Origin of the sequence: Paenibacillus hunanensis (assembly GCF_014645615.1) — a bacterium.
GTDB lineage: Bacteria > Bacillota > Bacilli > Paenibacillales > Paenibacillaceae > Saccharibacillus > Saccharibacillus hunanensis.
Window position 1 is genome coordinate 403,700 of sequence record NZ_BMMB01000004.1, and the last position, 57,671, is coordinate 461,370.

General features: G+C 46.7%; 42 protein-coding genes, 1 tRNA gene and 1 pseudogene (1 of these 44 cut by a window edge). 32 read left to right on the plus strand and 12 right to left on the minus strand.

Annotated features, from left to right (window positions below; genetic code table 11):
* The 3 genes from IEX62_RS10595 to IEX62_RS10605 form a co-directional block, all read left to right on the plus strand.
* Window positions 1-714: the 3' portion of a carbon-nitrogen family hydrolase gene (locus IEX62_RS10595; protein ID WP_188775476.1), read on the plus strand. 96 nt of this gene lie to the left of the window's left edge; the window shows 714 of its 810 coding nt (coding positions 97-810); its start codon lies beyond the left edge, outside the window; the stop codon is at window positions 712-714.
* A 544-nt stretch (window positions 715-1,258) separates the two neighbouring features.
* Window positions 1,259-2,197: a ring-cleaving dioxygenase gene (locus IEX62_RS10600; RefSeq protein ID WP_188775620.1), complete on the plus strand. Its 939-nt coding sequence runs from the start codon at window positions 1,259-1,261 to the stop codon at window positions 2,195-2,197.
* A 103-nt stretch (window positions 2,198-2,300) separates the two neighbouring features.
* Complete coding sequence (locus IEX62_RS10605; RefSeq protein ID WP_188775621.1) at window positions 2,301-2,906, plus strand: alpha/beta hydrolase; 606 nt, start codon at window positions 2,301-2,303, stop codon at window positions 2,904-2,906.
* Between the two features lie 263 nt (window positions 2,907-3,169).
* On the opposite strand, the gene IEX62_RS10610 is transcribed toward IEX62_RS10605, so the two are convergent.
* Together IEX62_RS10610 and IEX62_RS10615 are read right to left on the minus strand one after the other, a co-directional pair.
* Window positions 3,170-3,901 carry a DsbA family oxidoreductase gene (locus IEX62_RS10610; RefSeq protein WP_188775477.1) on the minus strand — a complete coding sequence of 244 codons (732 nt, stop codon included), beginning with the start codon at window positions 3,899-3,901 and terminating at the stop codon, window positions 3,170-3,172.
* 535 nt (window positions 3,902-4,436) lie between these two features.
* Window positions 4,437-5,363: a LysR family transcriptional regulator gene (locus IEX62_RS10615; RefSeq protein WP_188775478.1), complete on the minus strand. Its 927-nt coding sequence runs from the start codon at window positions 5,361-5,363 to the stop codon at window positions 4,437-4,439.
* A 347-nt stretch (window positions 5,364-5,710) separates the two neighbouring features.
* Between IEX62_RS10615 and leuC the strand changes: the two genes are divergently transcribed.
* From leuC to IEX62_RS10685, 14 genes and pseudogenes are all read left to right on the plus strand, one after another.
* Window positions 5,711-7,135, plus strand: a complete 1,425-nt coding sequence (leuC, locus tag IEX62_RS10620; protein WP_188775622.1) for a 3-isopropylmalate dehydratase large subunit — start codon at window positions 5,711-5,713, stop codon at window positions 7,133-7,135.
* A gap of 25 nt (window positions 7,136-7,160) precedes the next feature.
* Window positions 7,161-7,763, plus strand: coding sequence for a 3-isopropylmalate dehydratase small subunit (leuD, locus tag IEX62_RS10625; RefSeq protein WP_188775479.1), 603 nt, complete (start codon window positions 7,161-7,163; stop codon window positions 7,761-7,763).
* A 646-nt stretch (window positions 7,764-8,409) separates the two neighbouring features.
* On the plus strand, window positions 8,410-9,837 hold the full coding sequence (locus IEX62_RS10630; RefSeq protein WP_188775480.1) for an N-acetylmuramoyl-L-alanine amidase family protein: 1,428 nt from the start codon (window positions 8,410-8,412) through the stop codon (window positions 9,835-9,837).
* A gap of 1,729 nt (window positions 9,838-11,566) precedes the next feature.
* On the plus strand, window positions 11,567-12,253 hold the full coding sequence (gene nth, locus IEX62_RS10635; RefSeq protein ID WP_188775481.1) for an endonuclease III: 687 nt from the start codon (window positions 11,567-11,569) through the stop codon (window positions 12,251-12,253).
* Window positions 12,254-12,316: 63 nt separating this feature from the next.
* Window positions 12,317-12,595: an NAD/NADP transhydrogenase alpha subunit gene (locus IEX62_RS10640; protein WP_188775482.1), complete on the plus strand. Its 279-nt coding sequence runs from the start codon at window positions 12,317-12,319 to the stop codon at window positions 12,593-12,595.
* 453 nt (window positions 12,596-13,048) lie between these two features.
* Window positions 13,049-16,999: a dynamin family protein gene (locus IEX62_RS10645; protein WP_188775483.1), complete on the plus strand. Its 3,951-nt coding sequence runs from the start codon at window positions 13,049-13,051 to the stop codon at window positions 16,997-16,999.
* A gap of 392 nt (window positions 17,000-17,391) precedes the next feature.
* Window positions 17,392-19,122, plus strand: a pseudogene (locus tag IEX62_RS10650) (ABC transporter ATP-binding protein); the annotation flags it as partial.
* A gap of 190 nt (window positions 19,123-19,312) precedes the next feature.
* Window positions 19,313-21,163: an ABC transporter ATP-binding protein gene (locus tag IEX62_RS10655; protein WP_229685732.1), complete on the plus strand. Its 1,851-nt coding sequence runs from the start codon at window positions 19,313-19,315 to the stop codon at window positions 21,161-21,163.
* A 407-nt stretch (window positions 21,164-21,570) separates the two neighbouring features.
* On the plus strand, window positions 21,571-22,758 hold the full coding sequence (gene purT / locus IEX62_RS10660; protein WP_188775485.1) for a formate-dependent phosphoribosylglycinamide formyltransferase: 1,188 nt from the start codon (window positions 21,571-21,573) through the stop codon (window positions 22,756-22,758).
* Window positions 22,748-23,203 (plus strand): GNAT family N-acetyltransferase, encoded by a 456-nt coding sequence (locus IEX62_RS10665; RefSeq protein ID WP_188775486.1) that lies wholly within the window; start codon window positions 22,748-22,750, stop codon window positions 23,201-23,203. The genes purT and IEX62_RS10665 overlap by 11 nt, the downstream gene beginning before the upstream one ends.
* A 261-nt stretch (window positions 23,204-23,464) precedes the next feature.
* Window positions 23,465-24,028 carry a CAP domain-containing protein gene (locus IEX62_RS10670; protein ID WP_188775487.1) on the plus strand — a complete coding sequence of 188 codons (564 nt, stop codon included), beginning with the start codon at window positions 23,465-23,467 and terminating at the stop codon, window positions 24,026-24,028.
* A gap of 198 nt (window positions 24,029-24,226) precedes the next feature.
* Complete coding sequence (locus IEX62_RS10675; protein WP_188775488.1) at window positions 24,227-24,994, plus strand: barstar family protein; 768 nt, start codon at window positions 24,227-24,229, stop codon at window positions 24,992-24,994.
* A gap of 184 nt (window positions 24,995-25,178) precedes the next feature.
* On the plus strand, window positions 25,179-25,739 hold the full coding sequence (locus IEX62_RS10680; protein WP_188775489.1) for a CAP domain-containing protein: 561 nt from the start codon (window positions 25,179-25,181) through the stop codon (window positions 25,737-25,739).
* A gap of 383 nt (window positions 25,740-26,122) precedes the next feature.
* Window positions 26,123-26,812 carry a DUF1450 domain-containing protein gene (locus tag IEX62_RS10685; protein WP_188775490.1) on the plus strand — a complete coding sequence of 230 codons (690 nt, stop codon included), beginning with the start codon at window positions 26,123-26,125 and terminating at the stop codon, window positions 26,810-26,812.
* Window positions 26,813-26,858: 46 nt separating this feature from the next.
* On the opposite strand, the gene IEX62_RS10690 is transcribed toward IEX62_RS10685, so the two are convergent.
* Window positions 26,859-26,931, minus strand: a tRNA-Lys gene (locus tag IEX62_RS10690).
* A 254-nt stretch (window positions 26,932-27,185) separates the two neighbouring features.
* Between IEX62_RS10690 and IEX62_RS10695 the strand changes: the two genes are divergently transcribed.
* Window positions 27,186-28,925, plus strand: coding sequence for a glycoside hydrolase family 13 protein (locus IEX62_RS10695; protein ID WP_188775491.1), 1,740 nt, complete (start codon window positions 27,186-27,188; stop codon window positions 28,923-28,925).
* A gap of 277 nt (window positions 28,926-29,202) precedes the next feature.
* On the opposite strand, the gene IEX62_RS10700 is transcribed toward IEX62_RS10695, so the two are convergent.
* Entirely contained in the window at window positions 29,203-29,607 is a 405-nt protein-coding gene (locus IEX62_RS10700) for a MerR family transcriptional regulator (protein WP_188775492.1), read from the minus strand.
* Window positions 29,608-29,708: 101 nt separating this feature from the next.
* On the opposite strand from IEX62_RS10700, the gene IEX62_RS10705 reads away from it, so the two are divergent.
* The 6 genes from IEX62_RS10705 to gyrA all read left to right on the plus strand — a co-directional run bounded on the left by IEX62_RS10705 (window position 29,709) and on the right by gyrA (window position 39,157).
* Window positions 29,709-30,593 carry an SDR family oxidoreductase gene (locus tag IEX62_RS10705; RefSeq protein ID WP_188775493.1) on the plus strand — a complete coding sequence of 295 codons (885 nt, stop codon included), beginning with the start codon at window positions 29,709-29,711 and terminating at the stop codon, window positions 30,591-30,593.
* Between the two features lie 511 nt (window positions 30,594-31,104).
* Window positions 31,105-31,944, plus strand: coding sequence for a GDSL-type esterase/lipase family protein (locus tag IEX62_RS10710; protein WP_188775494.1), 840 nt, complete (start codon window positions 31,105-31,107; stop codon window positions 31,942-31,944).
* 64 nt (window positions 31,945-32,008) lie between these two features.
* Window positions 32,009-33,043 (plus strand): ABC transporter ATP-binding protein, encoded by a 1,035-nt coding sequence (locus IEX62_RS10715; RefSeq protein WP_188775495.1) that lies wholly within the window; start codon window positions 32,009-32,011, stop codon window positions 33,041-33,043.
* Window positions 33,036-34,025: an ABC transporter permease gene (locus IEX62_RS10720; protein ID WP_188775496.1), complete on the plus strand. Its 990-nt coding sequence runs from the start codon at window positions 33,036-33,038 to the stop codon at window positions 34,023-34,025. Before IEX62_RS10715 ends, IEX62_RS10720 begins: the two co-directional genes overlap by 8 nt.
* 518 nt (window positions 34,026-34,543) lie before the next feature.
* Window positions 34,544-36,526: a DNA topoisomerase IV subunit B gene (parE, locus tag IEX62_RS10725; protein WP_188775497.1), complete on the plus strand. Its 1,983-nt coding sequence runs from the start codon at window positions 34,544-34,546 to the stop codon at window positions 36,524-36,526.
* Window positions 36,527-36,694: 168 nt separating this feature from the next.
* On the plus strand, window positions 36,695-39,157 hold the full coding sequence (gene gyrA / locus IEX62_RS10730; RefSeq protein WP_188775498.1) for a DNA gyrase subunit A: 2,463 nt from the start codon (window positions 36,695-36,697) through the stop codon (window positions 39,155-39,157).
* A gap of 447 nt (window positions 39,158-39,604) precedes the next feature.
* Here the strand turns inward: gyrA and IEX62_RS10735 are convergent, their stop codons facing one another.
* Window positions 39,605-40,246, minus strand: a complete 642-nt coding sequence (locus IEX62_RS10735) for a DUF4865 family protein (protein WP_188775499.1) — start codon at window positions 40,244-40,246, stop codon at window positions 39,605-39,607.
* A 315-nt stretch (window positions 40,247-40,561) separates the two neighbouring features.
* On the opposite strand from IEX62_RS10735, the gene IEX62_RS10740 reads away from it, so the two are divergent.
* Window positions 40,562-41,698 (plus strand): LysR family transcriptional regulator, encoded by a 1,137-nt coding sequence (locus IEX62_RS10740; protein ID WP_188775500.1) that lies wholly within the window; start codon window positions 40,562-40,564, stop codon window positions 41,696-41,698.
* Window positions 41,699-42,036: 338 nt separating this feature from the next.
* On the opposite strand, the gene IEX62_RS10745 is transcribed toward IEX62_RS10740, so the two are convergent.
* Together IEX62_RS10745 and IEX62_RS10750 are read right to left on the minus strand one after the other, a co-directional pair.
* Window positions 42,037-42,801, minus strand: a complete 765-nt coding sequence (locus IEX62_RS10745) for an RluA family pseudouridine synthase (protein ID WP_188775624.1) — start codon at window positions 42,799-42,801, stop codon at window positions 42,037-42,039.
* A 423-nt stretch (window positions 42,802-43,224) separates the two neighbouring features.
* Window positions 43,225-44,088 (minus strand): class I SAM-dependent methyltransferase, encoded by an 864-nt coding sequence (locus IEX62_RS10750; RefSeq protein WP_188775501.1) that lies wholly within the window; start codon window positions 44,086-44,088, stop codon window positions 43,225-43,227.
* Window positions 44,089-44,454: 366 nt separating this feature from the next.
* Between IEX62_RS10750 and IEX62_RS10755 the strand changes: the two genes are divergently transcribed.
* The 3 genes from IEX62_RS10755 to IEX62_RS10765 all read left to right on the plus strand — a co-directional run bounded on the left by IEX62_RS10755 (window position 44,455) and on the right by IEX62_RS10765 (window position 46,452).
* Complete coding sequence (locus IEX62_RS10755; RefSeq protein WP_188775502.1) at window positions 44,455-44,865, plus strand: hypothetical protein; 411 nt, start codon at window positions 44,455-44,457, stop codon at window positions 44,863-44,865.
* 309 nt (window positions 44,866-45,174) lie between these two features.
* Window positions 45,175-45,627, plus strand: a complete 453-nt coding sequence (locus tag IEX62_RS10760; RefSeq protein WP_188775503.1) for a flavodoxin — start codon at window positions 45,175-45,177, stop codon at window positions 45,625-45,627.
* A gap of 54 nt (window positions 45,628-45,681) precedes the next feature.
* A complete protein-coding gene (locus tag IEX62_RS10765) occupies window positions 45,682-46,452 on the plus strand; it encodes a hypothetical protein (protein ID WP_188775504.1) in 771 nt (256 codons plus the stop codon).
* Between the two features lie 338 nt (window positions 46,453-46,790).
* Here the strand turns inward: IEX62_RS10765 and IEX62_RS10770 are convergent, their stop codons facing one another.
* The 3 genes from IEX62_RS10770 to modA all read right to left on the minus strand — a co-directional run bounded on the left by IEX62_RS10770 (window position 46,791) and on the right by modA (window position 49,465).
* Window positions 46,791-47,642, minus strand: a complete 852-nt coding sequence (locus tag IEX62_RS10770) for a GNAT family N-acetyltransferase (protein WP_188775505.1) — start codon at window positions 47,640-47,642, stop codon at window positions 46,791-46,793.
* A 267-nt stretch (window positions 47,643-47,909) separates the two neighbouring features.
* The gene (gene modB / locus IEX62_RS10775; protein WP_188775506.1) at window positions 47,910-48,587 is read right to left on the minus strand and encodes a molybdate ABC transporter permease subunit; all 678 of its coding nucleotides are present in this window, start codon (window positions 48,585-48,587) and stop codon (window positions 47,910-47,912) included.
* Window positions 48,584-49,465, minus strand: coding sequence for a molybdate ABC transporter substrate-binding protein (gene modA / locus IEX62_RS10780; protein WP_373289117.1), 882 nt, complete (start codon window positions 49,463-49,465; stop codon window positions 48,584-48,586). Before modA ends, modB begins: the two co-directional genes overlap by 4 nt.
* Before the next feature lie 305 nt (window positions 49,466-49,770).
* On the opposite strand from modA, the gene IEX62_RS10785 reads away from it, so the two are divergent.
* Window positions 49,771-50,901: a helix-turn-helix transcriptional regulator gene (locus IEX62_RS10785; protein ID WP_188775507.1), complete on the plus strand. Its 1,131-nt coding sequence runs from the start codon at window positions 49,771-49,773 to the stop codon at window positions 50,899-50,901.
* Between the two features lie 200 nt (window positions 50,902-51,101).
* On the opposite strand, the gene IEX62_RS10790 is transcribed toward IEX62_RS10785, so the two are convergent.
* On the minus strand, window positions 51,102-51,473 hold the full coding sequence (locus IEX62_RS10790; protein WP_188775508.1) for a hypothetical protein: 372 nt from the start codon (window positions 51,471-51,473) through the stop codon (window positions 51,102-51,104).
* 464 nt (window positions 51,474-51,937) lie between these two features.
* Here IEX62_RS10790 and IEX62_RS10795 point away from each other — a divergent pair, with 464 nt between their 5' ends.
* The 3 genes from IEX62_RS10795 to IEX62_RS10805 all read left to right on the plus strand — a co-directional run bounded on the left by IEX62_RS10795 (window position 51,938) and on the right by IEX62_RS10805 (window position 55,905).
* Window positions 51,938-52,876, plus strand: a complete 939-nt coding sequence (locus IEX62_RS10795) for an NUDIX hydrolase (protein ID WP_188775509.1) — start codon at window positions 51,938-51,940, stop codon at window positions 52,874-52,876.
* A gap of 792 nt (window positions 52,877-53,668) precedes the next feature.
* Window positions 53,669-54,751: a TIGR02452 family protein gene (locus IEX62_RS10800; protein WP_188775510.1), complete on the plus strand. Its 1,083-nt coding sequence runs from the start codon at window positions 53,669-53,671 to the stop codon at window positions 54,749-54,751.
* Window positions 54,752-55,077: 326 nt separating this feature from the next.
* Window positions 55,078-55,905 (plus strand): AraC family transcriptional regulator, encoded by an 828-nt coding sequence (locus IEX62_RS10805; protein ID WP_188775511.1) that lies wholly within the window; start codon window positions 55,078-55,080, stop codon window positions 55,903-55,905.
* A gap of 155 nt (window positions 55,906-56,060) precedes the next feature.
* Here the strand turns inward: IEX62_RS10805 and IEX62_RS10810 are convergent, their stop codons facing one another.
* Complete coding sequence (locus IEX62_RS10810) at window positions 56,061-57,551, minus strand: APC family permease (RefSeq protein ID WP_188775512.1); 1,491 nt, start codon at window positions 57,549-57,551, stop codon at window positions 56,061-56,063.
* Window positions 57,552-57,671 lie beyond the last annotated feature (120 nt).

The following is a 57,671-nucleotide window of genomic DNA, read 5'->3' on the forward strand; positions in this document are numbered from 1 at the left end:
GAGGCGATGAAAGCAGAGCCGAAGCCAGATGTGATCGTATTGCCGGAAATGTGGAATACGGGCTATGCGCTTGATCGGCTGGACGGTATTGCCGAACCGGAAAACGGTCCTATTTGCGACTGGTTAAGTGAGACGGCAGCTCATTATGGAATTACGATTGTAGGTGGCTCGATCTCCGAGCAGCGTAGTAGCGGATTTTATAATACATTGTATGCGTATGCCCCAGATGGCAGTCAGCTAACCCGTTATGACAAAATTCATCTGTTCAAGCTGATGGACGAGGAGAAATTCATGCAGCCCGGCGAGCAGACCACATTGTTTCCACTTGGCGATGTGACCGCAGCGGCTTCCATTTGCTATGATATTCGTTTCCCCGAGCTGGCACGCACGCTTGCATTGGCAGGAGCCAAAGTATGGTTCGTACCAGCAGAATGGCCAAACCCACGTCTGCATCACTGGCGCACATTGCTCACCGCACGCGCGATTGAAAATCAGATGTACGTGATTGCCTGCAACCGTGTCGGACGGGATGAGAAAAGCGAATTTTTCGGACATTCGATGATTATCGATCCTTGGGGTGAAGTGATCGCTGAAGGTGGAGAAGAGGAAGGTATCATAAGCGCGACGATTGATCTAGAGCTATCCGAGGATGTGCGTGGACGGATTCCAGTCTTCGCCGATCGTCGTCCAGAGCTGTATAAGCATCAGGATTGAGCTGGAGGCTTGAACGTTCAGAACCAGAACCAGAACCAGAACCAGAACCAGAACCAGTAATGCTTGCGACGAGGAAGCCAGTAGAATCAGTGAAGCTGATGACTGGCTTTTTTAGCATGCTGTTAAAGTGTAAAGTAGATGAAAGATAACAATATCATTCCAATTTACTTACTAAAAGTTAGTTAGTTGTGTTCTCACGAGAGATTTGCTGTAAAGACTTTCTTTTACAATTAAATTCGATATAATAAGAACTAACAAATATCTATAATTAAAGATATTTAAAATCAGGTGTTCTAAGTGTTAGCGACCTTCTAACACGAGGTGAAATAAAAGTGATTTTTGCAAAGCAAAATATCTTACTGCTTCCAGTGTTAGCGACCTTCTAACACGGTGTTAAATAAAAAGTGATTTTTGCAAAGCAAAATATCTTACTGCTTCCAGTGTTAGCGATCTTCTAACACGAGGTCAAATAAAAAGTGATTTTTGCAAAGCAAAATATCTTACAATACTATCACCCATTACTTCCGAAAAGGAGCTGGAAATGATGCAACTTCGTACAGCAGGTATTCACCATATCACTTCTTTTGTTACTGATCCGCAGCGCAATGTAGACTTTTATGCGGGTATTCTAGGATTACGAATGGTGAAGAAAACGATTAATTTTGACGCACCGGATGTGTATCATCTTTATTTTGGGAATGAGCAGGGTGCACCGGGAACGATTGTTACCTTTTTTCCACAGCCAGGAGCACGTCGCGGTGCTGTAGGTAGCGGACAGCTTGGTATTACGGTATTTGCTGTGCCCACAGGCTCGCTTCCATTTTGGGAAGAACGATTGAATCGATTAGGTGTTCATGTGGAAAAGGTTAGTCGTTTTGGCGAACAACTACTTCGCTTTGCAGATTATGATGGACTTCGGATTGAGCTGGCAGAGCGTGCAGAAGGTGCAGCAAGTAGCTGGCAATGGGAGGATATTACGGAAGCTCAGGCGATCAAGGGCTTCGGTGGTGGTGTACTGTTCAGTGCAAGACCGGAGCGTACACTGCATACTGTGGAGCATGTACTCGGTCTGGAGCGCATCGCGGAAGAGGATGGCTATGTACGCTTCCGTGCCACAGGAGATATTGGGAATATTATCGATGTGAACTCGCGTGAATTGCCACGAGGCATCGGCGGCGCAGGTACTGTTCACCATATCGCATGGCGTGCGACAGACTTTGAGCAGCATGAGCAGTGGCGCACGCAGGTGGCAGATGCAGGCTTCCAGCCAACACCGGTCATTGATCGACAATATTTTAACGCTGTCTATTTCCGTGAAGATGGTGGCATTCTGTTTGAGATTGCAACCGATCCACCGGGGTTTGCCAATGATGAAGCGGCTGATGCACTGGGTAGTAAGCTTATGCTGCCAGCATGGTATGAGCCACAGCGTGAATTGATTGAAAATAATCTACTGCCGATTGAGGTTCGCTCGCTATCCTGATCGGCAATAATGATCATATCCACCGAGTACAGGCTACATGATTGGATTCACATCCCGCAATGATGTGATCAATATGAAGGAGGCAATCACAATGACAACTACAATGAAGCATATATTCAAGCAAGGAACCGACCCGAATCAACCAGTATTGCTGCTACTGCATGGCACAGGAGGGAATGAGCGCGATCTGTTACCGCTCGCTGAGCTGATTGCACCCTCTGCTTCAGTGCTTGGGGTACGCGGTAATGTATCGGAAAATGGAATGCCCCGCTTTTTCCGTCGTCTGGCTGAAGGTGTATTTGATGAGCCGGATCTGATTGCACGTACACATGAGCTGAACGAATTCCTGGATGCTGCGGCAACCGAATATCAATTTGACCGTCGCAATATTGTAGCAGTGGGATACTCGAATGGTGCAAATATCGCAGCCAGCTTATTGTTCCACGATAAACAATCTCTGCGCGGAGCAATTTTGCATCATGCGATGGTGCCACTGCGTAGCATCGATTTGCCTGATCTGACGGGTGTACCTGTGTTTATGGCATCCGGTACCAACGATCCGATCGTCCCACGTGCTGAAAGTGAAGAGCTGGGTGGCCTACTGTCCGGTGCAGGTGCAACCGTCGAGCTACACTGGGAAAATAATGGGCATCAGCTGACCGCATCGGAAGTACACGCAGCGGCAGCATGGTTTAAAAACAATTTTTGATCGTATTGTTGAAATAGATGTAAAGCCATAGAACGATAGAAATACCGAAACCAAGCCATGCCAATTCCAAATTACAGAAATCATGAAAAAACCAGCTCTCAACATTACGTTAGAGCTGGTTTTTTGTATTCATTCAGGTTCGTATTGTGATGTATCATGCTGAATGGATGACGATGTAAAGTCTGGCTTTATCGTCACGTCCATTTCAACAGATAAGCTGGCGAATCTACCAGGCAAGTGTACATCATACTCGCGTACTCGAATTATTTTTGATCGGTATCGTTCTCCACAGCTGGTACAGCACAGGAGCCGTCTGCACATTGCTCACCTTGCGAAGGATCGCCGATCATCTGCAAGGGTTGCTCTTCTGCCCAGATATCCTTCAACGCACTGGCGAACATCTCGGTTGGCTGTGCGCCGGATACTGCGTATTTATCATTAATAACAAAGAAGGGTACACCTGTAACCCCAAGCTGGCTACCCAGCTTTTCGTGACGGCGCACATCTTCACCATAACGATCACTTTGCAGCACGCTCAGTGCTTCGGCACGATCTAAGCCAACCTCGCTAGCGATATCGGCAAGCGTATCATGATCACCGATATGACGGGAATCAGTGAAAAATGCACGGAACAGGGCTTCATCCATTGTCGCACCTTTCCCTTTGGCAACGGCAAATTGCATCAGCCGGTGTGCATCGAAGCTGTTCGTCAGAATCATCGAATCAAATTCAAAATGAAGACCTTCCTGTGCCGCTTGTGCACCGATATTGTTATTCATTTGACGAACCTGCTCGATCGTGGTGTTGTATTTGCTAGCAAGCATTTCATTGTTGGTCATAGGTACATCGCGCTCAGCGGATGGATCAAGCTCGAAGCTTTTATAGTTGATCTCGACTTGCTCGCCATGCGGGAATTGCTCCAGTGCTTTTTGCAGTCTAGCTTTGCCAATATAGCAGAATGGACACTGGTAATCAGACCAGATATCAATTTTCATAATCGTTACCTCCGGGAAAATGATCTTGATTTGGTTGTTATGTGTTGCTGTGGGACTAACATCGGGTATGCATCTGTGACAGTACAAATAGATGATTATATCGTACTATTATTACTTTTAATAATCAACTGAATAAAATAAATTTTGATTATGGGACTTGAAAGGCGATTGTGTTGAGATAGATACCACTCTGGAAAGGAATAAGGGACGGACTCAGGTGGAGTTGCAGGATTTTTTTGAATTTGGAAAGAATGAAGATTCTCGCCACTCGGACAAGGTACGATATTGTGCTTCGCCAAAAACACTTTTTATTAAATCCATTCATTGAACCCATTCATTGAACTCCTTCATAAGAACCCCGTATTAGGAAAGCACTAACACGGTAAATCGTCCTTGTCCTTTATTTTCTTCCCTTCGATCTGAGCTGATCGATACATAGCAAAATACAAATGCATACAAAAGTGAATGCAGAACTTCAGTTCTTGAAAGGATGACATTAGCAATCCTATTTTAGCAATCTTATTATAATTACAACCTACAACTGCTCCTTCGACACCACATGCTCCATCGTATCCTTAAACGATTCAATGAATGCTTCGGCGGCTTTGGAGAGGTAGCGTCCTTTGCGGCGGGCGAGGACGAGGGTGCGGCTTGGGATCGGTTCAGCCAGCGGCAGGTAAACGGGAAGAAATTCGCCGCGGCGTGCTCTAGCGATATAGTGTGGAACAAACGTAACGCCCATGCCGGTAGCAACGAGCGATTGGATCGTTTCGATGTTGTTGCTTTCGAACACGACTTTAGGCTCGAACCCGGCTTCCTTGCATACGTCAAATACGATTTTACGGAAGCCCTGTCCTTTTTTGAGCACGATAAATGATTCGTCTCGTAGTTCGGCTATCGTAACAGGTCGGTGATCGCCCGACATGAAGCGCTGCGCGAGTGGGTGGTTTGGTGGAACAGCCAGATCGATTAATTCCTCGGCAACCGGCTCGTAGGTGAGTGAAGGCTCGGTGAGTGGGAGCGCGAGCAGGCTCAGATCGGTTTGACCGCTGGCGGTTAGTTTTTCCAGATTGACGGACGTATCTTCTAGTAGAACAACTTCAATCTGGGGATACTGGGTGCGGAAGTCCGGCAGTACGTGTGGGAGCAGGTGGGAGCCGGTAATTTGCATGCTTCCAATAATGACGCGTCCACTTTGTAGCTGAGAAATGTCTGCCATTTCGCGGCGAAGCTGCTCAACAGAGTCGATAATCTTTTGCGCGTGCTCGACAAAGCTTGCTCCTGCCTGTGTAAGCTCGACTGTGCTCGTATTACGCTGAAAAAGCAACACGCCCAGTTCTTTCTCGAGCTTGGAAAGCTGCTGGCTAAGGGAGGGCTGTGCAATATGTAGCTTTTCGGCAGCACGGGAGAAGTTACGCTCGGCAGCAATCTGTAATGCATATTGTAATTGTCGAAGTTCCATATGAATAAGGCTCCTTTATGATAGGGTGGTCAAAAAGCTTATGCTGTGGGGCTGGCTGAATAGTGAGACAGTTCTTTCTATAAAGATGAAAAATGACCATTTAGCTTATAAGTTAAACCTATAGCATCTATAGTTATAATATCTTAGACCTATCGGACACACAATGATATATTGTATGTAATATAAAGGTTAGCAGTGATTCACAGGATGAATCGGCGGCGAGGAATCGTTCAGCAAGGCAAGATGAGGCCGCTTTGTTTCCCGGTCCAAAGGCAAGACAGAGGACGATTTTCCTCTGGCGGAAACATTGATCGTGTCTGATCTCAATTTAAGATGGGGTGAATATGATGAGTAAAAAAACATTGTATGAAAAGATCTGGGACAATCACGAAATCTATAGCGAAGAAGGCAAGCCAAGCGTATTGTACATTGACCTGCACCTCGTTCACGAAGTTACATCTCCACAGGCATTTGAGGGCTTGCGTCTGAGCAATCGTCAGGTTCGTCGTCCGGAACTGACTTTTGCAACGATGGATCACAACGTACCTACATTTGACCGTTTTAATATTACGGATCCAATCTCCAAGCAGCAGATTGATACGCTGACACAGAACTGTAAGGATTTTGGCGTAAAGCTGTTTGACCTGAACACGATCGATCAGGGTGTTGTACACGTTATGGGACCAGAGCTTGGCTTGACTCATCCGGGTAAAACGATCGTTTGTGGTGATAGCCATACATCGACACACGGTGCATTTGGCGCACTTGCATTCGGTATTGGTACAAGTGAGGTTGAGCACGTACTGGCTACACAGTGCTTGCAACAATCCAAGTCGAAAACGATGGAAATTCGTTTCAACGGCAAACGCAAAGCTGGCGTAACGGCGAAAGATATGATTCTGGGTGTTATCGCGAAATACGGCACGGACTTCGCTACAGGCTATGTTATCGAGTACACAGGCGAAGCGATTCGTGATCTGTCGATGGAAGAGCGTATGACGGTCTGCAACATGTCGATCGAGGGCGGCGCACGTGCTGGTCTGATCGCACCGGACGAAACTACATTCTCCTACCTGCGTGGACGTGAATACGTACCACAGGGTGCGGCATTTGACGAAGCGGTTGCTCGCTGGAAAGAGCTGACTACTGACGAAGGCGCTTATTATGATCATGTGATCGAATTCGACGTCGAAGCACTGATTCCACAGGTAACCTGGGGAACTAGCCCGGGTATGGGTACAGACATCACTTCCGCTGTACCTAATCCAGCAGACTTCACAACAGAGAATGAGCGTAAAGCGGCTGAAAAGGCGCTTGAATATATGGATCTGGCACCGGGCACTCCAATGTCTGAAATTCCGGTAGATTATGTATTTATCGGTTCCTGCACAAACGGTCGCATCGAGGATCTGCGCGCAGCGGCAAACGTAGCGAAAGGCTACAAAGTATCCGATCGCCTGACTGCTATCGTCGTACCAGGTTCTGGTCGTGTGAAGATTCAAGCAGAAAAAGAAGGACTGGACGTTATTTTCAAGGAAGCCGGCTTTGAATGGCGTGAAGCAGGTTGCAGTATGTGTCTGGCTATGAACCCGGACGTATTGAAACCAGGACAACGCTGTGCTTCTACCTCCAACCGTAACTTTGAAGGTCGCCAGGGACGTGGCGGACGTACGCATCTCGTGTCTCCAGCAATGGCAGCAGCAGCTGCAATCAAAGGACATTTTACCGATGTGCGTGATTGGGAATTCAAATCCGAGCCTGTACTGAGCTAACCGAATCGAGAGGAGTTTTTTAACTATGGAAGAATTTAAAACGTTGAACGGTATTGTAGCCCCGGTAGACCGGGTGAACGTAGATACAGACGCAATCATCCCTAAGCAATTTTTGAAACGCATTGAGCGTACTGGCTTTGGTCAGTTCCTGTTTTACGAATGGCGCTGGGATGAAGAAGGTAATGTAAACGAGAATTTTGATATGAACAAGCCGCGCTATGAGGGTGCATCGGTGCTTGTATCCCGTGCGAACTTTGGCTGTGGTTCGTCCCGTGAGCATGCACCGTGGGCGATTATGGACTATGGCTTCCGCTGCGTCATCGCACCTTCGTTTGCGGATATCTTCTATAATAACTGCTTCAAAAACGGCATTCTGCCGATCAAGCTGTCTGAGGAGCAGGTACAGGATCTGTTCGAGCGCACCTATGCGAACGAAGGCTACCGCCTGAATGTTGATCTGGAGAACAAAACGGTTACGGACGATCAAGGTCTGGAAATTCATTTTGACCTCGATGAGCACCGCCGTCAATTCCTGCTGCAAGGTCTGGACGATATCGGTCTGACGCTGCAACATGAAGCTGATATTAGTGAGTACGAGCGCACGCGTGGTGCTCATCTGTTTGCTTAATTAACATGTAGGACAACGAAGCAGTAGATTGATTTTCAATATAAGAGTCTACAATAATATGGAAATCAATCGGAGCTTCATAACTACCGTATAGATGGAGCATTTGCAAAGCCTGGAGTATGGCATGAGCCAGCAGGCTTTGGCAAATGCTTTTTATTTTGGTTCCTGTATCGCTGATCTAGTCAGTCATCTACAAATAAAGGACTGCTCATGTCACCGAAATGTCGATCCCATCAAAATTCATATGTGAAAAAATCAAATAGCAATAACAATTCATCCGGTAATGGTCGATATAAACATACAGATGAGTATGACCTTGCATTTGCGTATATATGCAAGCCTGATTATACAGCCTATGACATTGGTTGCATGATAAGCTAAGCAAAAAGATATCGAATCGCAAATTCGTTCGCAACTTTTAATAGGCATAAGCGTCTAATTACGATGTATGCGCAAATTGCGAATCAGACGCGGCGTAGAGTAGCGATTCACCTTTCTTTGGAACCATCCAGAGACGAGCGGGGGCTTGATTCATCTCGAATAAGTGAAGATGCTGGCTTCTACAGTATAGTGGTCTGGTAATGTTTGGGCGGTACAGCCGTGCTGGGTAGTTCGGTAATCAAAATGGGAATGGTAGGGGTGAAGAATGAAGAAATTTGGTTTTCTCGTGTTTTTGTTTGTGTTTTTGTGGTCCTTTCCCCATCTCGGTGAGGCTGCCACTAGCACAAAAGTTGTACTGAACGGCCAGGAGCTGAGCATTCCAGAGGATGTGCAGAATATGCAGGGCTCGGTCATGGTGCCGATCCGCGTAATCTCTGAAAATCTGGGATACAAGGTACAGTGGAATCAGGCTGATGGACGTGTCATGATTGACGGTGAAGGCAAATCGATTCAACTGCTTATCGGCAAAAAAGCCGCTTCGGTCGGCAACAAAACGTATGATCTGAACACCGCACCGGTTGTTCAAAACGGTACGACGCTTGTCCCAATCCGTCTCGTAAGTGAGCAGATGGGCATCGATGTGCATTGGAATAACAGCGACAAAATCGTCACGCTAACGACTCTGGACGCGAGCACCGGCGGAGGAACGAATTCGGGTTCTGGAAATGGAACTGCCGAAAATGGTCTTGCACTGGTGAATGGTATCAGCTTTAGCGAAAGTCGCTTGCTGGTCACGCTTGATAAGGGCGTAACGCCGAAAGTGTCCAAAATGGATTCACCGGATCGTATCGTGGTTGATCTGCCTAAAACGGACTTTAGCCCAGCATTTGCTGCGCAGGGGCCGGATGCAAGTGTAGGTCAAATTGCATCGCTGGATGTGCCGAACAATGATAATGTATCTCAAGTTCGATACTCTCAATTCAGCACAGAGCCATCCTCGGTTCGTATCGTCATCGATCTGAAAAACAAACAGGATTATGAAGTGTTCACAGAAGGCAGTCTGCTGATCGTCGATCTGGTTGCCGACAATGGCACATCGACTGAGCCTGACTCCACAACAGGCCCTACACAGCCAGGAACAGGTGTAGGCGACTCGGGTAAAAAGGTCGTTGTGATCGATGCCGGTCATGGCGATCAAGATCCAGGTGCGATCGGTTCCCAGACGAGCGAGAAAAAGCTGAATCTTGGCCTCGCCCTCAAAGTAGAAGCACTGCTGAAAAACGATCCGAATATCGATGTCGTTCTGACACGCTCGGATGATACGTTCCTGCAACTCAAAGAACGTGTCAAAATTGCTGAAAAGCTCGGCGCAGACGTATTCGTTTCGATCCATGCCAACAGCAGCGGCTCATCCGCAGCTTCGGGTACTGAAACGTACTACCAACGCGCTAGTAGCAAAAAGCTCGCCCAAACGATTCACAAGTATTTTGTAGCAGCAACGGGCTTCAAGGATCGTGGCGTTCAATACGGTAACTTCCATGTTATCCGCGAAACGACCATGCCAGCCGTACTGCTAGAAGTTGGCTTCATCAGCAACCGCACCGAAGAATCCAAAATGATGGATTCCGCCAAGCAAGATGAAATCGCCGCTTCAATCGTAAAAGGCATCAAAGAATATCTAGGTGCATCTTAATTAACTCTATAGCGTCTGCTTTCTACGTGTTAACGTATGAGGCAGGCGCTGTTTTATTTTGAGCTGGGGTATGGTGATTGAAGTAGAAAGGTAGAGATTTAGGGAATTAGGTTGAGTGTTGGTGCATCAAGCGCTCCGAAAAAGGATAAGGGAACGAACTCAGTGGAGATACGAGAATCTACGGATTAGGCGGGAATGTAGATTCTCGTATCTCCAAAATCGTTCTTTTCCCTTATTCCTTTTTCTCCGCTACGTTTTCTTAGCTTCATATTATTTCACTCCATCCCAATTATTAGTGCCTTTATAACTTCAATATTTGTATTGCACATTTGCATTCTGAGTTTTCAATACACTGCTTTAAGTACACTACTTGGATTTCATATATAAATGATTCATATTAAGGTTACACATGCATTTATATCGAAAAGCTATATCCAGAAGCCATCGCAGGGGGATCAGCATTTTAGATGAAATTAACTGTATTTGGAAGCAATCAGATCAATCCAGAACTCTGCAAATCAAGTCGGAAAGTATACTCTTACATCTTCATAGTAACGATGAGACATAGCAGTCCACATGGTATTAATTTCTTGCATTACTACAGTAAACTTATAAGTTCTGAATTACATATTATTCAATCAAAAAATGATCGAATTTGCTTATGCGAACTGTTATGAGGATGGATAGCATCTATTAGCCTGTAATTTGAAGTAATAAATAGTTAGATGCATCAAATGTAGTTTAGCGTTAAACGTAGAAATAACTAATAGATACATCTACATTAAAGGGCCTCGGAAGATAACTTGCTGATTAGGAATATGATGTTCACTAGAATAATGCATATATAAAAATATGGCAGATCGCGTAATTATTTAAGGTTCTATTTCGATGTTAATTTGAATTGAGCTTTTAGTGCTTTTACATTTGCGTTGTATTATGTAGCTTTTTGTACTACATTATATGTAATTCTGAATGAAGTATATTATTATTTTAATTTTTGTTTGTTCATAAGATATGATGCAAGCACCACACAGCGGAGGGAAGGGAATAAGGGAAAAGGACGACTTACAGTGTTAGTGGTTTTCTAACACGAGGTTCAATGAAAAGTGATTTTTGCGAAGCAAAATATCTTACCTCTTTGGAGGGGCGGGAATCTTCATATATTCCTAATCCGAAAGATTCCCGCGGCTCCACCTGAGTCCGTTCCCTTATCCCTTCACGGAGCGTTTGATGCACAACGACAAAGTACTATACCAAGTCCAGAATTTTATAGTTTTCTTTCCCCTATTTCATAGGAAGAGCATAAAAGGGTAGAATTCCATTATTCAAATATGAAAAACAAGAACTCAACGTTAAGTCGAACCATCTGGTAAGCCGTATTTATTTTCATGCTCAAACAAACATCACTAGAGCCGCTCTAAGCTATTTTCCAACCATTTAAACCTCACAACACCATGAAAGCTTTACACCTCACCTACACGCGCTGAAGCGCCAGAGACATATCCAATAAATGTTTGTTTTAAGTAACAATAAAATTACTGAAATTTCATGTAAAGTTTGCGTGCAATTACAGCCGGAACATGATAAGATACCAATTGTATTGTCATTGAAGATGGAGCATCAGAGTCTGAAACATAACGGGCAATCCCATCATCAGGTCCCGTGAGACGATACCGTCTGAGGCACGATTTGTATCGTGTACAGGCGGTTTTTTGCAGGAGGAATGAAAATGAATGCCGCTACAGTAAGACATATTCTGGATACGCTCGCCGGCATGTTTCCTGATGCGCACTGCGAACTTAATCATAGTAATGCCTTTGAATTGACGATTGCGGTGCTGCTGTCCGCCCAGTGTACCGATGCAACCGTCAATAAGGTGACAGTTGATTTGTTTCAGAAGTACCGGACGCCACAAGATTACGTGAGCGTACCGCTGGAGGAGCTGGAACAGGATATACGGCGGATCGGCTTATTTCGAAGCAAAGCGAAGCATATTCAAAACCTGTGCCATATTTTAATTGAGAAATACGGTGGAGATGTGCCTAGTGAGCACGATCTGCTCGTTCAGCTACCCGGAGTGGGACGCAAAACGGCTAATGTCGTGGTGTCCAACGCTTTTGGCGTGCCTGCATTTGCAGTCGATACCCATGTAGAACGGGTATCCAAACGACTGGGTCTCGCAAATTGGAAAGACAATGTAATGGAAGTCGAGCGCAAGCTGATGAAGCGTGTACCGCGTGACGAATGGACGCTGTCGCATCATCGCTTTATCTTCTTCGGCAGATATCACTGTAAGGCGCAAAATCCAGCCTGCCAGGTCTGTCCGCTGCTCGATCTTTGCCGTGAAGGCAAAAAACGAATGAAAACATCCCTGGTCGTCAAGAGCAAAAAGGCAACCAGGCCTAAAAGCTCCTGACATAAGGCAACCTGCCCACCAGGGAAGAGAACCAATACTACACATAAAAAGAGGTCGAACGTTATGAAATGCATTTCCGTCTACACAGACAACTTTGAACAATTCTCGGATATTTTCGAGCAAATCGTATCGGAGGAACTCGCTGAAAACGAAGAAAAAGTAGTTGAAGGCATTGCGGTAAACTATTCCGGTGATGTACCGGAGCATTATATTGAGCGTATGGCACAAAAGCGTGATGTCGTTGTCATGAAGGACAAAGGCAGAGGCATCACGATTTTGCAACACGGTAAAATGTTCGAAATTCTTGTACCTGTGGCTGAAGCTGAAGTTAGCTTGATCTAAGCCCTCGTTATCTGCTAGACGGTCTGCGCGCTGAGCGTACAGACCGTCTTTTTTATTGTATTCATTATTTTACTTATTATTTAATTATTATTTTACTCATACGATGAAGTCTATATGGACTTGCTATTCATTTTTCATGAATGGAAAAGGTTAGCGGAAAGGGGCGGATCTTCATCTATGCTCATACCTCACTATCTCTACACTGGCTCATCAATGGCAGTGCTTTTTAAATACGACGATTATGAAAAAATGAATGGTTTCCGATACAAGTTATACAGTGATACAATAGATAAAGATTGAAATATAAATGGATAAATGAATAGGGAGTAAGCGAGATGCTGGAGCCGTTGAGCTACCGATAGCATGGAGCGTATTCTAGCGATAACAGAGCGGTAGCAGAAGCATATGATGCTGCCCATAGAGAAGATCAAGAAAGTGCGGAGGGACATACGGATGCAAGCGATTACAACGGGAAATGAGCAATCTTTTGAACGTGTGCTAGAGCAGCTGGAAGCGGAGCTACAGCAGCAAGGAAATACGGGAGCCGCTCGCAAAGTAGGTGAGCTTCGTAACAAGTACCGCTCGCAGGAGCTGGTACTGGCTTTTTGTGGTCATTTTTCTGCCGGCAAATCAAGTCTGATGAACTGGCTCTGTGGTCATCAGGTGCTGCCAACCAGCCCGGTGCCAACGACAGCTAATATCGCATCGATTCGCTCCGGTCAGCCGCGTGCCATCGTGCATACTCATGATGGTGGCACACTACAGATCGGCTTGCAGGAGCTGGATGAGTATTGTAAAAATGGTGGCGATTATGAATCGGTTGAGCTATGGGACGATATTCCTTTACTCGGCGAGCATGGCGTACTCCTGGATACACCGGGTGTCGATTCTACCGATGCAGCGCATGAAGCGGCCACCTATTCGGCATTGCATCGCGCCGATGTGGTCTTTTATGTGATGGATTACAATCATGTACAGTCCGAGACGAATCTGTCCTTTGCCCGCACATTGTATGAGCGTGGCAAGCCGCTGTATCTGATCGTGAATCAGATTGATAAGCATGAGGATGAGGAGCTGCCATTTGCAGAATATAGCCGTGGAGTCGAGCAGGCATTTGCCAGACGCGGCATCGAGCCTGCGGGCGTGCTGTATGTATCGCGTATGGTTCCTGATCATCGTTATGGACGACTGGAGCAGCTACGCGAGCTGATCGCTGAGCTGCTTCAGGATCATCAGCCGCTCGTTCATTATAGCCTGTCACAGGCAGTGTGGGAGCTGGCTGAGGAGCATCGTAAATGGCTACGTGAGCAGGCGACTGATATCGATAATGTCGATGCAGAGGCTTGGGAAGAACCAGCAGATGCGATACGAGCAGAAGGTGGCGTTCAGCATCAGGAGGATGCTTCTAGCGATGATATGGACGACGAAGAGGAGCAGGAGCTTTCTGTATCCGAGCAGCAGCAAAAGCTAGAGCAGCTTTATGAGCAACAGCAAGCGCTCGATAAGCAGCTCGTAGCACTCAAGGATCACTGGGCATGGGAGATTGGACGTCTGGTAGAACAGGCGAATCTGACACCTGCGGAGCTACGTGATCTGGCACAACAATATTTGGAAGGCGAGCGTCCGGGTTTTAAAAAGGGTCTATTTGCATCTCGTGATAAAACGATGCAGGAGCGTACACGTCGCAAGGAACAATTCCTTCAGGCGTTTCGCGAGCAGGTAGCAGCCAATGTGGATGTACACGTGCGTGGCTTGTTGCGTAGCTGGAGTATGGAGCATGAGCTGTGGAATGAACAGCAGGAAGCTGAGCTGACTGCCTCACTGCCTCAGATTAGTGAAGCGGATATTGCCGCTGGAGCAGGCTCAGATGTAGCGATCTCCGGTGAGTATGTGCTCAACTATACGCGTGCGCTACGTGAGCAGACAGCCGCTCGCTATCGCCGTGCGGCGCTGGATGCGGCAGACCGTCTTATTGAGCAATTGCAGCCAGCTGTCCAAGCACAGCAGGTACATCTGCGGAAACAAATTGCGTATGCAGAAGGATTACAGCAGCGCTTGAAGGCGAAGCTGGAGCAGGAGCAGCAGCAAGATCGTCAGGATCAAGCGGTGCGGCAGCTGCTACCAGCACGTGAAACAGGCGTACCCGAATGGTTGCCTAAGATTGAACGTGTAGGTATCGATACAGCTGGAACGATGCATGAGGCGAGCGCAAAATTACAGGATGGTACGGCTATAACCCACCCATCTGTTACTACTGCTACTGCCTTATCCGCAGCGGATACTGTTACTACAGATTCAACGCATACAGACGGTAGTGTAAGCGATGCTAACTCGTCTGCACAATCGGAGACGGTAGCACCGCAAAATGCTGCGGACACTGCGACACATACCCTTCGCACAGACGAAGACCGTTTAGCATCGGATACAGCAATAGAGTCCAGTGAATCGACGAGCGATGAAGTCGCGACAGCAGAGGCCGATTCTAGCGATGTAGCAGCAGCTGTCGCTCCATCGACAGATCGCCGCTCACGCTTGCTGGCGACAGCTGAGCAATTACGTCAGGCAGCAGGCTGGATCGATGGGATTCCCGGCCTAGTTTCACAGGGAGATGAGCTACGTCGTCGCGCTTCGGTTATGGAAAATGGCAAGTTCACGCTTGCTCTGTTTGGTGCATTTAGCGCTGGAAAATCCTCCTTTGCTAATGCGCTGCTAGGCGCATCGGTGTTACCGGTATCCCCGCACCCGATGACTGCGGCGATCACACAAATTATGTCGTCAGAGCCTGAACGCCCGCATGGTACAGCGGTTATTTATATGAAATCGCTGGAAGAGCTGCAAGAGGATATTAGCGGCGCGCTCCGCTTGCTCGGTTTGCCAGATCGTTCGCTCCAGCAGGATTGGAGCCGTGCGGTGCGCAATCTGTCACCAGCACGTATTCATCCCTCGGCGCGGGCGCATTATAACTTTGTTATTGCAGCAGCAGCTGGCTGGGAAGCGGCACATGATAAGCTAGGACAGGATCTGATCGTTGATATGCAGCAGTTCCGTGGCTATGTATCCGAAGAACAGCAGTCCTGCTTTGTACGCAGCATCGATCTGTATTATGATTGCCCGCTCACTGAGCAGGGGATGGTGCTTGTCGATACACCGGGAGCGGATTCGGTTAATGCGCGTCATACGGGTGTAACCTTTGAATATATGAAAACGGCGGATGCACTCGTATTTGTTACGTATTATAATCATGCCTTTACCGCTGGAGATCGTCAGTTACTGGAGCAATTGGGTCGGGTAAAAGGGAGTCTGGCGCTCGATAATATGTTCTTTATCGTCAATGCCTCTGATCTCGCCTCCTCGGAGGAGGAAAAGCAGCAGGTGGTTGGACGAATCGAGCAGGAGCTGAACGGCTCAGGGATTCGTGAGCCGCACATTTATGCGCTGTCCAGTCGTCGTGCGTTACAGGGACAGGATGAAGGCTTTGGCGCCTTCCGACGTCACTTTATGAGCTTTGCTGATGATACGCTGGCAGGCTTGGCGATTCATGCGGCTCATGAAGAGCTGGATCGCATTCGCGATATCGTGTATTCGTGGCAGGAAGCGGCAGAGCGTGGAGAGCAATATCGTGCAGAGCGCCTTGTTCAACTGCAACAGGAGAAGCAGACAGCAAGCCGCACGATTGATGCGCTCGCTGAAGCCGATCCGGATCGCCGTGTACAGGAGGAAAGCACAGAGCTATTATTCCATGTGAGACAGCGACTGCGGCTCAAGACGCTGGACTGGATTCCAGAAATCTTCAATCCAGCACAGCTGAATCAGGAGTCAAATGATCTCAAGGCTGACTTTGCTGCCTGTGGTCGTGAGCTACAGCGAAGACTGGGGATCGAGCTGGAGCAGGAAGTGCTCGCAACCACACTGCGTATGGAAAAAGCGGCGCGCCGACTGATTGCGGATCGAATGCAGACATATGGACGTGAAGCAGAGAAGCAGGCGCCGGGTCTGCGCTTCTCTACCTTCGAGCCAGAGGATTGGAAAACGCCAGATATTTCAGGTCTATTTTCCACACAGCCGCTCGATTGGAAGTCCTTCTGGCCGTTATTCCGTAATCCGCGCCAATTCTTTGAGCAGGGAGGACGCGATAAGCTACGCAATCAACTGACAGCAGAGCTGGATCGTATGATCGGTCAATTGCTGGATGAACAGAGGGATGGATTGGCTAGCTATTATATCGATGGTCTCAAGATTCGCCTCCAGCAGACGGCTGATGAGATGAAGCGTCAGATTGATGAATGGTCACAAGGAACTGAAGCATCGCTACAGATGGCCGATGGCCCGGAACGCTGGGCACAGCTTGGTGAGCGCTTGTATAGTCTGCAACCTGTCATCACGTTGGAAACAGCAGAGCGTTAAACCGTACCTCTCAACTGGTAGAAATACGGATACAAACCATAAAATGATAGAAGGAAGCTTCCTACACAGGATGCTTCCTTCTTTTTATATACTCAGGTATTCCGTATTGTTATATCATGATAACGTAAAAACGTGTTTAAAATTTAAAATTATAGCGCTTTTACTCTTCGTTTATAGGAGCTAGTTTACAAAATAAATGAATCACTCATAATCGGCTGGTATCGGGAGAATTTGGCATGATTTCATTATAATCTGTTTATTACTTGTCGATTATGAAGCTACGCTGTGAGCAGGGGCTATATATGGGGATTTATCCTCTTTGCGGCTCCAAGGCGGCGGTGGTAAGCTTCATTATGCTAATTAACCTGACAGGAGATTGAAGGAGGAGCACCATGGACGTTCTCAGGCAATTGCAGGACTTTTATCGCGAAAGAAAGAGCTATCTGTATCTTTCCATTCTATGTCTTGCAACCGCTACCGCCCTCGGGCTGGTCTATCCGAATCTGCTCAGATACCTGATTGACGATATTATCAGGCTGAGGCAATTCGATCAAGTGCCGATGCTGGTTGTCGCCCTGTTTGGCGTGACCATCCTGAAGGCGCTAATGCAGTTTTTACACGGTTTTTTTGGAGGACGGCTGGGCAATTATCTCGCTTACCGTCTGCGTAATGCCTGTTATGAAAAGCTTCAGTTTTTATCCTTCCGTTACTACGACACCGCCAAGACGGGAGACTTGATGTCGCGACTGACCGGTGACCTGGAAGCGATCCGTAACTTTATCGGCTTTGGCTTTGCCCAGCTTCTGAATGTGTTTTTGATGGTCATTTTTGGTGCGGCAGTGATGTTCTCGCTCAACTGGCAGCTTACCCTCGTCACTCTGATTTCCATTCCGTTTCTCGTGTATGTTGCATTACGATTTGAATCACGCATTCATCCGGCATTTCAGGAGATGCGCCTTGCGTTAAGTTCACTCACAACCGCTGTACAGGAAAATATTACTGGAGTTCGCACCGTGAAGGCATTTGCGCGTGAGCCTCATGAGGTGGATAAATTCTCTATTCGTAATGAACGCTATCGTACGAATCAGATTTTTACCTCTACCCTCTGGAGTCGTTATTTTCCAGTGATGGAGCTGCTCGCCTCAGTCTGTATCGTGATTTTGCTTGGCTTTGGAGGAACGCTTGTTATTCGCGGCTCGATGACACTCGGTGAGCTGGTCGCCTTTTTTACATTGATCTGGTACATTATCGGCCCGATGTGGGGACTTGGCTTTCATATTAATAACTATACACAGTCCAAGGCTTCCACCGAGCGTGTATTGGAGATTTTGAATCAGCCGATCGATGTGACCGATCATGAGAATGCGCGTCCGCTCCATCCAGGCGATATGAAGGGACATGTGCAGTTTGACCATGTGACCTTCGCTTACGGTAACAAAATGGCAGCGGTCGTAGATATTAATATTGATGCACCTCCCGGCTCGGTTATCGGCTTGCTTGGTGGAACAGGCTCTGGTAAATCAACGATTATTCAGCTGATGATGCGTGCGTACAATGTGAACGAGGGCAGTATTCGCATTGATGGAACGGATATTCGTGATATTCGCATCGGCGATCTGCGTGCCAGTATTGCGTCTGTATTTCAGGAGACGTTCCTGTTCTCGTCCACGATCAAAAACAATATTGCTTACGGCATCAATGAGGTGAGCATGGAGGAGATTGTCCGTGTGGCCAAGCTTGCCAAAGCACATGAATTTATTATGGAAATGCCGAACGGCTACGATACGATCGTCGGTGAACGGGGTCTTGGTTTATCCGGTGGACAGAAGCAGCGTCTTGCCATTGCACGCGCACTGCTCAAGGACCCGAAAATTCTAATTCTCGACGATGCGACAAGTGCGGTCGATATGGAAACCGAGCATGAGATTCAGTCTGGATTCCAGGAGGTTATGCGCGGGCGAACGACCTTTATCATCGCGCACCGAATTTCTTCCCTACGTCATGCCGATGAAATTCTGGTCTTGCAGGAAGGGCGAGTCATCCAGCGCGGTAAGCATGAGGATCTGATCAAGGTCGAAGGGCCATATCAGGATACGTATCGTGTGCAGTACGCCGACCATATTCAGCGTGTGGAGGAACAGCAGCGTCTAGCAGATGCAGGGCAATCCACTGTGGATACGGCATCGCAGACGAGCAACGAAGCAGATGAGCCTATGGAAGCTTTACGCGATGGCGAAAAGGATGATGTATGGGACAATCCATCCGATACAGCAGGAAGTAGAGAGCAGGTGAGACCGCATGAGTAATCCATCCATGAATAACACATCGATCGATAGTCGGCAAAAGGTAGCTGATACCTCATCGGTACGGGTGGAGGATCGCTTCGTTTATCAGGATGACGAGCTGATCGATAAGGCGTTTAACTGGAAGCAGTTTAGCCGACTATTCACGTATATTAAGCCTTATGCAAGGCAACTGCTTCCGTTTATTTTGCTCATGATGGTGCTGGGAACGATTACGAAGCTCGCTGTTCCGTTCATTACAGGGGCAGCGATTGATAATGCGATTCAACCAGCGAATGGACAGCCCAGTCTGAAGCTATTATACGGTCTGACTGCGCTGGCGCTTGGATTGTATCTGATCCAGTGGGTAGCCAATGCGTACCGGATTAAGTACACGAATATTATCGGGCAGCGTGTGATTTATGATCTACGTGGCGATCTGTTCACACATATCCAGCGACTATCGTTTTCCTTTTTTGATAAACGACCTGCGGGCTCGGTACTGGTACGTGTAACGAATGATGTGAACTCGCTTCAGGATTTGTTCACAAATGGTGCTGTAAACGTGATGATCGACTGTGTACAGCTAGTTGGTATTATCGTCATTCTACTGCTGATTAACTGGAAGCTCGGTCTGGCGGTTATTTTAACTGTACCGATTATGTTCTTCGTATCCACCAAGCTGCGTAAGGTCATTCGCCGTTCCTGGCAGGAAGTACGGATGAAGAACTCACGTATTAATTCTCACCTGAACGAATCGATTCAAGGTATTCGTGTGACGCAGGCGTACACGCAGGAACAGCAAAACATGAAATATTTCGACAATATGAATCTGTCCAGCAAGCAGTCCTGGGACAAAGCGTCGGCATTGAACCAGACCTTTGGGCCATTGATCGAGATTACCGGTGGTCTGGGCTCGATGATTCTATTTGGCTTTGGTACGATGCTGATTGCAAGTGGAGAGATTGAGATTGGGATTCTGGTTGCGTTTGCCAATTACGTGAGCAATTTCTGGGACCCGATCAATCGTCTTGGTAATATGTATAATCAGCTGCTTGTTGCGATGGCGTCCTCCGAGCGTATTTTTGAATTTATGGATGAACAGCCATCGGTGGCTGATAAGCCGGATGCGAAGCCATTACCGCGTATCCGCGGAGATATTGCCTTCCATCATGTCGTGTTTGAATACGAGGCAGGTCGTCCTGCACTCAAGGGCATCAATCTGAACGTGAAGGCAGGACAGTCCATTGCACTGGTTGGGCATACAGGATCCGGTAAATCGACGATTATTAACCTGATCAGCCGCTTCTATGATATTAAAAGTGGGAGTATCACGATTGATGGCTACGATATTCGCGATGTCACACTGGAAAGCTTACGTAGTCAGATTAGTATCGTGCTCCAGGATACATTCATTTTCTCGGGTACGATTCGCGATAATATTCGTTTTGGTCGTCTGAATGCGACGGATGAAGAGGTTGAAGCGGCTGCACAAGCCGTGCATGCGCATACCTTTATCGAGAAGCTACCTAAGGGCTACGATACCGAGGTAGAGGAACGTGGTAGTGTGCTATCGATGGGACAGCGACAATTGCTATCCTTCGCTCGTGCGCTACTGGCTGATCCGCGCATTCTTATTCTGGATGAAGCAACCGCTAGTATTGATACCGAGACGGAGCTACGCATTCAAGAAGCGCTCAAGGTACTACTACAAGGACGTACCTCCTTCATCGTGGCACACCGACTGTCAACGATTCGTCATGCGGACCATATTGTAGTACTGGATCACGGGGAGATTCGTGAGGAAGGTAGCCATGATGAGCTGATTCAGCATGGTGGCGTGTACAATGGACTGATTGAGGCACAATTTAGATTTTTGTAAACGGAAGATGAAGCACTACCCATTTATTCATAAAATCGCCATTTTCTTGCTTCCCGCAATCGACAGTGTTCGTCGAACGGAGCAGGAAGGTGGCGATTTTATTTACCCAAATAAGGCAGAAATCAGAAAGGTGAAATGTGAAAACGACAATTTTCGTCAATGTTAACGCTTACAGATAAAGATATACGATTTTTGTCAAAAAATTTAAGCGATTTGGGTTGCAATCTGACTTGGAAGGTAAGAAAATAAGAGTGTCATCATATTGTAAAGTTTATAAGCAATATCGTCGGAAATTTTACAATGTGTTTATGACAATGGTTCTGGATGAACAACAAAGAGAGACACCATCTGCCATCTGCAAAGAATCATGCAGTGTAAAAAAAGTGGATAAGGGAGTGCTGTTTATCATGTGGGGGGCCCCAAATTCTCGCCAGGCAAAGAAAATGATGATGCTTGGGAGCGGAGAACTTGGCAAGGAAGTCGTTATCGAAGCTCAGCGTCTCGGCGTGGAATGTATCGCCGTTGACCGCTATCCGGATGCGCCAGCCATGCAGGTTGCACATCGTTCACATGTGATCGATATGCTGGATGGAGCGCAGCTGCGCCGTGTGATTGAGAGCGAGCAGCCGGATTTGATCGTACCCGAAATTGAAGCGATTGCTACAGATGAGCTTGTTCGTCTGGAACAGGAGGGCTACCATGTAGTGCCTACTGCAACAGCAGCACGTTTGACGATGGATCGTGAAGGCATTCGCCGCCTTGCAGCCGAGACACTGGGCTTGCCTACGGCAGCATATCGATTCGCAGACGATCTGGAGCAGCTCAAAGCAGCAGTAGCTGAACTTGGCACACCCTGCGTCGTTAAGCCGCTGATGAGTTCCTCGGGTAAAGGCCAGAGCGTATGCCGCACACCGGAAGATGCGGATGCGTGCTGGAGTGCAGCCCTAGAGGGAGCCCGAGGCAAGTCGGTTCGGGTGATCGTCGAAGCATTTGTCCATTTTGAAAGTGAAATTACACTGCTCACGGTGCGTTCGGCATCCGGTACGTTGTTCTGCCCGCCAATCGGACATATCCAGCGTGATGGGGATTACGTGGAGTCCTGGCAGCCGCATCACATGACTGCGGAGCAGCTTGAACAGGCACAGCAGATTGCCGGTACGATTACCGAGCATCTGGGCGGATATGGCCTGTTCGGTGTTGAGCTGTTTTTAACGGCAGACGGCGTCGTATTTAGTGAAGTTTCACCAAGACCGCACGATACTGGCATGGTAACGATGATTACGCAGGATCTATCCGAGTTTGCGCTGCATGTGCGTGCGATTCTCGGGTTCGAGATCCCGGGCGTTCATCTGCTCACACCGGGCGCATCAGCAACACTCAAAGCAGCACAGGCTTCAACCGATTTTGTTGTAGGCGGACTGGATGAAGCATTGAAGCTGCCGCGTACACAGGTTCGTGTATTCGGCAAACCGGAAACGAAGCCGGGACGTCGTATGGCGGTAGCGCTCAGTGCTGACGAAAGTGTGGAAATTGCGCGGAAGCGAGCCGTGCAGGCGGCCGCTCTGCTAAAAGAGGAGTATGTACATGTCGACTAATGTTTTATTGCCAGTTGCAAGTGTCCGTAAGTTTGAAAGTAAGGATGTTAGAGCACTCACTTCGTTGATGCGCGAGCTTCGTTACCCGATGACAGAAAGTGTACTGCGTGACCGGATGGAAGCGTTGGAAGGCAAATCTCAATTTTTGACGCTGGTTGCAGAGCGTGACGATCAGGTTGTAGGCATGATCGCTCTGTATCGCAAAACCTCGTATGATACAGGTCAGCAAACGTCCCAGATTACCGGTCTGGTAATCGCAGAAGCTTTTCGTGGTAAAGGCATTGGTCGTGAGTTGATCCATGCAGCTGAAGAGCAGGCGCGTGCTGCGGGCGACCGCTCTGTATTCGTAACGGGTATGAATCGGGATGAGCGTCTGTCTTCATGCTCGTTCTACCAGCATATGGGCTATGAGAAGATCGGCTGTAATTTTATTAAGCAAATGTAAGGCAAGTACCATCCTCAGTGTAGGAACGTATACGTACTACTCAACACTCAAGCGGTTGTCCGTCTCAGACGGGCAGCCGTTTTTGTTTGGTTGAACATAGTTGGTGAAAGAGATGAATGTTGTGTACTCGTTGTTAGAATGATCGAATGGGCAGGCTTTATAGCGTATCGGGTTGATGCTGCTTGTCAACGAATGGTAAAATAGAGGGCGTAGATCACACAATCATACATTCAGATTGAACAACAGGGGAGTGTCATTCATATGATATGGAAATCCAAGATAAAACGCATAGCGATCGCGACAACAGCCGCCGCGCTGGTAGCGGGTACATTCACGTGGAGTCCGCTGGCTCAAGCAGCTAATGCAGCATCAACGACCAAGGCAATTGCTACTTCCAGTCATTCGAGTAACAATACGTATACAACAACCCGTCTCGGAACATCAGCTGCGACAAGCGCGGCAGCCGCAGCGAAGGTTGCCAAGCTGGTCAATGAGCAACGTGCCAAAGCAGGCTTGAAGCCTCTCACCGTAGACACGAAGCTACAAAAGATGGCACAGACCAAGGCAAACGATATGGCAAGCAAGGGCTATTTTAGCCACACCTCGCCTACGTATGGTACACCATTTAAAATGATGGATAAGTTCGGCATTACCTATACGTATGCTGGTGAAAATATCGCTAAAGGCCAGTCTTCAGCGGCACAGGTCATGAAGGATTGGATGAATAGTCCGGGGCATAAGGCGAATATTTTGAAGAAGCAATATACGCATATCGGTGTCGGGTTTAAAAATGGTGTATGGGTGCAGGAATTTATTCGTAAATAAACAAATAGGCTTTATCATTATGCTCTATCCAGCAGTCGCATAAAAATGATCGTAAAAAGGCATCAGGCTTAGCTTGTTGCCTTTTTTACATCGATCCGCTTGCTTCGGTGGATACACATGAGATAGCTTCAAGTATGAAATAACCTGAGTAATATTATATTAAGTAAGATTACATAAAAGAGAGCAGAGGAATAGAAGATGAGCGATAAATATAGGCTTTATGACTGGGATGAGCAACCTATAGGTTATTTTCAAGAGCTACGGCTGGAAAATGATGAGAGCTACCGACAGCATTTAACGATCTATGGATTTCGTAAACATCTAGATTATATTCCTGACCAATCGCTGGATCGTATTTACGTTGGTATTCTCGATACTGGTGGAGCAATGATTGGTCAGTATGATTTCCCATTAAAAAGGGTGCTACAACCTGCGGAATCGATTCTTTTTTCATACGATGGAGATTGGGAACTGCTCGTTCATACGTATGAACAGGTAGCGCGAACCCGGCGTATGTTTGAGATGTGGGATTTGCTTCGTGATCCGGCTCAATTGCAGTGCGGTCTGTGGGTCGATTTTAACCTGGAAGAACGCAAAATCTGGCAGACTGTTGCTCGAACGTATGCGCTTCAGACTAACAAGTGGAGAAATCAGGGACAGACGGGCATAACCATTCATCTGGATGGACGGCTCATTACAGATGAATATGCTTTTTTCTTCATGCTGGGTGAACAGCTAAATGGCCCCGCTGGCTATTACGGCAGCAGCCTAGATGCGCTGAGTGACTGCTTATGTGGGGATTTTGGGCCGATTCCGCCATTTACGGTGGTCTGGTCGCATTATCACTATATGGAGAATAATGAGCTACTACAGAGAAAAAATGAGAATGGCTACACCATGCTAAAAGTAATTCAAACTGCGATTTCTATTTTGGAAGAGAGCCAGGTTACGATTATCAAAGAATAAAGAATAAAGAATAAAGAATGAAGTAACCAGACATCGGCACGATACGGATGTCTTTTTTGATGTAGAACGATTTTCTATATCGAACTGCACATATTTTGTGCAAAGTTGCCGATATATAGAAATAAATGGTAAAATTTTAGGCGGATTTGAAACTATTCATGTTAACAGGAGGATTTTACTTATTATGAACCTGACACAATGGAAACGTATTGCCGCATCGACTACAGCTGCTGGACTGATCGCAGCTAGCCTGATCGTACCAGCAAGTGCAGAGGCAGCATCCAACAGCTTTCACTCCATGCACAAGACTTATAGCCAATTGTCTTCGGATTCTACAATGACCGGACAAAGCACGGTAGCAGCTACAGCAGATACAAGCGCATTTGTTGCTCAGGTCGTTGAGCTGGTTAATCAGGAGCGCAGCAAAGCTGGCTTACAGGCACTAACGGTAGATACCGCTCTACAGACAATGGCAGGCGATAAAGCAATCGACATGTATACCAATAATTATTTCAGCCACACTTCACCTACGTACGGCTCACCTTTTGATATGATGAAGACGTATAAAATCAGCTTCCGTGCAGCAGGTGAGAATATTGCCAAAGGTCAAACATCACCTGCACAGGTTATGAATTCGTGGATGAATAGTGCAGGGCACAAAGCCAATATACTCAGCAAAAATTATACGCATATTGGCGTAGGCTACACAAACGGTGTTTGGGTGCAGGAGTTTATCGGCAAATAAGTATACAGGTTTGGACATGGCAACCTTGAATAAGGTCGTTACGAGCTACCGTTTCAATATAATATACGGATAATCATATCGTTTCATAGGAACAGAGAGAGGAAAGTCTTTTTTCGCAGATGGCTCTGCTAGTCTGGCCTGCTGAGAAGAGGCTTTCTCTTTTTTAATGAAAAAAGAGTCTACATAGCAATAATAAGCCTGGATACGAAATAGAAGTAGACACATAATATAGAGGTAGAGGTAGAGGTAGAGGTAGAGGTAGCAATAACAATAACAATAGCCCTACTTCCCGTCACATGCTATTGACAATCTACAGAGCACTCCCTACTATAAAGTTACATTTCAGCCGATGGATACTATCGCAGCATGGAGGAATTACAGTCATGAAGACGATTAAATATTGCAGTAAAAATGACAAGCTAGGCACCAAAGGTGTATATCAGGATATTGAAAAAAACTTCCCTGCTATCCAGCAGCAACGTAAGGGGTGCCTGAGCGAATGTAAAACCTGTCGTCGCCAGCCCTTTGTGAAAGTCGGTAAAAAAACTATCGTTGGCGACACACCGGAGCATCTGTACGAGCAGCTGGTAAGCCTGATTCGCAAGCAAGAGGGGAGCACATCCTCCACTCCGGATCATTCAGGCAAAAGCCGCCACTGGTTTACAGGCAAAAATGAACTTTACATTACGATGGACAAGACGAGCGCCCCGATCTGGATCAAAAAGCTACACAAGCTTCAGCAATCCGATAAGCCGAAAAAGCTAAAAACGATCCGTGTCAACGATACCTCTATCGATATGATTCCGATCGTACTCAAGCCAGCTGGTGAGGATGAAGATCGAATCAAGATGAAAAAGAACGAGCTGATCCTGAGCCTATCACCAGACGCTATCGAATACGCGATATTCAAGCTGGAGACTTTCCTAAAGGAAGGACACCTGTCACCAGCCGAGTACTATACATTTGAACGTGTCGCCTCCAAGGCAAAGGGCAAGCAACCAAAAGCTAGAACGCAGGGCGTTCAAATCTATTTTGTAACGGAAGACATTCAGCCCTATGCTAAAGCTAAGTAAATAAAAAAAGCCAACCAGATCGCGCCTGGTTGGCTTTTTGTTAGGATGGGGCATGTAGGGGTCGAACCTACGACCTGCCGATTAAGAGTCGGATGCTCTACCAGCTGAGCTAATGCCCCAAAGTATTCATGTGTATACTTATTATCACCATAAACGAATTATCGCAATCAATATGATGTATAACAATTAATCACAATACAAAGTATACAACTCCAATTTACAAAAATCAAATCTTTCCCTGTGAATATATTGTGAACGCCTGTATGAACGTGTCAATTCTCGTCGACTGGGGAAATAATATGGAGAGTAACATGATTCATATCTGAATGGCTCTGCTTCTGTAATACTCAGGTAAACGGAAAGGATGATGACCTTGAAGAAAACATGGTGGAAAGAAAGCGTCGTGTACCAGATATACCCACGTAGTTTTATGGACAGCAATGGAGATGGCATTGGTGATCTGCCCGGAATCATTAGTAAGCTTGATTATTTAAAGCAACTTGGTGTACATGTCGTCTGGCTTTGTCCAGTCTATCAGTCGCCCAATGACGATAACGGCTATGATATTAGCGATTATCAGCAGATTATGGACGAATTTGGAACGATGGAGGATTGGGAACAGCTGCTGGAAGGTCTGCATCAGCGTGGGATGAAGCTGATTATGGATCTGGTCGTTAATCATAGCTCGGACGAGCATCACTGGTTTGCGGAGTCGCGTAAGTCTACAGATAATCAGTATCGCGATTACTACATATGGCGACCTGGCAAGGATGGACGTGAACCGAATGATTGGGCATCCTTTTTCAGCGGCTCTGCATGGCAAAAGGACGAGGCAACCGACGAATATTATCTGCATTTATTTTCCTCCAAGCAGCCTGATCTGAACTGGGAAAATGAAACGGTGCGCGAAGAGATTTATCGTATGATGACATGGTGGCTGGATAAGGGGATCGATGGCTTCCGCATGGATGTGATCAATCTCATTTCCAAAAATCCAGAGTTGCCTGATGCGCATACACCTGACCCGGGCATAGGCACGATGCCACCGGATGAAGGTCAGACGTATCATTTTGGTGGACAGCATTTTGTAAATGGACCGCGTGTGCATGAATATTTGCAGGAAATGAATCGAAAGGTATTGTCACGCTATGACATTATGACCGTTGGCGAGACGGTTAATGTGACACCGGAGGATGGAGCATTATATGTAGGCGAGGATCGGAACGAGCTGAATATGGTATTTCATTTTGAATTGATGCAGGTCGATTCGGGTCCGGGTGGCAAATGGGATATTCGTCCATGGCGTCTTAGCGAGATCAAGCAGGTCATTAGCAAATGGCAAACGCTACTACACAATAAAGGCTGGAACAGTAATTATTTGAACAACCATGATCAGCCGCGTATGGTATCGCGGTTTGGTAATGATTCGGTCTACCGCAAGCCGTCTGCCAAAATGCTGGCTACGCTGCTACACACCTTGCAGGGAACACCGTACATTTATCAGGGTGAGGAAATTGGGATGACCAATATTCGCCTGTCCTCGATTGATGATTATCGCGATATCGAGACGCTAAATATGTATCAGGAATACAAAGAAGCCGGAAGAGATACCGATGCGATTATGGAATCGATCTATATCAAAAGCCGGGATAATGCACGCACACCAATGCAGTGGGATGGTACAGAGCAGGCTGGCTTCACAAAGGGACAGCCGTGGATCAGCGTGAATCCGAATTATACGGACATCAATGTACAGGAAGCACTCGCTGACCCGGATTCTATTTTCTATTATTATCAGCGCTTGATTGAGCTACGCCGACAGGAGCCGATTATCGTGTATGGCGATTATACAGTGCTACAGCCGGAGGATGAGCAGCTATTTGCTTATATTCGTTCATATGAAGGGCAGAAGCTGCTGGTTGTGTTGAATTTTACCGATCAAGCCCAGCCGTTCAAGCTTGATGCGCATGTGTCTTATCATGAGCCGCAGCTGTTGATCAGCAATTATGGCGGCGATCATGGACGCGAGCTTGCCGAGGAAGCCAGATCGCATAATCTGCGTTCCTTATCGCTGGAGCCGTATGAAGCGAGAGTGTATCTGTGGCAGGAATAGTGTACTGTTAGACAGTATGCTGCTCCTAAAGAATGTACGAATCAACCCGAATTAAACTCCATTCATAATACAAATAGCAATACAAACAGCGCAAAGTTAACCAGCAGGAATGAGATCGAGCTGCCCTTAGCCTTGCGCTGTTTGCGTTGTGTTTTAGTCATTCTGCATGATGCCGATGCAAAATAATGGTTATGCAATCTATTCCATCGCTATTCCATGTAGGCTCGCTCCTACCTACACCATGTACATATAGTGTACGCTCAACCTGCCTCTTGCACTAAGAACGCACCACGGATGAAGCTGCTGAAGCCTGCTCCTTCTTTTCTAAATTTTTGAAGAAGTCGATTTTGCGATCGACCTTTTGTAGGGTGCTCTGTAGCTCCTCTAATTGTTCGACGACCTTAACGCGATATTCCTCCATAAATTCGCGGCGTGCGGTAGCAGAGCCGGGACTGTTTTTGGGCATGGACTGGAATGCCTGCATTTCCTTAATCGGCAATCCCATATCGCGAAAATGACCGATGACCTGAAACCATTTGATATCCGATTCTGTGTACAGGCGATAGCCATTAACATCTCGCTGAATACCTTGAATCAGACCCAGCTGTTCATAATAACGGAGTGTATGTACACTCATACCGGTTTCGGCAGCGACTTCTTTACTTGAGAAGGTAGTTTTCATAGGATCATTATAAACCTAGAAAATGGTTATTGCTATAGAGTGAACTCTATACTTTATGCTAGGCTTGTACGTAATCAGAGCATGATAGGGAGGCTATTCAAATGAAAGTATTTGTTACCGGAGCAACCGGATTTGTCGGTACAGTTGTTGTACAAGAATTGATCAGAGCAGGGCATCAGGTAACCGGGTTGGCACGATCGGATGCAGCAGAGCAGAAATTGCGTGCGGCAGGAGTGGACGTACATCGTGGATCATTAGAGGACACGGATAGCTTACGCGAAGCGGCGCGTGCAGCAGACGGAATTATTCATCTTGGTTTTATTCATGACTTTACGAATTATGCAGTTTCAGCTGAGGTGGATCGTCAGGCGATTCTGGCGATGGGTAGTGAATTGGAAGGAACAGATAAGCCGATTATACTCACATCAGGCACTTTACTGCTCACACCTGGTAAATTAGGCACAGAGCAAGATCGCCCGTCTGCTCATGCAACCCGTCATTCGGAGAAGGCAGCGGATGAATTAGTCCAGCGTGGCATTCGTGCAGCAGTTGTACGTCTGGCACCAACTGTACACGGCGAGGGCGATCAAGGCTTTATTCATACACTGATCGAGCTGGCACGGGAGAAAGGCTTTTCCGCGTATGTAGGTGACGGCAGCAATCGCTGGTCGGCTGTGCATCGCCTGGATGCAGCCGTATTATTCCGCAAAGCGCTGGAGCAGACAGAGGCGGACTCCAGACTACATGGAGTAGACGAAGGTAGCATTGAATTTAAAACGATTGCCGAGGTGATTGGTCGTCATCTGAATGTTCCCGTCACAAGTATTCCGCCAGAGCAAGCCGCCGAGCATTTTGGCTGGATTCAATTTGCGGCAGCAGCAGATACGCCGATTTCTAGCGATCTGACTCGCCAATGGCTGGATTGGGAGCCATCGCATATTGGACTACTGAAGGATTTGGAAGCAGGGCATTATTTTACGCATTAAATGGCAATGGATGCTGGGATTACATTTTGAAGGGTGGCTAGCTGATCGATACTTTTAGATACACGCATCATCCATTATCCAGCTTCTTGATGTTACCGGATTACAACTTTTGTATACTCCTTTAACTATATTTTCATGACAGCAAGGATAAATGTTGCTAACATTTGCTCTAACCTAACGATGCAGGCTTTAGCCATTCATTTACTATGATCAAATTAAAATGTATACATCAAACCAATCCTCTAACCAGCGTACTGGTAACCCTATGCCTTCTTCGGGTAAAAGATAACGGCACACCTCCGTTTCTTTTACTCGAAGAAGGCATTTTTTATTGTTTAAATTCACTTTTACATTCATTCTGATCAAGGTATGAAAAAGATAGCTTCTGCACATTTGGAAGTTGCAGTGATCCTTGTATATAATGAAAGGGACACACTCGGTTGCACATGCAACCAATTCGCTGTCACAAGCTTACTATCATAATATTAAATGACTAGCTGGAGGTTCATTTATGAAGCCACATGCATCTTCTTCTTTAATCTGGAGGATCACAAGTATTGCCTCCATTGTTGCTACTGTGTTGCTGATTGGCGGCTTTGTGTACGCCATCAAGGACGTAGTGAACCCGGTTGGTAGCACGTATAGTGCCAGTGAATCGGACGGCACCACACAGACGACAGGCAATTCGGCAGCAAGCACTGTTCCACCTCTGTCAGATGGTGTACGTGTCGTTGCTCTTGGCGATTCGCTGGCAAAAGGAACGGGCGATGACGATGGGAGCGGATTTGTCCGTCGTACGGTTGATCTGTTGCAGCAGAAGGGCGTTAGCGCTAAGCTCGTATCCAATCTAGGCATCAATGGACAGAAAACAGAGCAGGTGCTATCTTCACTCGATCAAGCTGGCGTTAAGCATGCGCTACAGCAAGCGAATCTGATCCTGCTGTCTGTCGGTGCGAATGACCTGTTCAACGGCGGCGAAGCGCTGGGTAATTTGCAGCAGCAAACACCGGATGCCAGTCAGATGCTCAAAAATGCACCGGAAACGGCTGCACGCTTAAAGCAAATTTTGACTCGTTTACGTGAAATCAATCCAGATGCACAGATTATTTACCTCGGATTGTACAATCCATTTGGCGATCTACAGGAGCTTCGCGTGCCAGGCAATCAAGCTGTTACCTCATGGAATACATCGGTGATGGACATTATTAACAAGCAGCCACACATGATGCTTATCCCTACCTTTGACCTGTTCCAGAACAATTTGAATCAATACCTGTCCTCTGATCATTTTCATCCTAACGGTACAGGCTACGAACAGATTGCTGAGCGTGTCGTACAAAGTCTTCAATAGATAGGAGCAGTAGCTCTCATATTGATCCCATAATATCCGTTGATGAAGGTGGAAGGAGCCCTATATGATGAAAAAAACAACATCCGAGCAGTCCGCAACGCTCGCTCCGTCAACGGAAGCGAACGGTAGTGGAGCCGTACAGGAGCACGAGATCGTTCTGTCTGCCGAACATGTAAAAAAGAAAATCGGCAAGCGCTGGATTATTAAAGACGTAACCTTTACTGTGCGTGCAGGTGAAATCTTTGGCTTTCTCGGGCCAAACGGGGCAGGGAAGACGACAACGATTCGGATGCTCGTCGATCTGATTCGACCGACAGAAGGCAAAATTATGATTTGCGGCTATGATGTAAATCGTGAGCCAGAAAAGGCGCTCGCCTATGTTGGCTCGATCGTTGAGAATCCCGAAATGTATCCCTATCTGACGGGCTGGGAGAATCTACAGCATTTTGCCCGCATGCAGCCCGGTGTAGATGAGCGCCGCATTCAGGAAGTGACTGAGATTGTTCGGCTGGATGAACGGATTCACGATAAAGTGAGCAAGTATTCACTGGGGATGCGCCAGCGGCTAGGCATTGCGCAGGCATTGCTTGGTCGACCACGCCTGCTTATTTTGGATGAGCCGACGAATGGTCTTGACCCGAAAGGCATTCGGGATATGCGTCTGTTCATTCGTGAGCTGGCAGCGCAGGGAATGGCTGTATTCGTATCCAGTCATTTGTTAAGTGAGATTCAGTTATTGTGTGACCGCGTTGCCATCGTTGGTAGTGGACGAGTGATGGCGGTAGGCAGTGTGGAGGAACTGGTCGAGGATAAGGAGCATCTGGTCATCTGGGAGCTGGCGGAGTCGGAGCGTGGTGCAGCATTACTCGGCTCGTTATCCGGTATTAGCGTGCTGGATCATAATGAAGCACATCTGGATAATGACACCGCTGCTTCGCTAACTGCGAATAGTATTATCACCCGTACACCGGAGGAGCAAATTCCTGTCGCGATCCGCGAGCTGGTGCAGGCTGGAATTGCTGTGCATAATGTGCGCAAACTAAATCCTACCCTGGAGCAACTGTTCCTCGGCATAACGGAGGGTGAGACGATTGAATAGCATCTGGCCGCTCGTCCAAAATGAAACGATCAAAATTATTAAAAAGAAACGCTTCTATGTTGTACTGCTCGTGCTACTTGTGCTCGTACCGATGTTCACCTATGCGTCGATGCGTGAAGCACAGGAGAATCGCTCCAAATTCGGAGACGACTGGCGAGTGGAGCTACAGCAGGCGATTACCGATAATCAGAACTCGCTCGGCAGTGATCGGGTACCAGAGGAATGGAAAAAGTACCGCCGTATCTTTATCCAGCAGATGCAGTATTATTTGCAAAATGATGTGAACCCGAATGAGCCAGGTGGCGTTACCTTTACGAGAGAGTTTCTGGATAACTCCAGCAGCCTGTTCATTCCACTTCTTATTATGACCATCGCATCGGATCTCGTTTCCGGTGAGCGTACAGGCGGTACGATCAAAATGCTGCTGACGCGGCCTGTAAGGCGATGGAAAATTTTGCTGAGCAAGCTGATCACCTTAACGATGTTCACATCCCTGATTGTCATATCCACGTTTATTATTTGTTATGGTATATCCGGGCTTGTCTTCGGTTATTCTGGTTTTACGATGCCCGTATTCACAGGCTTTCAGCCAAGTGATGCGGGGGTGAATATGGACACCGTGCATGCGGTGGATCAGTGGCAATTTATTTTGATGCAAATGGGACTGATCTGGTTTGTTGGTCTATGTGTCGGCTTGCTTGCCTTTATGGTGTCGGTGCTGGTACGCAGTACGGCTGCCAGTATCGTTATTATGATGGCGGCGCTGATCGCCGGTACAATTTTGACGAATATGGCGTCCTCCTGGGCAAGCGCGAAGTATCTGTTCATGGTGAATCTGGGTCTGACCAACTATCTGTCTGGCAGCCCGGCTCCGATCGATGGCATGACATTGCCATTCTCGCTCACTGTGCTCGCAATCTGGGCTGCCGTGTCGCTGGTCGTTTCGTTTGCTGTATTTACGAAGCGAGATGTGCTGAATTAACAGTTGTTCGGTAGATGAGAGTGCATAGGAGAGCTGTGCTCGTAAGCGGAATGTATTAAAAGTAAAAGATACAATAGCAGGCATATGCACATCGTAGCTAAAAGTGGCATTCCGCTACTGTGGATCATATGTGGTAATGGAAAATCACCGTTCACGAAGATTCATTTCTTTGCGAACGGTGATTTTGTATATAGCCCCTATATTCAATAACATTTGCTTTACGAATAGCAGCATTTGAATTAGAATAGATAGAGTAAATGGAAACATGTGTTTGCATTTTTGGTATCGTGCTAGTGAATATGCTAGATTTGTACCTATAAAACACATGCGAAGCCTGCCTGTTTGTGGTATGCTGAACAACGTTTAAGCGAACGACACGGGCATCAGATCGTGCAACATCGCGTGGATCGGCTTATTGTGCTGCTAGTCTAGCGTAATTGCGGAGTAACCATTATACTTACTAAAGCGTAGTACCAACAGCACGTAGCCATATTGCAATGAAAGAAGGGGGACCTTGAATGGTCGAACAGATTGATTCTTTAACCAATTCATCCCGTGGCGTGAATCCACAGCCATCCGGGTATGATGCTGACGACATTCAGGTGCTTGAAGGGCTTGTCGCCGTACGTAAACGTCCGGGGATGTATATCGGTAGTACAAGCTCGTCCGGACTGCATCATCTTGTCTGGGAGATTGTGGACAATGCAGTCGACGAGCATCTGGCAAAATACTGCAATAAGATTGAAATCAGCCTCAATAAAGACGGTTCTGTAACCGTACACGATAACGGCCGGGGTATTCCTACAGGTATGCACAAAAGTGGCATTCCGACGCCTCAGGTCGTGTTTACCATTTTGCACGCCGGCGGTAAATTTGGCGGCGGTGGATACAAGAAATCCGGCGGTCTGCACGGCGTTGGTGCATCGGTAACGAATGCATTGTCCGAGTGGCTGGAGGTCGAGATTTTCCGTGATGGTCTAATCCATCGTCAACGTTTTGAATACTGGGCGGATAAGAAGGGCAAGGAGCATGTTGGTGAGCCGGTAACCGGATTGGAAGAGGTCGGGAAGACCAAGCAAACTGGTACACGCGTCACCTTCAAACCGGATATTCGTGTATTCCAGAATGGTATTGCTCTGAACTATGATACGCTGGCAGAGCGCTTGCAGGAGATTGCGTTCCTGAACTCCGGGCTTGAGATTCTGCTAAGCGATCAGCGTAATGACAAGGCGGATCGCTTCTACTATGAAGGCGGGGCCAGTCAGTTCGTAGAATTTTTAAATGAAGGCAAAGACGTGCTGCATGATGTGATTCATTTCAGTGCAGAGCGTGAAGATATTGAGGTAGAGGTCGCGTTGCAATACAATGCGGGATACACGGAGACGATCGCTTCCTTTGTTAACTCCATTCCAACACGCGGTGGCGGTACGCATGAGACAGGCTTCAAAACAGCCTATACGCGTATTTTGAACGACTATGCTCGTAAAAATGCTATGATCAAGGAAAAGGACAAAAACCTTGAAGGCGGCGATCTACGTGAAGGCATGATGGCAGTCATCAGCGTGAAGATGGCTGAGGTCGAGTTCGTCGGTCAAACGAAAGACCAGCTCGGTAGCTCATCTGCACGCGGGATTGTAGATGCCGTCGTAGCTGAAAATATGCAGCGTTTTCTGGAAGAGAATCCACAGGTAAGCCAGAAGCTGATCAAAAAGGCGATTCAGGCTTCCCGTGCTCGTGAAGCGGCACGTAAAGCGCGCGATGATATGCGTAGCGGACGTAAGCGTAGCGAAAGCTCGAACCTGAACGGTAAGCTCAGCCCAGCTCAATCGAAGGATTTCTCCAAAAACGAACTGTTTATCGTCGAAGGGGATTCCGCTGGTGGCTCAGCCAAGCAGGGACGTGACTCCAAAATTCAGGCGATTCTTCCTCTCAAAGGGAAGCCGATGAACCCGGAAAAAGCGAAGCTTGCAGACGTGATGAAAAATGAGGAATATCGTGCTATCACCTCCGCAATTGGTGCAGGAATCGGTACTGAATTTGCAGTGGAGGATAGCAACTATTCCAAAATTATTATTATGACGGATGCCGATACCGATGGCGCGCACATTCAGGTGCTGCTGTTAACGTTCTTTTATCGGTATATGAAGCCGCTGATCGATACCGGACGTGTGTATATCGCCCAGCCGCCACTGTACAAGATTACACAGCGTTCGGGTAAAAAGACCAATGAACGTTACGTATGGACAGATGAGCAGCTGGAGCAATCACTCAAGGAATTTGGCAAAAATGTGGAATTGCAGCGTTACAAAGGATTGGGTGAGATGAATCCAGAGCAGCTGTGGGAAACGACGATGAATCCAGAATCGCGCACCTTACTTCAAGTGCAGATTGAGGATGCTGCGAAGGCAGAGCGCCGTGTCTCCACCTTGATGGGTGATAAAGTAGACCCGCGTAAACGCTGGATTGTCGAAAATGTAGATTTTACTGAATATGTAGAATAAGCAGTCAGCATGAACAATAGATCGCAAAGCTAGCAATACACATCGAGCTGCTGTAGTTGCAAATGGGAATGGGACGACCTCTTAGGATGGATGTGTTCATTCCTTTTTGCACGCCAGCAGCTTTTGATCACAATCCGGCATGACCGGAGGGTAAGGTAAGGTGAACGGATGGCTACTAATGAACAATATATGCCGGCGTTTCTAGAAGAAGTCGTCGGTGACCGATTCGGTCGGTATTCCAAATACATTATTCAAGATCGGGCGATCCCCGATGTACGCGATGGTCTGAAGCCTGTACAGCGTCGTATTCTGTATGCGATGTACGAATCGGGTAACACGCCGGACAAAGGCTATCGCAAATCAGCGAAAACAGTCGGTGACGTGATGGGTAACTATCACCCGCATGGTGATTCGTCGATCTACGATGGTATGGTACGTATGGCACAGCCATGGAAAATGGGACATACACTCGTTGATGGACATGGAAACTGGGGTTCACCAGATGATGATCCAGCAGCAGCAATGCGTTATACCGAAGCGCGTTTATCTTCGATTGCGATGGAGATTTTGCGTGATATTGATCGTAACACTGTGCAATTCAAGGATAACTTCGATAATACCGCACAGGAACCGATGGTATTACCTGCACGCTATCCGAACCTGCTCGTTAACGGCGTAAGTGGTATTTCCTCTGGTTTTGCAACAGAGATTCCACCGCATAATTTGCAGGAGGTTATCGATGCGTGTATCGCCCTGATGGAAAATCCAGCGATGGAGCTGGATGAGCTGATGAACTATGTTAAAGGCCCGGACTTTCCAACAGGCGGCATCATTATGGGTGGCTCAGGCATTCGCGAAGCGTACGAATCCGGTAAAGGTCGGATCTATGTACGTGCGAAGACAGAGATTGAGACACTTCGTGGTGGTAAGCAGCAGATCGTCATTACGGAGATTCCGTACCAGGTCGTTAAGGTTCGCCTTGTAACGGCGATGGAAAACCTGCGTCTGGAGAAAAAGGTGGAAGGTATTGCCGAAGTGCGTGATGAGAGCGGACGCGATGGCTTGCGTATCGTCGTCGAGCTAAAAAAGGATGCCGATGCAGAAGGCATACTGGCATTTTTGCTGAAAAAGACCGATCTACAGGTGAATTACAACTTTAATATGGTAGCGATCGTGAATAAGGCGCCACAGCAGCTGGGCTTGAAGGGCATTTTGCAAGCCTATATTGCCCATCAGCGTGAAGTCGTTACACGTCGTACGCAATATGATCTGGACAAGCTGGAAGCGCGTGCTCATGTGCTGGAAGGTCTGGCAAAAGCACTGAATGTACTGGATGAAGTGATTGCTGCGATCAAAGCCTCGAATAATCGTCAGGATGCACATCAGAATTTGCAATGGATGTTTGGCTTAACCGAGCGTCAATCCGATGCTATTCTAAGCCTGCAACTGTATCGTTTGACCAATCTGGAAATTAATCAGGTCGAGAAAGAACTGGCTGATATTCAGAAAAAGATCAAGACGCTGCAAGCGATTTTGGATAGCGATAAAAAGCTGATCGGTGTGATCAAAAAAGAACTGATGGAGAGCCATGAGCGCTTCGGCATCAATCGCCGTTCGGAAATTCGCGATGAAGTCGAGGAGCTGAAGGTGAACCTGGAGGTTATGGTGAACTCCGAGGATGTGCTGGTAACCTTGTCGAATGATGGCTACATCAAGCGTACAAGTATGCTATCCTTCACACGTTCCGGTGCAGAGCGTAGCGGTTCTGGCGCGAAGGAAGACGACTTTATCCGCGAGGTGCTCGACGTGAACACGCTGGACAACCTGCTCGTCTTCACACAGCGCGGTCAATATTTTGTATTGCCTGTACACCAGATTCCAGATTTCAAATGGAAGGATAACGGGACAGCGATCGTTAACGTGATCTCGATGACACGCGAAGATCGAATCGTTGGTATTCTTCCGGTACGTAATCTGGAGCAGGAAACAGGCAGTCTGGTGTTTGTGACCAAGCGTGGTCAGGTCAAACGTACCGAGGTCAAGGATTATGCAACCAAGCGCTCTGGCGCTGTGGCTGCCTGCAAGCTCGGTGAAGGCGATGAGGTATTGTCAGTAACAAGAGGTGAGCAAGCACGAGATCTGATGTTGATTACGAAAAATGGAATGAGCATTCGCTTCCGAGCCGAAGAAGTGAGCACGATGGGTCGTGTATCGACAGGGGTACGTGGTATCCAGCTCGTAGACGATGATGAGGTCGTCACCTCACTATGGGTTGATGGTGAAGAGGATGGACAGCTGATGGTTATGACCGATCTAGGTTATGCTAAGCGTACATCGATGCTACAATATCAAACGCAAAGCCGTGGCGGTAAAGGTGTATCGACCTTTGAGCTGAAGGAAGGTAAACGTGTTAAACCCAATGGCAATCGTATCATTGCCGCTTATGTATGCCGTGATCACCGTTCCTTTATCGCGATCACACCACCGAATCGCACGATTCCATTTAGCAGTAAACAAGCTTTGCAAACCGATGAACGTCGACATGTGGGCAAGTCGATTATCACACTCGATCGTAATGATACTATTATTGCGGTGCTGGAGGATTTGTCGACGAATAGCACTGAGTCTTAATAGATAGAAGGAATTTTTATTCCTCCTGTGCTATAAATTTTCAAAATGGATATTACGATATTGCTCCTATTCGTATCAAGCCGTTGAGATGATATAGGGCAATCTATTGAGACTAAACGAATGATATTCAAAGAAACCTATAAAGAAACCTATTAAATAAATGACGTTAAATAATTGATGTTAAATGAAGAAGCTAGTTCTTCCGATACGGAATGAACGGGCTTCTTCATTTTGTAGTTTCTCTTCATCTTGTAGCTTCTTTACCATGTATATAGTTGAATTTTCATAAAACTACCTCTAGCGAAACGGATAGGATACCAACTGTAAAATGCTAACTATAAAATACAAACTATAAAATACGAACGAATTACCTTCATTGGATCATTACTTCAACCCGTATATTATCGGATCACCCGAGCTATTACTAAAAGCCTAATCCAGAAATATTTAAGCTTCTGCGCCAAATGACCAGTGCAAAATCGTATATACATTACAGCAATCGGGTACATTTTCGGGCACCGTCTCTACAAAATAAAATTGATGGTATGCCCATTTATCCGGGTTATAGATTAGCAGTTGACCCTGATGGTGTGAAGCGAACGGTTCAAGTCCCTGTGTTTGAAGATGTCTAGCAATTGCATCGGGCACTTCTTGTAAAGAGCGTGCTGGCTGAATCGAGCCAATATATTCGATAACATAGCGCGCCTGCTGTAAACGCTCTGCTGTTAATGTCAAGTGGCGTCCCTTATTATCACGCTGTGACTCGGATTGTGCTGGAATAGATGCTTGAGATAAAGGTAGCTCCATCGGAATACCAATCTGTACATGCTGCCAGCCAAATGATTGTAAAATCGAATCATACGGCCCATCAAATAAAAAGGAATGGATACCATCCTGATAATTCCATACATAAAGTGGACAATAGCTATTCGATAATTGACCGTAGGAACCTTTTACACTGACCAAATAAGCTTTGAATAACAGCCCCGCATAGCCATCTGTCTTGTGACCATTTTGCTGGACACGATCATAAATAATATTCATATCATAATCAGCAGGTAGTTGAATAGTATATTGCATTCCAATCATACATAAGCTCCTTTAGTGATCCATAATATGTTACTCTACAAGCTGGTCAGCGCTGTCTGACTTGTAGCCTTATTGTACAGCCACAGACAAAGAGCTGTATAATGATTAGAAATGAGTAGGGGTATCATTAAAAGTGATGCCCTGATCCAATGAATGCCTCGACGGATAGAATAGCGTGATCTTCTTTCAATCATCATTTATTTAATAAGGATGAGGGCACATTGGCTGTTAGATCACACGCTGCGTATCGAAGCTATTGACGCCTAACGATTACGATCGAGGAAGCAATGATATAGACAGGAAGGAGCAGGCAGATTGGAATTGAATGATCTAGTCATCTTTCGCCATGTCGCTCGGCTTGGTTCGATGTCTGCTGCTGCTCATGCACTGGGCTACGTGCAGTCTAATATTACGACACGAGTGCGCAGGCTGGAGCAGGAGCTACATACGGAACTATTTATACGTACACCACGTGGTGTGCAGCTATTGCCGGCGGGTGAGCGGTTATTGGTGTATGCTGATCGCATGGTAGACCTGATGGAGCAGGCACAGGCAGAATTTCGATCCGTTACTGCGGCAAAAACGATTGCGCCGCTTCGAATTGGAGCCACCTTTACGATTACATCGGGCTATTTAACTGAAGCGATTATTAATGGAGAATTGGCGCTAGAGGTATACACACGTTCCTCGCGGGAGTTAATTGTTATGTTGCTCGCTGGTGAATTAGATGGAATTTTATTAAATCGTGCGTGGCAGGATCAACCGGAGCAAGCGATTTGCCAGTTTATGATACAGGAAAATATAGGCTGGACGATGCCGATAGCTTCTTTTGCCAAGCGTTCAGTGACGGCAGCAGAGAAGAAAAGTTTACCCGAACAGCTACTTGATTATCCTGTACTGGTTATGCGGGATACGGATTGTCCGTATCATCAGGCTACACTCGACTATATTGATCGTTATCCTGAATATGTATGGAATATTCGTCATGTCGATTCTCTGGATACGCTGCTGACATTGATCCGTCATGGTCAGGGTGTCGCTATTTTGCCCCAACGTATCGCACAGCAAGCCGATCAGACGACTTATATGAGCTGGCAGCCGCTTTTACTGGCTGGTAAGCAGCCTGTTCATGTACAGATTGCTTATTATGAGTGTAAACGTAATGATAATGACATAGAGGCTACAGCAGAGGTAGGTACTAATGCAGTCACAGCGAATAACCGGAACGATTGCGATCACACATCGACGAAATCAAAATCAAATACGTCTGAGAACCAGGTAGCCAGTGCAATTGCAGATCAACTGCTACAGAGCAACATCACAACTACAAAGTGTACACCAGATGCTATGAAAATCGAACCGATTCAAGCAGTCACCAATGAGAGCGGTATCCATGTGTTGAAAAAGCTACTGCTTCATGTGAGCAGCGATATTGAAAAGCAGCATAAGTAGAAAGGTTGTTAGACATAGAAAAAATAGGAATGCTAGAAGTATATAGAACACAAAAATAGAAGACTCCTAAAAATCACTACAGTTCCATGAGCACTAAACTCTCTAAATGCTCTAAATGCTCTAAATGCTCTAAATGCTCTATTACCCTTCTACTTATTTCTGCACAAATAACGCTAATCCAACCTAAAACCCCTTCAAATCAAAAAGCCTTCACCAGAGAGCATGGAATGCGACATATCATGATGTCAGTCTTATTCCATAGCATCCTCTGTGAAGGCTATTTTCATTTCATTCTATTAAATATTAAATACTAAAATCAGCATTATATTCCGATCAGCTTAATCCAGCTCATATTCCAATCGCTTTGCAAGCTGATCATAAAGCGCTTCTGACCACTGTGTCCACGGCTTGGTGCGTGGTGGAAGTGAGATAATACTCACCAGCTCATCTTTAACCGGATGCGGAGCGGAGGCTAGCACGGACCATAGGGCAAGCTGCTCGCCAGGGCGATTCAGACCACTACCATAACGCTGGTCACCAAATAGTGGATGTCCAGCATGTGCCATCTGCACACGAATCTGGTGTGAGCGTCCAGTATGCAGCTTGATGAGTACGAGTGACAGATTGGCTTGTTGATCTGTAGCCAGCACCTCGTAATCCAGCACTGCATCTTTGCCGCCTGCTGTTCCGGGAGCTACCACCGTAGAGGTGTTTGTACGCGAATTTTTTAGCAGGGTATCCTTGAGTGTTGCCTGTGAACGAGCAGGGATACCTCGCAATACAGCCACGTATCGTTTGCCAAGCTTACCGCTACGCACGGAGTCCGATAGGCGTGAAGCCCCTTTGGACGTTTTGGCAAACAGCATCGCACCACCTACCGGACGATCCAGACGATGCACCAGACCGAGGAATACATTACCTTCCTTCTGGTGGCGCTGCTTCAAGTCCTGCTTGATCAGAGTCAGCATATCCGCATCTCCAGTGTCATCTGCCTGCGAAGGGACGTTCACTGGCTTTACCACACCAATCACATGATTGTCCTCATATAGCACGGGAACGATTATATTGGCTACTGTATGAGTCGATGACGAATAAGAATCCATGATATCAAGATCAGTAGGCTCTGTTTCATGCTGCGGCTGTGTTGCTGCGCTAGAAGCTCTGAGCTTTTTATCTCCACCTGCTCGCTTCGTCATCTGCTGACGATTGGAACGACCGTGTGCTGCTGTAGCATTAGAATCGGTTGATCGAGCAGCAGGCTGATTTCCTTTGCGTGTCTTCGGCCGCGAAGAACGCTGTTCCTGACCATTGCCAGAGCGAGTTCCAGACTGTTGATCACTATGCCTTACAGGCTTGGTGGATCGACCGCCTTGCATACGATCGTCTGTCGACTGCTTGCTACGAGAGCGAGCAGTCGAGCTGGTTGAATTACTGTTTCGCGAGCTACTGCCATGATTGCTCCGGCGCTTGCCTTTGCTGCCGGCAGCTTCCCGTCCGGAGCGGGAAGAACGGGAATTCATTCTTCCTTAGCTCTCCCAGCGTCCAAGAATACCGCATGGCAGCACCATACCGGAATTAGTGATTGGCAGACCAATCTCGCCGGAAGAGATCGTACCACCGAAGCGTTGCTTGAGCGTCATATTCAAAATATTGGACAGCACGGTTGGTGCAAGCCCGGTTGTGTAGGAATTAATCAGCATGAATAGCGGTTGATCGGACATGATCGACATGCACGATTCAAGGAACGGATACAGACTTTGCTCCAGCTTCCACATTTCGCCGCCTGGGCCACGTCCATAAGATGGAGGGTCCATAATGATCGCATCGTATTTGTTACCACGACGCTGTTCACGCTGTACAAATTTGAATACATCGTCCGTAATAAAACGAACTGGACGATCGCCAATACCGGACAGTTGATGATTTTCTTTTGCCCACTGCACCATACCTTTAGCAGCGTCGACATGAACGACTTCAGCGCCAGCCGACGAAGCTGCTACCGTAGCGCCACCAGTGTAAGCAAACAGATTCAGTACCGAGATTGGACGGTTTGCCTGCGCGATTTTGTTCATCATCCATGCCCAGTTCGCCGCCTGCTCAGGGAATAGGCCGGTATGCTTGAAGTTGGTTGGCTTGATGTGGAATTTCAGCTTCTGGAAGCCCAGCTCCCAGCGCTCAGGGATTTTACGTTTCCATTCCCATTCGCCACCACCCGAAGAGCTGCGATGATAGTGTCCGTGCACCTGACTCCAACGTGGGTCATTGCCTGTTTTAGGCCAGATAATCTGTGGGTCTGGACGACGCAGCAAAATGTCGCCCCAGCGCTCCAGACGCTCGCCGTCGCCTGTATCGATTAATTCATAGTCTTTCCATTGATCTGCAATATACATTGTCTAACCATCCTTATATTTAATTTTCACCGATTTACCGTTTGGATCACTCATCTACATATACGTAATATACGTAAAATCAGGGATATGTGCAGCCCGAGGCTATCTATGCTCCGTTATGGTTCACCGCATTCCATTGTACAACAACCGCATGTTCGGCGCCATACGAACCGCTCAAATCATGATGGAAACCTGCATATTTGTCCATCTATAACTGGAAAATAACCTGGTAGAGGGGTATACTTGAATTACGCATTTATGCAATGGTTATGGAAATTGTATGCAAAGGATCACCTCACCTATCGGTCACATGTACAGATCAGCATGAACATAAGTAGACTTTACTGAGATTCAGGAGGGAAGCATATGCCTGGAGAAAGGTCGACATTAACATCATTGTTGCTTGTCGTTGGCGTGATTGTAGCTTTAGTAGTGATTTATCAATTCGTACCGGATACACTCAAAATTTTATCGGGACTTAGCTGGTTTTTCGCGCCAGCAGGTATCGGTTATGTATTATGGCATGGAGAGAAGCAAAAGCAGAAGCGTTGGCTGGAGCGCCAGCTTGTTCGTGTAGCAGCAGGTAATCAGAATCGACTTACACCAAAGGAAGTATCGATGATGACCACCATGACAATGTTTCAAGCAGGACGATTACTGGAGGATATGCAGCGCCGTGGATTAGTGCGTCTCGTGATGACGGAATACGGAGAATATGTATATGAGTTCTGGCAATTGCCACCCTATGGCTCGGGTATGGCTTCGCGCTCCTTCTAATTGAGAATGGGATCATCCTCTATAGAAGCTATGGATAACGAATCGGACAATAATGGATAGAAATGGACTGCAATAGGCAGACGTTTCTATCCTTTTTTTATATGCAGATTGACTATGTTGAAATGCTCCAATCCCTTGTACTGCCTGGGCTAATCGTATTGGGGGAGCCAGTGCAACATCGCTGTCTAGTACGCATCCCTGATCGAATAAATAAAAAATTCAAATAAAATGTTGACAATGATAATCATTATCAATTATGATGTTCACAGAGAAACCGACGAGAGAAAGAAAGCACACAGGAGGATCGCTATGCCGAAATTTTTAGTAGTGTTCGCCAGCCTGACCGGGAATACCGAAGAGATGGCCGACCTGATCGTAGAGGGCATTCAATCTGCTGGCGCAGAGGTGGATGTGAAGCAATCGATGGATGTGGATGCCGATGTTTTGCTAGCGTATGACGCATTCATTCTGGGAGCTTATACGTGGGGTGACGGCGAGCTGCCAGACGAATTCCTTGATTTTTATGAGGATATGGACGAGCTTGATCTAGCAGGCAAAAAGGCAGCTGTATTTGGAAGCGGCGATACTGCTTATGATCAGTTCGCAGCAGCGGTTGACCTGCTGGCGGATAAGCTCAAGGAGCGCGGTGCCGAGCTGGTACAGGAAAGCCTCAAAATTGAGCTTAATCCTTCGACAGAAGATAAGGATGTCTGCCGTAACTTCGGTAAACATTTCGCTGGCGCTGTCATTAGCGTCGTATAACGAGTCTTATAACGAATAGCAGCAGGTAAAGTCCGGAAGCAGGTGAATGAAGAAGTGAGTACATCGATAACAGCCCAGGAGCCATTTGTGCTTCATGATTATAACCTGGAGGATTGGCTACGTCAGACCTATGGTGAACAGCCATCCAGAGCCACAGCAACCAGACAGCTCACCTGGAAGCAACGTGTATTATATGCAGCCGGTCATGCGATCAATGCGTATTACACGCTCTCACCGGAGTTACGCGAGGTAAGTAATATCGCAAAGCTGGTGGATCTGCGCTGGCCCAGACGTCCAGTCGGCTTCGATAGTGAAGCTCACTACTGGCACACGAAGGATGCGGTAGTTGCGAATCTGACAGCACTACTACAAGATAATCAACCAGCCGCTTATCCGGTGATGTTATATGAACAGCAGCAGGTTGTTGTGCCTGAACTGCGTACAGAGCTGTCGCTTATTTTCCAGATGATGTGGCAAGCATCCTGGACAACAGCGCAACCGGGCGATGAACCATCCGGACACAAGAGCCTGATTGTCCAGAAGTTTTTCTGGGAGCGTGAGCCCCATTTGGAAGAAGCGTTTATTCATCTGAGTAATGTGTTTTGCCGGACTGCCTTTGGCTGTGTGCCGGAGCGAATCGATATGTTTTACCTATCAGATGGAACGGTGCAGCGTCATGTTCCTCATATGAAGGATGTGGCAGCATCGATCGATTATCTGGATTTGCTTCGGCATGCCGTCCCAGGCGGAAATCGTCTCTGTGCTTGTTGTAGAGCGAACGCTGGTACGGCAGTAGCCCTTGCTCCAAGCTGGAGCCTTAGTTAGGTGAAAGAGGACGGTATCAAAATCCCCCATCATTTTGATGCTAGCGCCTTTTCACATAGATGGACCACATGAACGAACATACGGCCTTCTCCTTTGCAGGAGATCAGGACTGTTGAACCGTCTGTCCCAGTCATGTACAGAATGTTCAGCAGTTCTGCAAAAAAGCGTTTATCCTACGGCGGACCGGACCTCCACCAATAGGATAAACGCTTTTTTCGTTAGGTTGTTATACATGTTATGCAGGTTGGTCATGGATGGCTAACATCATATTCTCTGTTAACCGTCCGAGACCATATTCCCCTTCAGTTTCATTCCATTCATTTTAACTTCATGTCATTTCAAGTCTGTGGTAACTCATATTCATAATAATCCTGTATATCCTGCTGGACGAAGCCACAGGATTCATAGAGATGTAAGGCTCGCGGATTCGTCGCAGAGACATCGAGCCATACGTGATTGCCTCGTGCATGCTCCTGTAATGCCACCTGTCGCAGCGCACTACGTCCAATCCCATGTCCACGCAGTGCTGGATCCACAGCAAAGCCGTAGATCCAGCTATGCTCATCCTGACGATCAATTTCAATCTTGCCTACGGCTAATCCACTATGTTCAATGACGAGCATGATTTTGGTAAGCGAACGAGATGGGCTGGCCAGTGCAGCAATAGTAGAAAATTCCGAAATACCAAATGCGTCCGCATCCAGGCGTGCCCACAGATCGGTATCCTCTTCCCGAAAGCGTCGTAGCTGGGCAATCTCTTTGCCTTCGAACTGTCCTAGTAAGGAATGCTCTCCATGCTCCAGCTTCATCGAATATTCCGTGCTATCGAGTCTGGCATGGTGGCTTTGCACCCATTGCTGCCCTGCGATAGAGTTGTGCGGTGTATTGAATAAAACGCGATTCATCCGTGTGATCGCCTCGCTCCCTATGGCTTGCTGCCATAGCCTGGAAAAGTGGCCCTGACGTCGATACTCTGGATGCGTCATACCGCATACTTCTATTTTTCTACCGAACCCGTACAAAGCTAGAAAAGATACGAGCTTACCCTCCTCATAGCTAAAAAAATCCTCCTGCATACCTGGTGAACGATGCTTTAGCATATCCCAATTCAGCTTGAGGGTAATGCCGTCATGCTGTTCACATGTATGCTGAAGCTCTAAAATATCGGATAACTGACTCAGTTTTAACATGGGGATAACCTCTTTTCTAAATATAAAAGGATGGAGGCGATATAAAAGGATGGAAGCGCATGGAATATGGAATATACAGTTCAGATGATCCTGTACACCTATATCATGCAAGTAAGCGCAGGCACATATAGGGTCTGCTGCATCGCCTGTCAAATCGTCATAGCATATAACATAGAGGTATACCCTGGTGTCTCTCTATCTTATCACCGTTAGATATTTTTTCAAAATAATACCAGAGCTCAGTGTATACGCAAAAATCCGCAGCCCCTAATCGGAACCACGGATTTTACTTGTTGCTAGTAGCAATATAAATGATATTAATATCGTAATGATCGTCATGCTCCATGCGAGCTGCATATTTCCTGCATCTACCGCAAAATAGATCGCTGTAGGTAGCGTTTGCGTTTTGCCCGGGATGTTACCAGCAACCATCAGCGTAGCACCAAATTCACCAAGCGCACGCGCAAAGCCAAGCACAAATCCCGTGACAAGTGAACGCCACGCCAGTGGCAATACCATAAACCATAACACCTGTAGCTCATTGGCACCCTGCGAGCGAGCCGATTCCAGCACCTCGCGATTCACAAGAGCGAAGCCTGTCTTGAGCGCTTGATATACCAGTGGAAAAGCAACAACGACCGCTGCAATCACCGCTCCTGTAACGCTAAATACAATCGGCTGATGAGTGAGCCATTCCGCAGCCTGACCGATCCAGCTTCGTCTACCGAGAATCGTAAGCAGGATCAAGCCGACAACAGAAGGAGGCAGCACGAGCGGTAGCATGAACAGTGTTTCTACAATAATTTGACCCGGAAAATGCACACGATTCATCCATAGTGCTGCCAACGTAGCGAGTATAAATACAATCACGCTGGATAGACAGGCAATCTGAAGCGAGAGGGTGACGGGAAACCCAACGGCTTCCCATGACCAGACCATACTCATGAACCAGCGGCTGCCTTGTTAAAGCCATACTTGGCGAACACATCAAGTGCTTCCTGTGTTTGCAAATACGCGTAGAATAAGGCAGCATCCTCGCGATGCGTAGTGGATGATAGCACGCCGATTGGGTAAACGATAGGATCGTGACTGTCTTCACTTGCCGTAAAGGCGATTTTCACACCTTGCGATTCCAAAGCATCCGTTTTATATACAAAGCCGGCATCTGCATTCCCGGTTTCTACATAGGACAGCACCTGCTTTACGTCCTTCGTCTGTACAAGCTTGGGTTGGAGAGTATCCCATTCACCGGATTTTTCCAGTACTTGCTTGGCATACATACCGACAGGCACAGATTCCGGTGTACCGATCGCGAGACGCTTGATGCTGTCTCCTTTTAGATCGGCGATTGAGGTTATAGAGGTAGTGCTGTCTTTAGGTACAACCAGCACGAGTTCATTGGTCAGCAGATTGACCGTACGATCCGCAGAGATTAGTTTTTCATCGACAAGTGCTTTCATTTGCTTACTGCCAGCGGATAAGAACAGATCAGCGGGAGCGCCCTGTTCGATTTGCTTTTGCAGGGTGCCGGAAGCGCCGAAGTTAAAGGTTAATATTACATTCGGATATTTTTTCGCATACAGCGCCTGAATTTCTTTTAGGCTATCTGTCAGGCTGGCAGCAGCAGAGATAGTCAGCTCGACGGGCTGATTGTTACCGCTCGGATTGCCTGTGGAGCTGGATGCACCGGATGAACCTGGATTCCCAGCAGAGCAAGCGCTGAGTAATACAGTCAGCATCAGTAGGATCAACATAGGCATAACCGGGCGAGTGAAGCGGGATACGATTCCTCCTGTACGAGAGGAAGATGAAGAGTAATTCATGATAAGCCCCCTAAACAATATAATCGATATTTATGTAGTTCAATATAACCAAACGCTGTACTAAATCATACAGGATAACACTAATTATATCTAGTTATAATTAAGTGGTTTAAATATTTAGTTTTACGAATTGAATTAAAGACAGGTGACGGTTAAGATAAATATACGCTGAGTAAGCTATGTTTATTTACTCGGTTCAATACAACTTCACTATAGCTTTAATGTAGCTTCAATCATGATATCCATCTATTCAAAAATATATATAATCGCCAAATGGCATAGATTACAGAGGAAAGGGGTCATTTATGAGCGAACAAATATCCTATACGACCGAAGAGATCGCACGGCTATTAAAGGTATCCAAGCTGACCGTGTATGATCTGATCAAAAAAGGAGAGCTGCCTGCCTATCGCGTGGGCAAGCAGATGCGGATCGATCACGATGATCTGGAGATGTACAAGCAGCGGGCAAAGGATGGTATGCTGCGTGAGCAAGCAGGACAGCTTCAGCTGCGTGAGCTACAAAATGATACACTGGCTCATCCACCAGACATTGGGATGGCGCCCGATGCTGCCGACCGTTTATATCCTGCGCAGCATCCACCTCAAGAGCCCACTGCGGCTTCACCTGCATTCGTGCATGCCGCTTATGCAAGACCGGAAGAGATTTTACGCAATATTGGTACAGTGCAGCCGGTAACCGAAGAGCCGCTTATGCCGCCATCCGGTATGCGTCCGCTCGTCATCACCGGTCAGGATACCAGTCTTGATTTGTTGGCGCGTTATATGGAAAAGGATGGTCGTTTTCGTGCATTGCGCTCCTTTGCTGGCAGTATGGATAGCCTTGTATCGATGTATATGGGGCATTCGGACATTGTGAGCACACATCTGTATGACGGAGAGACAGGCGAATATAATTTACCCTATGTGCGCAAGCTGCTCGTATCGCGTTCATTTACAGTGATTAATCTGGTATCAAGGCGAGCGGGATTGTATGTACAGCGCGGTAACCCGAAGCGTATTAATAGCTGGAAGCAGCTTGGACAGACAGGCATTCGTCTGGCGAATCGTGAGCGTGGAGCGGGTGCGCGTGTATTGCTGGATGAGCAGCTTCGTTTAAATGGGATTCGTCCATCTACATTACGCGGTTATGATCGAGAGGAAACCTCGCATATCGCTGTCGCCGCACGTATTGCAGCAGGTGAAGCCGATGTGGGAGTCGGTAGTGAGAAGGCGGCTGCGATGGTAGGGATCGAATTTGTTCCACTTGCTGTTGAGCGCTATGATCTGGTGGTTTTGAATCGTCCAGAGCATGCAGAATGGATTGCGTTACTTAAACGGACACTGCAATCCGATGAGTTTAAGCGTGAGCTGCAAGCGATTGGCGGCTATGATCTGTCGAGAACGGGAGAGATCATTTACGAAACGGATTATTAAGGAAAGAAGCGATAAGGCTAAATAAAATAAGCAGAGCTTGAATCAAGTCATCAATGATTCCATAAAAAAGCCATTCCTGAAGCTGCCTGGCAGCATACTACGATGTCTATAACATACATCGAGATGCAACGGACAGAAGGAATGGCTTTTTTATGTTCATATTCGTATATCTGCAATATCTAAATCCTTGAATCCAACTATCAGGCACGTGAATCGAATGGCTCGATCGTTACCGGGCTTTGTTCATTCATGGAGCCTTCATACGCTTTTTGCGCATAGGCGATGCGCTGATGCGTGAGTGGCGTCTGCTCATACTGGCTATGCAGTACTTTAAAGTCTGCCATATTTTCATAATTAACAGTAGAAATAGCCGCTGGCTTGCTAACTGTATGATGAGAAGGAACCTTCTCCATCATTTGTTCAAATTGAACATCGCTTTGTGTATTAGCAGCAGTGCGCTTTTGCTGAGCGTATTTCTCTTGTTGCTCCGCACGCTTTTCAAAAATTTGTCTCGTATAATAGGCGAGATCGGCTGTAATTTTGCGTACAGCTTCAATCGGATTGACTCTCATAATCTAATCACTCCTTTACCGCTCCTGCATATCGGATTCAGGACGGTTCATTTCCGGTAGCCTTTACATGCCAGAGGACGTAAAGCGTACATATGCTTTATATCGGCACAAGCATCGTTTTGTATTACCCGATCATCCCTATGCTCACGCTAAGCATTAATTTTCGGCAGAATGACTCCAGTTAAGCATAGCATAGTCCATTACTGAGAACCATCAAGCCGGGCTGGTTAGTAAAGTCTTTTTAACGATGATGAACAGAATAGAAGGTAGTCATGACAGCGAGGTAAGCTGTAAGACTGGATTATAGATTGACGTAGGTAGCGACAGTGGATATAATAACTATGTGTTATTAACAAAATGATAATATATAACTGAAGTCTAATTATTATAATAGTAAGATTCACTTTATATTCAGCAACAAGCAGGTGTCATTGCTGAAAGGAATATCGACAGGAGGTTTGTGTATGGGTGAAAAGGATCATGAGCAGTCTTCTTCATTTGCCGAATCAGGGGAGCGTCTGGATCAGCGAGGGTGGAATGAACAGCAGTATTTGGAGCAGTATGATGTTAGTGCATTTGAACGTCCTTCGGTTACTGCGGATATGTTGATTTTTACGATTTTGGATGAGCAGCAGGATAATTACCGCAAGCTGCCTGAAAAGTCGCTTCATCTGATGATGGTACAGCGCGGAGAGCATCCCTACCTGGGCTGGTGGGCATTGCCGGGTGGTTTTGTCGGCATGAAGGAAAGTCTGGATGAAGCGGCGGCACGTGAGCTACGTACGGAGACCGGGCTGGATGGCATTTATATGGAGCAGTTGTACACCTGGGGAGCGGTAGATCGTGATCCACGTACGCGAGTGATTAGTACGGCGTACATGGCACTTGCGGATTCGACCAGTCAGCAGATCCAGGCTGGTGACGATGCACAGGATGCACGCTGGTTCAAGCTTGGTTATCGGGTGCTTCAGGAGAAAAAAGTTCATATGGAGGGCGGATGCAGGCTGGAGCGCGATGTGCAGGTTGAGTTAACACATCAGGATATTCGTCTGACAGGTACGGTTCGAGTGACACGCACATATCACGGTACACTAATCGGTGAACAATGGCAGGTTCTTAGCAGTGAAGGAATTGCATTTGATCATGTACAGATGATTGCGTATGGATTGGAGCGACTGCGCAGCAAGATCGAGTATACGGATATTGCGTTTAATCTGATGCCACCGCTGTTTACGTTATCTGCCTTACAGCAGGTGTATGAGATCGTGCTGGGCAAAGAATTACTAGCCCCAGCCTTCCGCCGTAAAATGGCACCGCGAGTCATCGCGACGAATGAGTATACAAAGGATGCAGGTCATCGACCGTCTCAGCTTTATCGCTATCGTCCAGAATGGGAAGTATAGAGGGGAAATATAGATTGGTAGTAACAATAGAATGAGCCGCATAGCAACATCTCGGGATCATAGCAGTTAATAGCTGCTATAACTAGCACGACACATGAAAGAGTATAGCTATATCCAATAATGAAAATAAATCGTCATTCGCATACTAGCAAGTGAATGAAGAATGAATAGTAAGCATAAGCAGGATAATCATAAAATTAAAATTATTATGTGTTATAAAGACTCAATAAAGTATAAAGTCATCGAATGATCAATTAAATAAAGCAATAAAGCACATGCTTCAGTAATAAAATAGCAACCCTATCGTTCAAGATAAGCCGTCAATACGTGTCCCATATGAATGACGATGTAACCAAGCTCGAAACAATAGCTTCATTATAATGAAGCAAGCTCGAATGTAGATTGATGTAGTCTTACTAGCATAGTTTTTCTGATATAAAAAGCATGAAATAACAGCCTTCTATAGCCTAACTACAAGCAAGATCGATATCATCATTAAGTAGAAGTAGAAGTAGAAGTAGAAGTAGAAGTAGAAGTAACTCGGGTTATATCCTTCTGCTTGGTCGATGCCCTACAGCAACAGGCTAGGCAGAAGGTTTTCATGAAGAATATATGCCGACCTTTTCTATTTTAGTGTATACGTCAAACTGACGGACCACTCTATTTGTAGGTTTTTCACATGCACAATAACACATACTAGAATGAACAATCTTACCTAATTGCACTACGATGATTTGCAGTAATTTAAATCAAGTATGTCATAGCAAGCAGTATGAAAGGAGCATGAACATCATGAACCATCCATCCAACACACACTTTCGTTCTAACCGACCAGCCCAGCAGGGACAACGTGAAATTCGCTCGCGTTGGGCACAGGAAACGCTGGATATTTTGGAAAAAGGATACTATCGCACCACATCAGGTGTAGATGTCCAGATTGGACATCAGGTGGAGCGTACCATCCGTGAAGCGGTATTATACCGTCCACAGGAACGCGCATCAGTACAGCAGCTGGCAGAAGAACGTATTCAACAGCTTATGCGCGCTGATGCAGATGCTATATCTATAGATACACATACCGATCATCTTATGAATGAAGCAACTGAGACGAAACCGACTCAAACATTATCAGCCTCGAACGGGATAGCAGAAGCCCATCAACATCAATCACCTGCATCAATCGATCTACAGCAGGCAGCACCTTTTAGCTCTACTACCAAGCCGCGCAGTGCAACGATCGAATGCACAGCAGAAACGACATTACAGGCAGCCGAACGACTTGTGGTACAAGAGCAGCGGCAGCATGTGATGGCGCTGAATTTTGCCTCTGCTCGGAATCCAGGTGGCGGCTTCCTCGGTGGAAGTCAGGCGCAGGAGGAAAGTCTGGCTCGTTCCTCTTCGCTCTACCCATCTATTGTACAGATGGAAGAGATGTATCAGCATAATCGTCGCGAGAAAAGCTGTATGTATTCCCATTATATGATCTACTCGCCAGATGTAACGGTATTTCGTAATGATGACGGCTCATTGCGTGAACAGTCGTATGCTGTATCGATGCTGACTGCACCTGCTGTCAATGCAGGGATTGTGCGTGAACGCGAGCCGGAACGTGCCGACGAGATCGAATTCGTCATGAAGCAACGGATCCGTTACTTGCTGTCCGTTGCCGCTGCTCATGGACAACAGACGCTGGTGCTCGGTGCATTTGGATGCGGCGTATTTCGCAATGATCCAGCACAGGTAGCCTCATGGTTCCACGATATTTTGCAGCTAGAGCATTATGCATGGCTGTTTGATCATATTGTGTTTGCCATCCTGGATCGTTCTAAGCAAGGCGATGTGATTCGCCCATTTCATAAGCTGGCTACTGTATAAAATGAAGTAGTAGAAGTATAATCGTCTATTCCTATTGTAGTTTCCTATTTTGGTAGCGTCCTTCTGCATGAGAGAAGGGCGCTATTTGATGTTTCAGTCATGAAGCGACCTGCTACAAGAGCTATATATTTTACATATCGTAATATAGAACTACAGGATCGTAATGAAGAGAGGCATCTCCACCACATTCATTGTAAAAAACGGAACTTGAAGAGATTCAAACTTTAATTATAATAGACGTAAACTATGTGATAAATATCATAACCTAAAATGAATTGAAATCTAATATTAAGCAACAAAATGGCTGTTAAAAGGAGGTTGTGTCAATGATGTATACATCATCCGTTTCTCATTTGCAGATGATGCCTATCCAATTTGGCTTTCAGCTGGAAACCAAATTTTATGTGGAAGGTAAAGTGACATGGAAATCTAATCAGCCGGTGCTTTATTATGAATTTTACAGCAGTGCACAGACAGATCATATTCATGTGGTGCCGGACGGATGTGTGGATGTATTATTTTCGTGCGATGGTTCCGGACAATGGGCAGAAATCTGCGGGAGTGTACTCATGCCGCGAATCCTTACTTTTCAAACCAGTATGCGTTATTTTGGAGTGCGATTTTTACCGGGGCATGGAATTGGCGCGATCCCACTCAAGGATTGGGTTGAACAGCGAGTAGGCTTGCGAGAAATACTACCTGCATCGAGTGAATGGATTGAGCTGATCAGTAGTGCGGCGCATTTCGAAGAGCGGGTGCATTTATTTGATAAGCTGCTATTGCCGCATTTGCTTGGTGAGCCATTGCCAGAGCTGGTCGATTATTGTCTGGAGCAGATTACGGGTAGCCGTGGCTGTATTGCGATTCATGATTTGTCTCAATATACAGGGTATTCGACTCGTTATGTGAGGAAAAAGTTTGAAGAGACGGTCGGCTTCTCACCCAAGCTATTTGCGCAGATTGTACGCTTTCAGCATGCTCTGCATATGATTATGCGAGACGAGCTGGATTTGCTGGATATTGTGCATGAGCAGGGGTATTATGATCATTCGCATTTTGTGAATAATTTCAAAAAGTTCAGTCATCTGTCGCCGCAGCAATTACGCACTGAGCTGAGTCAATTGCGCCTTGCGAGAGGGATGGAGTTGTTTTAGACGACTTCATCTAATGAGGAAGTAACTGGAAGAGTAGATCAATAACATGGGCGACCAAGATAACCTTGATGACTAACGATAAGTATTACATTAAAAAAAAGCCCGGATGCTCACTTTTGCGCAGTGAGCATCCGGGCTTCATTATGCATGGCTATTCAGGTAATACGTTCTGCTTCTTCCATTGATTGCCCGGCATTCGCATAGGTGGAGGGACGATACCATTTGAGCCAGATGCCGACTACAACACCGACAACAGCAACCAGCGCAAGAGTGAATTCCATTAATAGTGGAACCGAGGATTGACTCGTTCCGACCAATGCTGGAAAGTTAATAATTGTAATCACTGTCGCACCGAGCAAGCCGAGCGCAGATAAAGACGGCGCAATACGGCTATGCCACCATCTACGATCTGCATCTGTACGAAGGAAGAATATAATGATAGAGAAGCCAACGATCGTATACAGACAGAGTAAGCCGAGACTTGCCATCGCTGACAGATAAGCAAAGGTTTGCAGGAACGGATCCCAACCTGCTGCAATCGTTAAGCCGATGAACACTACAGATAACACACTCAGTAGAAGCCCAGCAACATAGGGAGAACGATGCGTAGCATGAAGCTTTGTCAGAGCGGCTGGTAATACCCCCGAGCGTCCCATCGAAAATAAATAACGAGCAATCACATTATGATAAGCGATCAGTCCAGCAAAGGCACTCGTCACAAATAAAGAGCGTAGTACCCAGACTGACCATACCCCCAGATGACTTGCGGCTAGATCGGTGAATAGACTGGTCGGATCAAGACCTTCGGTCAAAATCGCGTTCACCTTTGTCATCACGCCTTGAGCGCCCCAGCCAACAATAACGCTATAGCTAATAAAGGCATATAGCACGCCGAGAATAGCAACAGCGGTGTAGGTAGCAACAGGGATCGTCCGATTCGGATTTTTCGCTTCTTCTCCGTAAATGACCGTCGCTTCAAAGCCGATAAATGCGCCCATGCAATACATAATCGCAATGCCTGGTGAGCCACCAAAGATTGTGGCTGGCATGAATGGAGCTGCGGTAAAGCCTTCCGGTGTTCGAGTTAGCAGAGCAGCACCAGCGATAATTAATAAAATTACCACCTCCAGAATCATACATACCCCAAGTAACTTCGCCCCTACATCGACTCGACGATAGCCGAGGATGCCCACAATCATACAGCACAGGATGGAATAGCTCCACCATGGTAAATGAATACCAAAGTCTGTAAACAAGGAGTTAAACGCATTTCCCACCAGTCCATATAGTGCCAGTAGTAAAGCCGAGTACGCAGTGATCGCCAGTAGGCTTGCGCTAATACCCGGAATCTTGCCTATCCCATTAGCCACATAAGCGTAAAAAGCACCTGTATTCCGTACAAAGCGACTCATCGATGTATACCCGACCGCAAATAACAACCACAAAATCAAAGCAAGCACATAAATACCAGGCGAGCCAAGCCCATTGCCTAATCCCATCGAAAAGGTCAATGTGCCCATTAACGCCATAAGTGGTGCAGCAGCTGAGATGACGAAAAAGACCAGTCCCGGCACACCCAGTGCATCGGGCATAAGTGAAGCCTGTTGCTGCTTAACTGGCGCTATATTCGGTTGTGCGTTGTCCATTTCAATTCCCCCTTTATTCGTACAGACATGCGTATGCTATATAGTAGAACGTTCTGTCTCCATTGCTTGTCTTATCGTTATTATGTACAGTTTGTTACGAATTGCATTGTAAAAAGCGGA

Coding starts and splice junctions, on each gene's coding strand:
- IEX62_RS10600 (WP_188775620.1), top strand. CDS start 1,259: ATGCAACTTCGTACAGCAGGTATTCACCATATCACTTCTTTTGTTACT.
- IEX62_RS10605 (WP_188775621.1), top strand. CDS start 2,301: ATGAAGCATATATTCAAGCAAGGAACCGACCCGAATCAACCAGTATTG.
- IEX62_RS10610 (WP_188775477.1), bottom strand. CDS start 3,901: ATGAAAATTGATATCTGGTCTGATTACCAGTGTCCATTCTGCTATATT.
- IEX62_RS10615 (WP_188775478.1), bottom strand. CDS start 5,363: ATGGAACTTCGACAATTACAATATGCATTACAGATTGCTGCCGAGCGT.
- leuC (WP_188775622.1), top strand. CDS start 5,711: ATGAGTAAAAAAACATTGTATGAAAAGATCTGGGACAATCACGAAATC.
- leuD (WP_188775479.1), top strand. CDS start 7,161: ATGGAAGAATTTAAAACGTTGAACGGTATTGTAGCCCCGGTAGACCGG.
- IEX62_RS10630 (WP_188775480.1), top strand. CDS start 8,410: ATGAAGAAATTTGGTTTTCTCGTGTTTTTGTTTGTGTTTTTGTGGTCC.
- nth (WP_188775481.1), top strand. CDS start 11,567: ATGAATGCCGCTACAGTAAGACATATTCTGGATACGCTCGCCGGCATG.
- IEX62_RS10640 (WP_188775482.1), top strand. CDS start 12,317: ATGAAATGCATTTCCGTCTACACAGACAACTTTGAACAATTCTCGGAT.
- IEX62_RS10645 (WP_188775483.1), top strand. CDS start 13,049: ATGCAAGCGATTACAACGGGAAATGAGCAATCTTTTGAACGTGTGCTA.
- IEX62_RS10655 (WP_229685732.1), top strand. CDS start 19,313: ATGAATAACACATCGATCGATAGTCGGCAAAAGGTAGCTGATACCTCA.
- purT (WP_188775485.1), top strand. CDS start 21,571: ATGTGGGGGGCCCCAAATTCTCGCCAGGCAAAGAAAATGATGATGCTT.
- IEX62_RS10665 (WP_188775486.1), top strand. CDS start 22,748: ATGTCGACTAATGTTTTATTGCCAGTTGCAAGTGTCCGTAAGTTTGAA.
- IEX62_RS10670 (WP_188775487.1), top strand. CDS start 23,465: ATGATATGGAAATCCAAGATAAAACGCATAGCGATCGCGACAACAGCC.
- IEX62_RS10675 (WP_188775488.1), top strand. CDS start 24,227: ATGAGCGATAAATATAGGCTTTATGACTGGGATGAGCAACCTATAGGT.
- IEX62_RS10680 (WP_188775489.1), top strand. CDS start 25,179: ATGAACCTGACACAATGGAAACGTATTGCCGCATCGACTACAGCTGCT.
- IEX62_RS10685 (WP_188775490.1), top strand. CDS start 26,123: ATGAAGACGATTAAATATTGCAGTAAAAATGACAAGCTAGGCACCAAA.
- IEX62_RS10700 (WP_188775492.1), bottom strand. CDS start 29,607: ATGAAAACTACCTTCTCAAGTAAAGAAGTCGCTGCCGAAACCGGTATG.
- IEX62_RS10705 (WP_188775493.1), top strand. CDS start 29,709: ATGAAAGTATTTGTTACCGGAGCAACCGGATTTGTCGGTACAGTTGTT.
- IEX62_RS10710 (WP_188775494.1), top strand. CDS start 31,105: ATGAAGCCACATGCATCTTCTTCTTTAATCTGGAGGATCACAAGTATT.
- IEX62_RS10715 (WP_188775495.1), top strand. CDS start 32,009: ATGATGAAAAAAACAACATCCGAGCAGTCCGCAACGCTCGCTCCGTCA.
- parE (WP_188775497.1), top strand. CDS start 34,544: ATGGTCGAACAGATTGATTCTTTAACCAATTCATCCCGTGGCGTGAAT.
- gyrA (WP_188775498.1), top strand. CDS start 36,695: ATGGCTACTAATGAACAATATATGCCGGCGTTTCTAGAAGAAGTCGTC.
- IEX62_RS10735 (WP_188775499.1), bottom strand. CDS start 40,246: ATGATTGGAATGCAATATACTATTCAACTACCTGCTGATTATGATATG.
- IEX62_RS10745 (WP_188775624.1), bottom strand. CDS start 42,801: ATGGATTCTTATTCGTCATCGACTCATACAGTAGCCAATATAATCGTT.
- IEX62_RS10750 (WP_188775501.1), bottom strand. CDS start 44,088: ATGTATATTGCAGATCAATGGAAAGACTATGAATTAATCGATACAGGC.
- IEX62_RS10755 (WP_188775502.1), top strand. CDS start 44,455: ATGCCTGGAGAAAGGTCGACATTAACATCATTGTTGCTTGTCGTTGGC.
- IEX62_RS10760 (WP_188775503.1), top strand. CDS start 45,175: ATGCCGAAATTTTTAGTAGTGTTCGCCAGCCTGACCGGGAATACCGAA.
- IEX62_RS10770 (WP_188775505.1), bottom strand. CDS start 47,642: ATGTTAAAACTGAGTCAGTTATCCGATATTTTAGAGCTTCAGCATACA.
- modB (WP_188775506.1), bottom strand. CDS start 48,587: ATGAGTATGGTCTGGTCATGGGAAGCCGTTGGGTTTCCCGTCACCCTC.
- modA (WP_373289117.1), bottom strand. CDS start 49,465: ATGAATTACTCTTCATCTTCCTCTCGTACAGGAGGAATCGTATCCCGC.
- IEX62_RS10785 (WP_188775507.1), top strand. CDS start 49,771: ATGAGCGAACAAATATCCTATACGACCGAAGAGATCGCACGGCTATTA.
- IEX62_RS10790 (WP_188775508.1), bottom strand. CDS start 51,473: ATGAGAGTCAATCCGATTGAAGCTGTACGCAAAATTACAGCCGATCTC.
- IEX62_RS10795 (WP_188775509.1), top strand. CDS start 51,938: ATGGGTGAAAAGGATCATGAGCAGTCTTCTTCATTTGCCGAATCAGGG.
- IEX62_RS10800 (WP_188775510.1), top strand. CDS start 53,669: ATGAACCATCCATCCAACACACACTTTCGTTCTAACCGACCAGCCCAG.
- IEX62_RS10805 (WP_188775511.1), top strand. CDS start 55,078: ATGATGTATACATCATCCGTTTCTCATTTGCAGATGATGCCTATCCAA.
- IEX62_RS10810 (WP_188775512.1), bottom strand. CDS start 57,551: ATGGACAACGCACAACCGAATATAGCGCCAGTTAAGCAGCAACAGGCT.